General features: G+C 60.8%; 50 protein-coding genes, 1 tRNA gene and 3 pseudogenes. 33 read left to right on the top strand and 21 right to left on the bottom strand.

Going from position 1 to position 57,098, the window contains the following annotated elements:
* Window positions 1-46 precede the first annotated feature (46 nt).
* Both gcvPA and gcvPB read left to right on the top strand, forming a co-directional pair.
* Window positions 47-1,390: an aminomethyl-transferring glycine dehydrogenase subunit GcvPA gene (gene gcvPA, locus BLU74_RS16245; RefSeq protein ID WP_089769260.1), complete on the top strand. Its 1,344-nt coding sequence runs from the start codon at window positions 47-49 to the stop codon at window positions 1,388-1,390.
* Between the two features lies 1 nt (window position 1,391).
* Window positions 1,392-2,822 (top strand): aminomethyl-transferring glycine dehydrogenase subunit GcvPB, encoded by a 1,431-nt coding sequence (gcvPB, locus tag BLU74_RS16240; protein WP_089769258.1) that lies wholly within the window; start codon window positions 1,392-1,394, stop codon window positions 2,820-2,822.
* 6 nt (window positions 2,823-2,828) lie between these two features.
* Here gcvPB and BLU74_RS19090 read toward each other — a convergent pair whose 3' ends face one another.
* Both BLU74_RS19090 and BLU74_RS16235 read right to left on the bottom strand, forming a co-directional pair.
* A complete protein-coding gene (locus tag BLU74_RS19090; RefSeq protein WP_175454687.1) occupies window positions 2,829-2,990 on the bottom strand; it encodes a DUF7838 family putative zinc beta-ribbon protein in 162 nt (53 codons plus the stop codon).
* 144 nt (window positions 2,991-3,134) lie between these two features.
* A complete protein-coding gene (locus tag BLU74_RS16235; RefSeq protein ID WP_089769256.1) occupies window positions 3,135-3,596 on the bottom strand; it encodes an acyl-CoA thioesterase in 462 nt (153 codons plus the stop codon).
* Between the two features lie 111 nt (window positions 3,597-3,707).
* Between BLU74_RS16235 and BLU74_RS16230 the strand changes: the two genes are divergently transcribed.
* The 3 genes from BLU74_RS16230 (at window position 3,708) to BLU74_RS16220 (ending at window position 7,438) form a co-directional block, all read left to right on the top strand.
* Window positions 3,708-4,241, top strand: coding sequence for a J domain-containing protein (locus BLU74_RS16230; RefSeq protein ID WP_089769253.1), 534 nt, complete (start codon window positions 3,708-3,710; stop codon window positions 4,239-4,241).
* Between the two features lie 112 nt (window positions 4,242-4,353).
* A complete protein-coding gene (locus BLU74_RS16225; RefSeq protein ID WP_089769251.1) occupies window positions 4,354-5,994 on the top strand; it encodes a GTPBP1 family GTP-binding protein in 1,641 nt (546 codons plus the stop codon).
* 121 nt (window positions 5,995-6,115) lie between these two features.
* Window positions 6,116-7,438: a M48 family metallopeptidase gene (locus BLU74_RS16220; protein ID WP_089769280.1), complete on the top strand. Its 1,323-nt coding sequence runs from the start codon at window positions 6,116-6,118 to the stop codon at window positions 7,436-7,438.
* A 9-nt stretch (window positions 7,439-7,447) separates the two neighbouring features.
* Here BLU74_RS16220 and BLU74_RS16215 read toward each other — a convergent pair whose 3' ends face one another.
* Window positions 7,448-7,957, bottom strand: coding sequence for a double winged helix-containing putative transcriptional regulator (locus BLU74_RS16215; protein ID WP_089769249.1), 510 nt, complete (start codon window positions 7,955-7,957; stop codon window positions 7,448-7,450).
* A 5-nt stretch (window positions 7,958-7,962) separates the two neighbouring features.
* Window positions 7,963-8,901 carry a methenyltetrahydromethanopterin cyclohydrolase gene (mch, locus tag BLU74_RS16210; RefSeq protein ID WP_089769247.1) on the bottom strand — a complete coding sequence of 313 codons (939 nt, stop codon included), beginning with the start codon at window positions 8,899-8,901 and terminating at the stop codon, window positions 7,963-7,965.
* A 300-nt stretch (window positions 8,902-9,201) separates the two neighbouring features.
* Here mch and BLU74_RS16205 point away from each other — a divergent pair, with 300 nt between their 5' ends.
* Both BLU74_RS16205 and BLU74_RS16200 read left to right on the top strand, forming a co-directional pair.
* A complete protein-coding gene (locus BLU74_RS16205) occupies window positions 9,202-11,586 on the top strand; it encodes a DUF7827 domain-containing protein (RefSeq protein ID WP_175454688.1) in 2,385 nt (794 codons plus the stop codon).
* A gap of 302 nt (window positions 11,587-11,888) precedes the next feature.
* A complete protein-coding gene (locus tag BLU74_RS16200; RefSeq protein WP_089769243.1) occupies window positions 11,889-14,771 on the top strand; it encodes a BGTF surface domain-containing protein in 2,883 nt (960 codons plus the stop codon).
* Window positions 14,772-14,978: 207 nt separating this feature from the next.
* On the opposite strand, the gene BLU74_RS16195 is transcribed toward BLU74_RS16200, so the two are convergent.
* On the bottom strand, window positions 14,979-15,635 hold the full coding sequence (locus tag BLU74_RS16195; protein WP_089769241.1) for a lactate utilization protein: 657 nt from the start codon (window positions 15,633-15,635) through the stop codon (window positions 14,979-14,981).
* A 470-nt stretch (window positions 15,636-16,105) separates the two neighbouring features.
* Between BLU74_RS16195 and BLU74_RS16190 the strand changes: the two genes are divergently transcribed.
* The 3 genes from BLU74_RS16190 (at window position 16,106) to BLU74_RS19085 (ending at window position 17,548) form a co-directional block, all read left to right on the top strand.
* Window positions 16,106-16,516 (top strand): dCTP deaminase/dUTPase family protein, encoded by a 411-nt coding sequence (locus BLU74_RS16190; protein WP_089769239.1) that lies wholly within the window; start codon window positions 16,106-16,108, stop codon window positions 16,514-16,516.
* A gap of 262 nt (window positions 16,517-16,778) precedes the next feature.
* Complete coding sequence (locus BLU74_RS16185) at window positions 16,779-17,138, top strand: DUF8062 family protein (protein WP_089769237.1); 360 nt, start codon at window positions 16,779-16,781, stop codon at window positions 17,136-17,138.
* Between the two features lie 272 nt (window positions 17,139-17,410).
* A complete protein-coding gene (locus BLU74_RS19085) occupies window positions 17,411-17,548 on the top strand; it encodes a hypothetical protein (protein WP_175454686.1) in 138 nt (45 codons plus the stop codon).
* 76 nt (window positions 17,549-17,624) lie between these two features.
* Here BLU74_RS19085 and BLU74_RS19080 read toward each other — a convergent pair whose 3' ends face one another.
* The 3 genes from BLU74_RS19080 to BLU74_RS16175 form a co-directional block, all read right to left on the bottom strand.
* A complete protein-coding gene (locus BLU74_RS19080; RefSeq protein WP_175454685.1) occupies window positions 17,625-17,801 on the bottom strand; it encodes a DUF7534 family protein in 177 nt (58 codons plus the stop codon).
* 139 nt (window positions 17,802-17,940) lie between these two features.
* A tRNA-Met gene (locus tag BLU74_RS16180) sits at window positions 17,941-18,096 on the bottom strand.
* Window positions 18,097-18,182: 86 nt separating this feature from the next.
* Window positions 18,183-18,854, bottom strand: a complete 672-nt coding sequence (locus BLU74_RS16175; RefSeq protein ID WP_089769235.1) for a VTT domain-containing protein — start codon at window positions 18,852-18,854, stop codon at window positions 18,183-18,185.
* A 478-nt stretch (window positions 18,855-19,332) separates the two neighbouring features.
* Here BLU74_RS16175 and BLU74_RS16170 point away from each other — a divergent pair, with 478 nt between their 5' ends.
* Window positions 19,333-19,677, top strand: a complete 345-nt coding sequence (locus BLU74_RS16170; protein ID WP_089769279.1) for a DUF5830 family protein — start codon at window positions 19,333-19,335, stop codon at window positions 19,675-19,677.
* A gap of 3 nt (window positions 19,678-19,680) precedes the next feature.
* Here BLU74_RS16170 and BLU74_RS16165 read toward each other — a convergent pair whose 3' ends face one another.
* Window positions 19,681-20,988: a DUF7115 domain-containing protein gene (locus tag BLU74_RS16165; protein WP_089769276.1), complete on the bottom strand. Its 1,308-nt coding sequence runs from the start codon at window positions 20,986-20,988 to the stop codon at window positions 19,681-19,683.
* Between the two features lie 120 nt (window positions 20,989-21,108).
* Window positions 21,109-22,176 (bottom strand): glutamine-hydrolyzing carbamoyl-phosphate synthase small subunit, encoded by a 1,068-nt coding sequence (gene carA, locus BLU74_RS16160; protein ID WP_089769232.1) that lies wholly within the window; start codon window positions 22,174-22,176, stop codon window positions 21,109-21,111.
* Between the two features lie 97 nt (window positions 22,177-22,273).
* Between carA and BLU74_RS16155 the strand changes: the two genes are divergently transcribed.
* Both BLU74_RS16155 and BLU74_RS16150 read left to right on the top strand, forming a co-directional pair.
* Window positions 22,274-22,696, top strand: coding sequence for an Lrp/AsnC family transcriptional regulator (locus BLU74_RS16155; protein ID WP_089769230.1), 423 nt, complete (start codon window positions 22,274-22,276; stop codon window positions 22,694-22,696).
* 104 nt (window positions 22,697-22,800) lie between these two features.
* A complete protein-coding gene (locus BLU74_RS16150; protein WP_089769228.1) occupies window positions 22,801-23,010 on the top strand; it encodes a 30S ribosomal protein S17e in 210 nt (69 codons plus the stop codon).
* 56 nt (window positions 23,011-23,066) lie between these two features.
* Here the strand turns inward: BLU74_RS16150 and BLU74_RS16145 are convergent, their stop codons facing one another.
* Together BLU74_RS16145 and BLU74_RS16140 are read right to left on the bottom strand one after the other, a co-directional pair.
* Window positions 23,067-23,345: a DUF8022 family protein gene (locus tag BLU74_RS16145; protein WP_089769226.1), complete on the bottom strand. Its 279-nt coding sequence runs from the start codon at window positions 23,343-23,345 to the stop codon at window positions 23,067-23,069.
* 6 nt (window positions 23,346-23,351) lie between these two features.
* Window positions 23,352-24,896, bottom strand: a complete 1,545-nt coding sequence (locus BLU74_RS16140) for an acyl-CoA carboxylase subunit beta (RefSeq protein ID WP_089769224.1) — start codon at window positions 24,894-24,896, stop codon at window positions 23,352-23,354.
* 168 nt (window positions 24,897-25,064) lie between these two features.
* Here BLU74_RS16140 and BLU74_RS16135 point away from each other — a divergent pair, with 168 nt between their 5' ends.
* The gene (locus BLU74_RS16135; RefSeq protein ID WP_089769222.1) at window positions 25,065-25,268 is read left to right on the top strand and encodes an HVO_0649 family zinc finger protein; all 204 of its coding nucleotides are present in this window, start codon (window positions 25,065-25,067) and stop codon (window positions 25,266-25,268) included.
* A gap of 105 nt (window positions 25,269-25,373) precedes the next feature.
* Here BLU74_RS16135 and BLU74_RS16130 read toward each other — a convergent pair whose 3' ends face one another.
* Complete coding sequence (locus tag BLU74_RS16130; protein ID WP_089769220.1) at window positions 25,374-26,807, bottom strand: sodium-dependent transporter; 1,434 nt, start codon at window positions 26,805-26,807, stop codon at window positions 25,374-25,376.
* 169 nt (window positions 26,808-26,976) lie between these two features.
* Between BLU74_RS16130 and BLU74_RS16125 the strand changes: the two genes are divergently transcribed.
* Window positions 26,977-27,630 carry a potassium channel family protein gene (locus tag BLU74_RS16125; RefSeq protein WP_089769218.1) on the top strand — a complete coding sequence of 218 codons (654 nt, stop codon included), beginning with the start codon at window positions 26,977-26,979 and terminating at the stop codon, window positions 27,628-27,630.
* A gap of 32 nt (window positions 27,631-27,662) precedes the next feature.
* On the opposite strand, the gene BLU74_RS16120 is transcribed toward BLU74_RS16125, so the two are convergent.
* Window positions 27,663-29,030: a sodium-dependent transporter gene (locus tag BLU74_RS16120; protein WP_089769216.1), complete on the bottom strand. Its 1,368-nt coding sequence runs from the start codon at window positions 29,028-29,030 to the stop codon at window positions 27,663-27,665.
* A 217-nt stretch (window positions 29,031-29,247) separates the two neighbouring features.
* Here BLU74_RS16120 and BLU74_RS19400 point away from each other — a divergent pair, with 217 nt between their 5' ends.
* Window positions 29,248-30,654, top strand: coding sequence for a DUF6498-containing protein (locus tag BLU74_RS19400; RefSeq protein WP_245705822.1), 1,407 nt, complete (start codon window positions 29,248-29,250; stop codon window positions 30,652-30,654).
* A 14-nt stretch (window positions 30,655-30,668) separates the two neighbouring features.
* Here BLU74_RS19400 and BLU74_RS16110 read toward each other — a convergent pair whose 3' ends face one another.
* A complete protein-coding gene (locus tag BLU74_RS16110; protein ID WP_089769214.1) occupies window positions 30,669-31,625 on the bottom strand; it encodes an NADPH:quinone reductase in 957 nt (318 codons plus the stop codon).
* Between the two features lie 185 nt (window positions 31,626-31,810).
* On the opposite strand from BLU74_RS16110, the gene BLU74_RS16105 reads away from it, so the two are divergent.
* From BLU74_RS16105 to BLU74_RS16065, 9 genes are all read left to right on the top strand, one after another.
* Complete coding sequence (locus tag BLU74_RS16105) at window positions 31,811-32,824, top strand: thiamine pyrophosphate-dependent enzyme (RefSeq protein WP_089769273.1); 1,014 nt, start codon at window positions 31,811-31,813, stop codon at window positions 32,822-32,824.
* Complete coding sequence (locus tag BLU74_RS16100; RefSeq protein WP_089769211.1) at window positions 32,824-33,834, top strand: alpha-ketoacid dehydrogenase subunit beta; 1,011 nt, start codon at window positions 32,824-32,826, stop codon at window positions 33,832-33,834. The genes BLU74_RS16105 and BLU74_RS16100 overlap by 1 nt, the downstream gene beginning before the upstream one ends.
* A gap of 1 nt (window position 33,835) precedes the next feature.
* On the top strand, window positions 33,836-34,102 hold the full coding sequence (locus tag BLU74_RS16095) for a lipoyl domain-containing protein (RefSeq protein WP_089769210.1): 267 nt from the start codon (window positions 33,836-33,838) through the stop codon (window positions 34,100-34,102).
* Window positions 34,092-34,814 (top strand): 2-oxo acid dehydrogenase subunit E2, encoded by a 723-nt coding sequence (locus BLU74_RS16090; RefSeq protein ID WP_089769208.1) that lies wholly within the window; start codon window positions 34,092-34,094, stop codon window positions 34,812-34,814. The genes BLU74_RS16095 and BLU74_RS16090 overlap by 11 nt, the downstream gene beginning before the upstream one ends.
* On the top strand, window positions 34,811-35,494 hold the full coding sequence (locus BLU74_RS16085; protein ID WP_089769206.1) for a lipoyl protein ligase domain-containing protein: 684 nt from the start codon (window positions 34,811-34,813) through the stop codon (window positions 35,492-35,494). The genes BLU74_RS16090 and BLU74_RS16085 overlap by 4 nt, the downstream gene beginning before the upstream one ends.
* Window positions 35,495-35,582: 88 nt before the next feature.
* The gene (gene sucC / locus BLU74_RS16080) at window positions 35,583-36,728 is read left to right on the top strand and encodes an ADP-forming succinate--CoA ligase subunit beta (protein WP_089769203.1); all 1,146 of its coding nucleotides are present in this window, start codon (window positions 35,583-35,585) and stop codon (window positions 36,726-36,728) included.
* Window positions 36,725-37,594 carry a succinate--CoA ligase subunit alpha gene (sucD, locus tag BLU74_RS16075; protein ID WP_089769201.1) on the top strand — a complete coding sequence of 290 codons (870 nt, stop codon included), beginning with the start codon at window positions 36,725-36,727 and terminating at the stop codon, window positions 37,592-37,594. Before sucC ends, sucD begins: the two co-directional genes overlap by 4 nt.
* Before the next feature lie 148 nt (window positions 37,595-37,742).
* Window positions 37,743-38,180 (top strand): CBS domain-containing protein, encoded by a 438-nt coding sequence (locus tag BLU74_RS16070; RefSeq protein ID WP_089769199.1) that lies wholly within the window; start codon window positions 37,743-37,745, stop codon window positions 38,178-38,180.
* Between the two features lie 77 nt (window positions 38,181-38,257).
* On the top strand, window positions 38,258-39,334 hold the full coding sequence (locus tag BLU74_RS16065) for a DUF7350 domain-containing protein (RefSeq protein WP_089769197.1): 1,077 nt from the start codon (window positions 38,258-38,260) through the stop codon (window positions 39,332-39,334).
* 51 nt (window positions 39,335-39,385) lie between these two features.
* Here BLU74_RS16065 and BLU74_RS16060 read toward each other — a convergent pair whose 3' ends face one another.
* A complete protein-coding gene (locus BLU74_RS16060; RefSeq protein WP_089769195.1) occupies window positions 39,386-42,577 on the bottom strand; it encodes an oligosaccharyl transferase, archaeosortase A system-associated in 3,192 nt (1,063 codons plus the stop codon).
* 636 nt (window positions 42,578-43,213) lie between these two features.
* Here BLU74_RS16060 and BLU74_RS16055 point away from each other — a divergent pair.
* From BLU74_RS16055 to BLU74_RS16040, 4 genes and pseudogenes are all read left to right on the top strand, one after another.
* Window positions 43,214-43,679 (top strand): annotated as a pseudogene (locus BLU74_RS16055) (transposase); the annotation flags it as partial.
* A 95-nt stretch (window positions 43,680-43,774) separates the two neighbouring features.
* Window positions 43,775-45,577 (top strand): ABC transporter ATP-binding protein, encoded by a 1,803-nt coding sequence (locus BLU74_RS16050; RefSeq protein WP_089769193.1) that lies wholly within the window; start codon window positions 43,775-43,777, stop codon window positions 45,575-45,577.
* 53 nt (window positions 45,578-45,630) lie between these two features.
* Window positions 45,631-46,440: an SDR family NAD(P)-dependent oxidoreductase gene (locus BLU74_RS16045; RefSeq protein WP_089769191.1), complete on the top strand. Its 810-nt coding sequence runs from the start codon at window positions 45,631-45,633 to the stop codon at window positions 46,438-46,440.
* Between the two features lie 71 nt (window positions 46,441-46,511).
* Window positions 46,512-48,323, top strand: a complete 1,812-nt coding sequence (locus BLU74_RS16040) for a glycosyltransferase (RefSeq protein ID WP_089769189.1) — start codon at window positions 46,512-46,514, stop codon at window positions 48,321-48,323.
* Between the two features lie 19 nt (window positions 48,324-48,342).
* Here the strand turns inward: BLU74_RS16040 and dgoD are convergent, their stop codons facing one another.
* Entirely contained in the window at window positions 48,343-49,503 is a 1,161-nt protein-coding gene (gene dgoD / locus BLU74_RS16035; protein ID WP_089769187.1) for a galactonate dehydratase, read from the bottom strand.
* A gap of 119 nt (window positions 49,504-49,622) precedes the next feature.
* Between dgoD and BLU74_RS16030 the strand changes: the two genes are divergently transcribed.
* From BLU74_RS16030 to BLU74_RS16020, 3 genes and pseudogenes are all read left to right on the top strand, one after another.
* A complete protein-coding gene (locus tag BLU74_RS16030; RefSeq protein ID WP_089769185.1) occupies window positions 49,623-50,369 on the top strand; it encodes a 3-deoxy-manno-octulosonate cytidylyltransferase in 747 nt (248 codons plus the stop codon).
* A gap of 235 nt (window positions 50,370-50,604) precedes the next feature.
* Window positions 50,605-51,357 carry a class I SAM-dependent methyltransferase gene (locus BLU74_RS18645; protein ID WP_139175878.1) on the top strand — a complete coding sequence of 251 codons (753 nt, stop codon included), beginning with the start codon at window positions 50,605-50,607 and terminating at the stop codon, window positions 51,355-51,357.
* A 288-nt stretch (window positions 51,358-51,645) separates the two neighbouring features.
* Window positions 51,646-52,281 (top strand): annotated as a pseudogene (locus BLU74_RS16020) (IS6 family transposase).
* A 139-nt stretch (window positions 52,282-52,420) separates the two neighbouring features.
* On the opposite strand, the gene BLU74_RS16015 reads toward BLU74_RS16020, so the two are convergent.
* The 4 genes from BLU74_RS16015 to BLU74_RS15995 all read right to left on the bottom strand — a co-directional run bounded on the left by BLU74_RS16015 (window position 52,421) and on the right by BLU74_RS15995 (window position 56,792).
* On the bottom strand, window positions 52,421-53,056 hold the full coding sequence (locus BLU74_RS16015) for an IS6 family transposase (RefSeq protein WP_089769180.1): 636 nt from the start codon (window positions 53,054-53,056) through the stop codon (window positions 52,421-52,423).
* 56 nt (window positions 53,057-53,112) lie between these two features.
* Window positions 53,113-54,834, bottom strand: coding sequence for a capsular polysaccharide export protein, LipB/KpsS family (locus tag BLU74_RS16010; RefSeq protein WP_139175877.1), 1,722 nt, complete (start codon window positions 54,832-54,834; stop codon window positions 53,113-53,115).
* Window positions 54,835-54,874: 40 nt separating this feature from the next.
* Window positions 54,875-56,191 carry a sulfatase-like hydrolase/transferase gene (locus BLU74_RS16000; protein WP_175454684.1) on the bottom strand — a complete coding sequence of 439 codons (1,317 nt, stop codon included), beginning with the start codon at window positions 56,189-56,191 and terminating at the stop codon, window positions 54,875-54,877.
* A gap of 397 nt (window positions 56,192-56,588) precedes the next feature.
* On the bottom strand, window positions 56,589-56,792 hold the full coding sequence (locus tag BLU74_RS15995) for a PHP-associated domain-containing protein (protein ID WP_089769173.1): 204 nt from the start codon (window positions 56,790-56,792) through the stop codon (window positions 56,589-56,591).
* Between the two features lie 53 nt (window positions 56,793-56,845).
* On the opposite strand from BLU74_RS15995, the pseudogene BLU74_RS15990 reads away from it, so the two are divergent.
* A pseudogene (locus tag BLU74_RS15990) lies at window positions 56,846-57,098 on the top strand (IS6 family transposase); the annotation flags it as partial.

The raw sequence follows: 57,098 nt of genomic DNA, 5'->3' as shown, positions 1-57,098 counted from the left end.
ACTACGGACCGCAACCCCCATGAACGCGGAGTGCTGAGTACGACCGATGAGCCGACGACGACACGAGGACGCCGACGGCAGTCCGTACGCGCCGCACTCCCCCGACGAGACGGCGGCGATGCTGGACGAGGTCGGCGTCGAGAGCGAGGCAGAACTGTTCGATGTCCCGGACGACGTCCGCTTCGAGGGCGAACTGGGCATCGAGCCGCGGAACGAGCGCGAGCTTCGTTCGGAGATCGCAGCGACGCTCGCGAAAAACGACGATCTGACGGAGTTTCTGGGTCGTGACCACCACACTCACTACGTCCCGTCGGTCGTCGACGGACTCTCCGAACGCGCGGAGTTCCTGACGTCGTACACCCAGTATCAGCCCGAGGTCACCCAGGGATTCCTGCAGGCGCTCTTCGAGTACCAGTCGCTGCTCGTCGAGCTGACGGGGCTCCCGGTGGCCAACTGTTCGATGTACGACGCCGCGACTGCGCTCGGTGAGGCGGCGCGCCTCGCCGGACGCGTCCGAGCGGCGTCGGGAACGACGGTACTCGTCCCCGAGATCCTCCACGAGAACAAGCGCGCGGTCCTCGAGAACTACGTCGACGGGAGCGACCTCTCGATCGACACCTATCCGATGGACGACGGCAACGTGGACGTCGACGCGCTCGCCGAGCGAGCGGACGAGGAGACGGTGATGATCCACGTGGAGAACCCGACTGTCCGCGGGACGATCGAGGAGCACTTGTCGGCGGTCGGACGCGTCGCCGACGACGTCGAGGCGCTGTTCTGTCTCGGGACGGACGTCGTCGCACTCGGCCTCCTCGAAGAACCGGCCGGCGTCGGCGCGGACGTCGTCGTCGGCGAAGCCGACGCCCTCGGCCTCCCAACGGCGTACGGAATGGGCCTCGGTCTGTTCGCCACCCGCGAGTCGTTCCTCCGACAGGTGCCCGGGCGACTCGTCGGCGCGAGCGAGGACGAAACCGGTCGAAGAGCGTACACGCTGACGCTGCAGACCCGAGAACAGCACATCCGGAAGGAGCGCGCCACGTCGAACATCTGTACCAATCAGGCGTGGGTAGCGCTGCGGACCGCGATGCACCTGTCGCTGCTCGGCCCGGATGGGCTCGTGGATCTCGCGAGCGAGTGCGTCCGCGAGGCCGAGGCGCTCTCCGACCGGCTGAGCGCACTCGAAGGGCTCAGTGCGCCAGTTCACGACCGCCATCACTTCCGGGAGTTCCTCGTCCGAACCGACCGGCCTGCGCCGGCGATCGCTGGCGAGTTGGAGACCGAAGGGTTCGCGGTACACGCGGTCGACGAACACCGGTTGCAAGTGTGCGTAACAGAGGTGAACGCCGGGAAGACCGACGAACTGGTCGCGGCGTTCGAGGAGGTGCTCTGAGATGAATCACGATCAAGCCCGCTACGGCGACGACGAACGGTACGAATCGCTGCTCTCCGAGAAGGATTCGACGGAGATCGACATCGAGACCGACGCCGACTCGCCGTTGCCTGACGACCTGACGCGGGACAGCGTGGAGTTGCCGAGCCTCTCCGAACCCGAGGTGACGCGCCACTACACGCGGCTCTCGCAGATGAACTGGAGCGTCGAGACCGGTCCGTATCCCCTCGGATCGTGTACGATGAAGTACAACCCCACCTTCGCCGAGGACGTCGCGGCCGATCCGAACGGGGCCGTACACCCCGACCGCTCCGAGGAGAGCCTCCAGGGGACGCTGGAGGTCCTCTATCACCTCCAGGACTACCTCGCCCGAATCGGCGGAATGGACGCGGTGACGCTCCAACCGCCGGCCGGCGCAGCCGGCGAGTTCACCGGGATCCTCGTGGCGAAGGCGTACCACGAATCGCGGGACGACGACCGCTCTGAGGTCATCGTCCCCGCATCGGCTCACGGGACGAACTTCGCGAGCGCGGCGATGGCCGGCTACGACGTGGTCGAACTGCCGTCCGGTGACGACGGCCGCGTCGACCTCGAAGCGCTCGAGGCCGCCGTCTCGGAAGACACCGCGGCGCTGATGCTGACGAACCCGAACACCGTCGGCCTGTTCGAGCGAGACATCGAGGAGATCGCCGAGATCGTCCACGACGCCGGCGGACTGCTCTACTACGACGGGGCGAACCTCAACGCACTGCTCGGCCGCGCCCGTCCCGGCGATATGGGCTTCGACGTGATGCACTACAACGTCCACAAGACGTTCGCGACGCCGCACGGCGGCGGCGGTCCCGGCGCTGGGCCCGTCGGCGTCACCGAGGAGCTCGCGCAGTTCCTCCCCAGTCCTCGCGTCCGCGAGCGATCGGGAGCGTACGAACTGTACGATCCCGAGCGAACCATCGGCAAGGTCCACGGCTATCAGGGCAACTGGCTCGTCCTCGTGAAGGCGTACGCCTACATCGCGCGCCTCGGCGACGCGGGACTCGAAGACGCCTCCGCGAAGGCGGTCCTGAACGCGAACTACCTGGCCGAGCGACTCGACTGTGAGATCCCCTACGAGCCGTTCCACCACGAGTTCGCCGCGACTGCGGGCGAGCGCGACGCTGCAGACGTCGCGAAGCACATGCTGGATCACGGCGTCCACCCACCGACGACGAAGTGGCCCGAGTTCGTCCCCGAAGCGATGCTGACCGAACCCACCGAAGCAGAGACGATCGATTCGCTGAACGACCTCGCAGACGCATTCAACGCCGCGTTCGCGGCCGACAGCGAGGCGCTCGAATCCGCGCCCTCGAAGACCACGGCGCGACGGATCGATCAGGCGGACGCCGCCCGGAATCCGCAGTTGTCCTGGCAGGCGCTGGAACCGAGCGAAGAATAGCGCGAGTTAGGCTTTTGCGGTGCTGAGGCCGTCGATTTCGATGAACCCGTAGCCGCACTCGTTACAACTCCACTTCGTCTTCGTGCCGAGGTGGACCTCCATCGATGCGGTCTTCCAGAAGCCGTCGTGGCCGCACTCGGGACAGTCGTATTCGCGTTCAAGGCTCATATCCGTCGGCTATGGAATCAGCGGTGTTGAAGATACTGATTCGGTCGAACCGAATATAATTGATAAATCGATAAGCGCGATATAGAATGCTCGGAAGCTCCATCCGAACACAGATGCTCCGAGAGCAGAGAAACGGTGAGGCCGCTACTGATCGCGCGACCGGTCGGTGTCGTTATCGACCGCAGCGGCGTGTAGCTCCTGTGCCCGTGCTGAGTCGACGTCGAGGTCCGGCACCGGAACCGGTTCGCCCTCCTCGTCGATTGCGACGTAGATGAAGTGCGATTCCGTGGTGAGTTGTCGCTCGCCCGAGAGCGGGTCCTCGCTGAACACCCGGAGGAGGACGGTCACGCTCGTCGTCCCCGCCTTGTAGACGTAGGACTCGATCAGCGCAGTGTCGCCGCGGGGGATCGGCCGGTGGAAGTCGACGCCCTCGATCCGCGCGGTGACGACGGTCTGCCCGGCGAACCGCATCGCCGACATCGCGCCGACCTCGTCCATCCACTTGACGACGTTGCCCCCGTGTGCGGTGTCGTTGTTGTTGGTGTCGTTCGGCTGGACGAGTACGCGGTTCTCGATGTAGGTGTCTTCGAGCGGGATCGACGTCATAGGTCCGTATACCCCGAGGCGGGTAATCGGTCTGTCGCCTTCAGATACTGACGATCACCGAGCGCCGTCTACGCCGAGACGCTTACGGGCCTCGGCCCCCATACTCACGTCGTGGACAGCGACGGACTCCTCATCGGAATCGCCGCCGTGTTCGCGGGGACGACAGTCCTGATGGTGGTCCTCGCGTTCGTCTTCCAGCCGTTCCTGCTGCTCTTCGCTGCGATCTTCGGCGCGGCGACGTACCTGCTGTGGTACCACGCCAGCGGTCGCCTCACAGAGCGGATCAGACAGACCGCCGCCGACCGGGCCGAGCGGCGTCGGGCGAACGCGGCCGCGCGAGGCCCCGGTGACTTCGAGGGATTCGGGCCGGGCCGACGAGCCGCCGGTGCGGCCGGCGATCGACGGGTCGGCGGTAACCGACGGCGGGCAGACGATCGCCGCGGCGGACGCGGACCGCGAACCGACCGGAACGAACCGACCGCCGAGGAGGCCTACCGGACGCTCGATCTCGAACCCGGAGCGGACGAGGCGGCGGTGAAAGCGGCCTACCGCGAGCGGGTGAAAGCAGTCCATCCCGACACCGAATCCGGTGACGAGGAGCAGTTCAAGCGAGTCAACCGTGCGTACGAGCGGTTGACGGAGTGAGCAGTGACTGCGAGAGTGGGTCACCGGTGCTATCGCGACTCCGGAGCGCTACTGTGACAAGACAACTCACACCACGAAAAGGGTTTTAGCGGATTACCTCTACAGGAGCAATATGAGCGCTGATCGGGCCGTACTCGAATCGGCCCTCGAGCGCGGCGAGGAGGAGGGCGGCAGCGTCGAATTCAAAGAGCGACTGTCGCGGGACGTCCACCTCGCGGACGGCCGACTGGAGAGTCTCGCGGCGCAGTTGCGGCATCGCGTGCTCTCGGGTGACGGAGCGGCGACCTACGTGGTCGGCGTCACCGACGACGGCGGCATCGCCGGAATCCCACCCGACGCGTTCTCCGAGTCGATGGACGTACTCTCGATCCTCGCCGAGGAGGCCGGCGCCCACATCGACGACGTCGAGACCTGGGGCGTCGGCGAGGACAGCGAACGGGGACTGGTCGGGGTCGCGACCGTCCACGAGGGAGCGATGCTCGACGTCGACGACGACCACATCGTCGTCGGCACCGCGGGCCACGTCGACCACGGAAAGTCGACGCTCGTCGGATCGCTCGTCACCGGCGAGGCCGACGACGGCGAGGGCGGGACCCGGGGATTCCTCGACGTCCAACCCCACGAGGTCGAACGCGGCCTCTCCGCGGATCTCTCCTACGCGGTGTACGGCTTCACCGACGACGGCGCGGTCCATATGGACAACCCCCATCGGAAATCTGATCGCGCACGCGTGGTGGAGGAAGCCGACCGCCTCGTCTCGTTCGTCGACACGGTCGGGCACGAGCCGTGGCTCCGGACGACCATCCGCGGACTGGTCGGGCAGCGACTCGACTACGGCCTCCTGGTCGTCGCCGCCGACGACGGGCCGACGAAGACGACGCGCGAGCACCTCGGGATCCTCCTCGCGATGGAGTTGCCGACCGTCGTCGCGATCACGAAGGCCGACGCCGTCGACGACGCGCGACTGGACGAGGTCGAACGCGAGGTCGAGCGGATGCTCAGAGACGTCGGCCGCACCCCGCTCGGTGTCGATCGCCACGGCGTCGACGCCGCGGTCGAGGAACTGAGCGACTCGGTCGTCCCGATCGTCCGGACGAGTGCAGTGACGATGGCCGGCCTCGACGACCTGGACGCGATGTTCGAGCGCCTGCCGAAGACCGCAAGGGACTCGCGGGAGGACTTCCGGATGTACGTCGATCGGACCTACTCGGTGACGGGCGTCGGCGCGGTCGCCTCCGGGACAGTGAACTCCGGCAGCGTCGAGACCGGCGACGAACTCCTGCTGGGGCCGATGGCCGACGGCTCCTACCGCGAAGTCGAGGTGCGGTCGATCGAGATGCACCATCACCGCGTCGACCGCGCGAAGGCCGGCCGGATCGTCGGTATCGCACTCAAAGGCGTCGACGAGTCCGAGATCGAGCGGGGGATGGCGCTCCTGCCGGCCGACGCCGACCCGCCCTCGGTGCAGTCCTTCGAGGCCGAAGTGATGGTGTTGAACCATCCGACGCGGATCCGCGACGGCTACGAACCGGTGGTCCACCTCGAAACGGCGAGCGAAGCGGTGATCTTCCATCCGGAGGGCGGGCAGTTGCTTCCTGGCGACACGGGGGCGGCGACCGTCGAGTTCAAATTCCGGCCGTATCTGGTCGAGGAGGGCCAGCGCTTCGTCTTCCGCGAGGGGCAATCGAAGGGCGTCGGCACGGTCGTCGACGTCGAGGGAGACGACGCGGACGACGTCGCGGGCGACGACTGACCGGATTGCGAACGACGGCTGACTGGGTTGTGACCGACGGCTGACTGGGTTGTGACCGACGGCTGACTGGGCTGCGGCAGCGCCCGCGACGTTGAAGTTCGACGATCCCTTCTCCGCTGATATGGTTTCACTGCCTGCGCTCGCGCTCGTCGGCTTTCTCGGCGGCGTCCAGGTTCTCGAGACGGCGCTCGATGCGCTGAACCTCCGGTACGGCGCCAGGGCCGTCCGTGACGCCGCCGAGTGGGTCCGGACGGCGCTCGACGTCGACGACCCCGAGACGATGCTCTCGTATCAGCGCTCGAAGACGGTCCTCTCGCGACTGCAGTCGTGGCTCGCTATCGTCGCGCTGCTCGGAGTCGTGGTCTCCGGGGTCTACGGCGATATCGCGTTCGCGCTCTCGGAGACGGGACTCCCGAGCGTCGCACAGGGCGTGCTGCTGCTCGCGGGGGCGATCCTCGCCGGACGCGTCCTGTCGATCCCGTTCGACGCCTACGAGACGTTCGTGGTCGAGGAGCGCTTCGGGTTCAACAACCAGACGCTGGCGCTGTGGCTCCGCGACCTCCTCGTCGGTACGGTCGTCGCGCTCGCGTTCGGGGGGATCGTCGCCGCCGCGGTGCTCGCGGCCGTCGCGGCACTCCCGACGCTGTGGCCCGTGGCGGGGTGGGCGCTCGTCGTCGCCTTCTCGCTGAGCGTGATGATCGTGTATCCGCGGGTGATCGCGCCGCTGTTCAACGACTTCGAGCCGATCGCGGACGGGGACCTCCGGGAAGCGGTCGAAGACGTGTTCGAACGCGCGGGCTTCGCGTGCGAGCAGATCTACGAGATGGACGCGAGCCGTCGCTCCTCGCACTCGAACGCCTACTTCGTCGGGTTCGGTCGAGCCAAGCGCGTGGTGCTGTTCGACACGCTGATCGAGCAGATGGACCGGGAGGCGATCCAGGCGGTGCTCGCGCACGAACTCGCCCACTGGAAGAAGGCGCACATCTGGAAGCAGGTGGCCGCCTCGGCGGTGCAGATGGCCGTGGTGTTCGCGTTCCTCTGGTGGGTGACGACGTCCCAGTGGGTGTACACGGCGTTCGGCCTGCCAGCGGAGACGTACGCCGCGCTCGGAATCGGCCTGCTCTACGCCGGGCCGGTGCTGACGCTCTCGGCTCCGCTGACGAACAAGCTGTCACTCGCGCACGAGCGCGAGGCCGACGACTTCGCCGCCGAGACGATGGGCGGCGCGGACGCGATGACGCGCGCGCTCCGCACACTCGCCGGCGAGAACCTCAGTAATCCGTTCCCGCACCCGGCGTACGCCGCGTTCCACCTGACGCATCCGCCCATCCCCGAGCGGATCCGTCGACTGCGAGAGGAGTACGGCGCTCACGGGAGTGACGACGGAGAAGGTGGAGACGTCCCCGCCGGCGACGACGCTCCCGGCGTGCCGCCGGCGACGTAGCCCGGGTCGTTACGCCTGCTCGCGATCCGGGTGAACCCGGACGTATCCGTCGTCGCGTTCCGCGGCCAGATCGAGGCGGACGGCCCAGGCCAGGATGCGTTCGACGCGCTCGCGCCAGACGTCCCGCCAGTCTTCGGCGGCGCGGTGCGTCTCCCAGACGGGGACGCGCTCTTCGAAGTCGGCGAACACCGTGTCAACGTCGACGGGGTCGTCCGTGTCGAGCGCGGCCAGGACTTCCCGCGCGCCGTAGACGCGCTCGTGGAACGCCTCCCGAAGGTGGGCTTCTGTAGGATCGGTCGATTCGCGGACGAACGACCCCGACGCCGTCTCGCGGGCGAGTTCGAGCGCGCGCAGAAACGTGAGCCACGTCCGGGCGACGTCCCTGGACGGGAAATCGAGGCGTCGCATCAGGCGGGCGCAGCAGTCATCCTCGGACCCGGGGACGAGCGGGACGGCGCGCTGGGCGTCCGCGACGAGATCGAGCGACGCGGGGGGTTCGGGAAGGAGTTTGAATCGCACCGTTATCAGAGGTCGAACGCCTCGGCTAGGAGTGCCTCGTCGGTCTCACCGAGGACGTGCGTCGGCCCGTCGATCACGTCGATGGTGACCTGTGCGGGCGCGAACACGCTCTCGGGCACCTCGTAGAAGTCCCAGTCGGCGTCGTCGAAGATCTTCGCGAACGGGACGCCGTACTCCGCGCCGGCGCTGGAGGGGACGCGGTCGAACTCCGCGAAGTCCTCCGCGACAGTGAGGTGGACCTCGCCCCCGTACGCGACGGCGTCGTTCGTGCGCGCCATCGCGACGCTCTCGTCGTAGGAGACGGGGGCGACCGGCGCGGAACCGAACGCCGAGCGAACGTTGCGGACGTCGTAACCGAGTTCGAACAGCCGGAACACCGCGAGTTCGGCCGCGCGTGCGGCCGCGGTGACACTGCCCACTGTCGAGCCGGTGGCGTACGAGGGGAGGAAGACGCCGCTGGGTTCGACTTCAGCGCGGTCGGCGACGTGTTCGGCGATCCGGTCGTCAGGGAGGTCGATGCTCTCCACCGAGAGGACGGTGAGATCGAACTCGTCGACGTACTCCAGCGTGTGGAACTCGTCCTCCTCGGCGACGAGGGCTCGCGCCGGGCCGGAGCCGAGGCCGTCGAACGGCGGGTCCTCGAAGCCGAGTTCCCAGCCGCCTTTCTGCGAGCAGAGCAAGGAGATCGCCGGGTGGTCGGTCTGGAGTTCCACGTGCGGGACCGCCGCGCCGGCGATGTCGTCCATCCGTGACTGGACCGTCGAGAGGCCGGCGGTCTGGATTTCGGCGAGGAGCATCCCGGCTTCGATGCCGCCCGCGGCGTCGACGCCGAAGTCGAGGACGGTCGCCCCCGAATCCAGTTCGTAGGGGTCGACACGGAGCTCGTCGGCGAAGTCGATGGCCTCGTCGACGAGTTCGATGGCCATCCGATTGATCGAGTCCATACAGGGCCGATGGGCCGCGCGGGGTAAATGAGTTGGTAGTCGGGCGTGACGCAGGGTTTCTTTTATGCGCAGGTGTGTGAACGTCTATCACATAATTCCGTGGTTTCGAGGCTTCTCGCAGCCGTTTGGCGTCAGACAGTACACAAAGTATTTACCACACCTGGTACTTGTTTGGTCCGTACCCCTACCTATGGAGACAGCAGCGAGTAACGCGGACCGAGTCCGAACGATCGGACGGACGCGTTCCTGCGTCGGTACGCGCAAAGCTGGTGTCGACGATCGATGCGACCAACACAAACTATGACAGGAAATACAAACAAGACGCGCGCAGTGATCCTCGCGGCGCTGATGGTTCTCAGTGTCTTCGCTGGGACCATAGCGTTCACGGGGAGTGCTGCTGCGCAAGACTATGCTGGTGGCGCTGTGCAGTTCGATAATGACACCAGCAGCAACACGAACTGGATCATTGAGGTACCGACCGACGGATTCGTTGATAACAGTACCGCGGATAAGAGCAACGTTACGTTGCTTGACGACGGTGACGAAATCAACGATGAAGTAGATAGAATTATTACTGTTAATGGTCAGAATAGCAGTGGCGCTGTCGTCCTGGAACTGAACGGGAAATACGCGTCAAACGATCTTGAGGTCGAATTCAACGATCAGTTCAGCGGTGGAATCGCAGGTAGTACATTCGACGTTGAATTCGCGGCTTCGACAATCGACGGAGACGGCTTCGCCAGCGGAAACAGTAATCAGACACTGTTCGCGGGTGAGACCGTTGCCGTCGTGAACGAGACCGATGCTTCAGGCGGTTCGTCGGTATCGATTGAGGGAGACGGCAACAACTACTTCCAGACATTCGCTAACGGCACTAACAGCAGTGTCTTCTACGTGAACACGGACGATCTGTCGGGTGACTACGAATACGACGAGAGTGGTAACTTCCTTGTCGTCCGTGACCTCGGCCTGGGCGTCAGTATCGATGATCTGAACGTTACGACCGACGATAGTATCGAAGGCACAGTCAACGCTGTTGACTCTGGCCGCGATGTCACCGTTGAACTGCTAGATAGTAGTGGTGACGTGGAGAAGACTGACACTGGAGAACTCAGTGGTCAGGGCGAGTACGACTTCGACTTCTCCGCCAGCGACATTGACACGGGCGACTACAGTGTCGAGGTAACTGACAATAACACCCAGATTCAGGTCGAATCCTCGACAGTCACCGTCAGTGAGGCGTCTGACGCAGACGTCAACTTCGCCTCCAACTCGATCGTTAATCAGCGTGGTGACTTCATCGAATTCACCGTCGAGATGACCTCGACCTCCGAAGCGACGATCAGCTTTGGTTCGGCAAGCGACGGCGTCAAAGCGAACGCCACCGTTGAGGACGACGACGGCGACGATCAGGTGACCGTCTACCTCAACACGTACAACCTTGGGAACGGTAATGACGTCTTCAGTCTGGATGACGACAGCGACGACGTCATTAACAATCAGAACAATCAAGTTCAGACGAACGACCTAGTTGACGCCGGTAGCTACGATCTTGAGGTCGAGGCCGATGATCAAACTGTCGCAACTGGCGTGACGAACGCCGACGACGTTGCGACAGTTACACTGGACGAGCGCAGCACAGATACCCTCCGAATGTGGACGGGTAGTTCGGATGAGCTCGGAACCGTTTCTAACCTCGAAGACGTCAACGAGGGGATCGCAAACGGCGAGATCACCCAGTCCTCAGAGATTGCTGTCGGCGACTACGCAGTCCATCAGGTCGTGGCCTCCGGCCTCGAGGGTGCACTCGACGCACGCGACAATGAGGATGTCACGCAAAACTTCAACGACACCGTCCGGAGCGGACCACTAAACCTGACAATTGAGGAGTCTAGTCCGGGCGCAAACCAAGATGCATCCGAACTCAACCTCAGTTACGGTGACAACGTGACCGTCATCGCTGACGGTGCCAACGACACCTACTTCATCATCGTCGACACCGGTGATGTGGGCCTTGCTGCACCGCGAAATGAGTCGCTCCCGCAGGACGATGACACGTCACTGGAGACGAACTTCACCATCCTACAGGATGACGCTGGGTTCGACTTCACGCCTGACAGCGACTTCGACGACGACGAGAACTCCGAGACATTCGTTGAGTTCAACGCAAATGAGCCTGACGTGAACGTCGATGAGCCGTTCGACGTGGCAAACGCTGAAGGGCAGACCATCAGCGGCGACACGAACATCGCCCCGGGCACCGAGCTGACGATCCGTGTGCGCAGTCAGGACGGCACGAGCCCGAGCTTCCTGAAAACGGCATCACCCGTTGTCCAGCCTGATGGCTCGTTCAACGCGACGTTCGACTTTAGTGGACAGAACGTTGGCGACCAATACGACATCGTTGTCGTGAACCCGTTCGTCGGCGATACCGAGGAAGAGGGTGAAGTCGTCGAATCGATGAGTATGACGACTGAGGCGCCCGACACGACGACTGAGGCGCCCGACACGACGACTGAGGCGCCCGACACGACGACTGAGGCGCCCGACACGACGACCGAAGCGCCCGACACGACCACTGAAGAACCGGCCACGGAGACGCCGACCTCCACGCCCGGCTTCGGTGTCGTCGTCGCCCTGACGGCGCTCATCGCCGCAGCCCTGCTCGCCATCCGCCGCGACTAAGGCTCTCACGAGCCTTCGTCTGCGCCGGAAACGACAGGACTGATCGGTTGAATTACCGGATCCACTCCGGTCTTCGGTTTCCATTTCTTTCGACGTTATCCAGAGAGCGACAGCAAGAGAGTGCAGGGTGCCTCTTTCCGGCAGTACTGACCGAGAGTTTATTTTTTGATAACCGGGAGCGGAAGTATTTAAATTTCAAATGGAATCCTCAAAACACCCCTACCCACAATACTGCAGTGGTCTCCAGTCGCTGGTGGGGGAAATTCAGCGAAAAGGAGGACCGCTGCACACGAAATGTTACAATGAGATTACGTACAAACGAGTGCCGCGCGGTGTTCCTCACAGTGCTACTGGTCCTGAGTGTCTTCGCTGGGACCGTCGCGTTCTCGGGGAGCGTTGCAGCCGCAGGGGCCTCTACTGACACCGGGAATAGTAGTATCACACCAGCAACAGTAGATGAAGAAAGCACCAACACGTACACGTTCACGCTCAACGCGAGCAACATCAACACGAGTGGAGACGGGGATCAGATATTCTCCGTCGATTTACCCGATAATTTCACCACGGACAGTTCGGCAGTTCAAGCGACCTCTGTGAATGAAGGAAGTGTAACGTTCGGTTCGGACAGTATTGATACAACTACCAACACGATCAACGTTACCCTTTCCGACAATAGCGGAGTTAACGACGACACAGTCAATGTCTCCTTCGAGGTTACAGATGTCGGCGTCCCTGATGTCTCGGGAGATACGACAGTAAACGCGCAGTTCGGCGTCGACTACGACGGTGATGGGGCCATCCCCAGTGGAGGGAACGACGCAGCCTACAGTAACTTCCAGCAGATCACGATCCAAGACTCTGGCGTCGGCCCGCAATCCGGTAGTCCGACACTCGAAAGTGCAATCCACTACGACAACGATCCGTCTTCGAGCGTCGACTCCGAAATCGAACTCGCGTTCAGCGAGCAGATGGATTCGAGCACGCTCAGCAATATCCAGCCGTACGTCGACGACGCTGCCGTTCCGGGAGGCGATTACAGTATCGACCAAGCCGACAAGGGCCGTGTCGTCATCCAGTTCACCAACAACGAACTCCGAACGGGTGACGTGGTCGTCGACGTCCCGGATTCGGTAACCGACACGACCGGCAACGGTGTCAGCAACAGCGGAAACGAAACGGTGACGTTCGCTCCGTCGACGGTCAAAGGCGGAAACGACCTCTCGGCGTATCGAGGCAGTAACGTCTCGGTGATCGCGAACAGTGTCGGTTCCGACGTGACCATCGAGGGGGCTGGAGATGAAACGGATTCGTACTTCGCACAGGGCTCTACCGGCCCGACGAGCAAGGTCTACGTGCTCTACACTGAGGAGAGAAACCTCGGCACGTTCGATATCGACGTCGAGGGAACGTCGGGGACCGCGAACCTGACGCTCCGTGATCTCGGGCTCACAATCGCTGCCGACGACAGCAGCGTGACCACCGAAGAGGACATCACGGGGACCGTCGAGGCCCGCGGTTCGGGGCGATCGTTGACTCTCGAACTGCTCGATAACAGCGGGGATACGGTCGACGGATCGACCACCACGGCCTCGCTCAACGGGCAGGGCGAATACGACTTCAGCTTCGATCCCTCCAGTTCCGGACTGGATCTCGATCCCGGCAACTACACCGTCCTCGTGACGGACGATTACTCCGGCGTCGAAGCCGAGTCGTCAGACGTTACAGTCAGCGAGGCGGGAGACGAAGCAGCCGACTTCGCATCGACGACAGTCAATGATCAGCGCGGTGATACTGTTGCGTTCACTGTCGAAGTGGACAACACTGACACCGCGACAGTGACCTTTGGCACAGAAAGTCAGGGCGTCGTCTCCAACGTCAGCGTCGAGGACAACAACGGTGACGACGAGGTTACACTCTATCTGAACACCTACTCGCTCTGGACTGTCGGTGAAACGTCCGGCGAACTCAGTCAGAGTAGTAGCACTTCTCTCTGGAACGTCGACGACGAAAGCGATGACGAGGTCCTGAGTTGGGACCTCTCGTCCAACACGTCGGATCTGATCGATGCCGGTGACTACGATCTCGAAGCACGTCCGAACGAGGGCGTCTCCGGGACGGATTCGACTGGCATCGCGACGGTGGTCCTCGAAGAACGTGACACGCAAGAGTTCCGCACGTGGACGGCCCCTGAGGGGACGACGATCGCTGATCTCGAAGACGTGACTGAAGCCGTCGATAACGGGGAACTGACGCAGACCAGCGATATCGCGAACGGCGACATCGTCGTTCACGAACTCCAGAGTACCGGTCTCGAGGGCGCACTCGGTGCCCAGCAGACCGAAGACGTCTCCGAGCAGTTCTTCGATAATAGCTTCTACGGTAGCGTCTACGACCTCACGGTCGAGCAATCTGAAGCCGGTGCGAACCAGGACGCCTTCGAGGTGCTGCTCAACGAGAGCAACACGACAGTGCTGGCCGACGGGGGCAACGACACCTACTACGTCTACTACGACACGGACGTGATCAACACCACACGAAGCGATCAGAGCATCCCGGACGACGAGGGACTGACTGCGAACTTCACCGTCTTCAACGACAACGGATTCGACTTCGTCTCCGACGACCTGGCCGACGACGAAGATGAGGAGACGCTCGTCGACTACGAGGTCACAGAGCCCGACGTGACGGTCGATGAGCCGTACAACGTCTCACAGGCCGGTGACCAGACCATCAGCGGTGACACGACGCTCGCACCGGGCACAGAACTGACGCTCCGCGTCCGGAGTACGGGCGATACGAGCCCGAGTTTCCTGAAGACCGCGTCGCCGGTGGTCCAGTCCGACCGGACCTGGAGTGCGACGTTCGACTTCAGTAGCCAGAGTATCGGTGACGAGTACGACATCGTCGTCAACGGCGGCAACGCGGACGAAGTGTCCGAGTCCGGTGAAGTCGTCGAGGCTGTCGACACGACGACCGAGCCTGTGGACACCACTACGGAGCCCGCAGACACGACCACTGAACCCGCCGACGCGACGACCGAGCCTGCGGACACGACGACCGAGCCCGCAGACACGACCACTGAAGAACCGGCCACGGAGACGCCGACCTCCACGCCCGGCTTCGGTGTCGTCGTCGCACTGACGGCGCTCATCGCCGCAGCCCTGCTCGCCATCCGCCGCGACTAAGCGAGAACTCCCATCTTCGATGGGCACGGTCCCAAGCAGAACAACCGGAGCGACTCCGGTCCCGCAGTGCGGTTCATCTCTCCATTCTTCCACATCCGACAGCCGCTGTGCTCTCCATCGAGCACCGGAAATGAGTCCTAGCAGTCACAAGAGATGAGTAACGACGATAGACGGCTGAAAAAGCGAAGACTGAGCGTACCGGGCCGATCAGTACCCGAACTGCTCGCGGATGAGGACGACCGTGGTCCGGCCCTCCTCGGCCTCACGGCGGAAGATGAGCTGTTTCGCAATCGCAGATTCGACGCCGTAGGCCTCCTGTGCGCGTTCGTTCTCCAGCGGGTACGCGACGGATTCGAGGCGATCCAGTGCGTCGTCCAGCGTCGGAACGACCTTGTTCGCGCCGCTGACGATGACGACGTTGCCCGCGGCGAAGGGGTACGCGCCGATTCGACTGCCTGAGAGGTCCGCGGCGACGAGTTCGCCGGTCTGTGCGATGGCGTTGATGCCGCCGAGGAAGTAATCCGCAGTCTGAGATTTCCGGCGTGCGGCCTGCCGCTCCGCGTCGTCGTCGATGCTCCAGATCTCGTCCGGGAGGCTCTCCCACTCGTGATCGCCCTCGGAGAGATAGTCCATAAAGCCGATCTCTTCGAGCGTCGTCGAGTGGCCGTTCATCACGGACGCGCCCGCGGGGATGTGCGACTGGATGGTCTCGAGTGCCTCGTCGGCGGAGTCGACGACGACGACCTCGAATCCGCGGGCTTCGAGGTTCGAGACGGTCTCCTCGATCGTCTCGTCGTCGGGAAGTTCGTCGAGCGTGCTGTCGATATCGGTTTCGTCGATGTAGTCTGTTTTCTGCTGTGACATATGGAATGCGTCGGATTCGACAGTTCTGTGTAGAACCGCGAACCGCTTAAACACTCGCAGACACCCGTATCAGGTGGTAACACCGGTGTTACTCGGACGCGCTGACAGGAAGACCGGTCGCCGCTCCGGGATCCGCCTGGTCGAAAGTCAGACACGTTCACGAGCGTGACTGATCTGGGCCCCACGGGGTCTCTGCACGCAGCGGGCTCAGTCGTCAGTCGCGTCTGGGGGACTCGTCTTCCCGCTCGTGTACGCCGCGCCGTTCCCGGCGGATCTCCACCAGGGCTACACGGTCATGCTGTCTCGATGGGTCCGATGGTCCCGATGGTCCTCCTGGTGGCGTGGGTTTTGCAGCCCTTACGTCGGCGCATACGCCACCGATTTCTTCCCTCGACCCGTACAGGAGACTGATTCGGGAGGCGTCGGTCCGGGCGCTGACGTTTTTGTCGCTGGCGGCCACACCAGAGACTATGTCTGCTCTCACCGACGTAGTCGACGGCATCGTCCACGAGCCCACGCAGGTCCGTGAGGACGCCGTCGACCTCACCGTGAACGAAATCTACGAAATCCACGGCCCCGGTCGGGTCGACTTCGGCGGCGGCGAACTCACCGACGCCGACCTCGTTCCGCACAGTCGAACCTGGCGCGATCAGGGCGACGACTACCAGTGGTGGCACCTCGAAGCGGGGACGTACCTCCTCGAGTACAACGAATCGTTGACCGGGCCGGCGGTGCTCCAAGCGCGGGGCGAAATCCTCGAACGCGGTGGATCGCACCCGACGCTCCACGTGACGGAACTCCCGCGCGTCCCGCTGACCGTCGGCGGTGCAGGCCTCCGGCTCAAAGAGAACGCACGGGTGTCGACGCTGCTGTCGCGGTGAGCGATTCGCGCCACCGTTCGCGAAGTCGCCCGTTCGTGACCACTTCGGTGATAGACCCCCCGAGAACGGCTTTTCAGCGGGAGCGCAGAGCTTGCTCACACGATCGGCGACGACGCTGCAGCGGCCCTGGCGGCTTTGGTAGCCAGTGAGCCGCACCCTCGTCATCGGAGAGATAGACGGAGTACATTTCGACTGAGACGGAACGGTCGACGCCGCCAGGAGGGAGGACAGAACAGAAGGGCTCGGCGTGAAATGCTAGCGTATGACCGACGAATCAGGCATCGACGCGCCCGAAAGCGACGTACCCGAGAGCGATGCCCCCACAGTCTCGTGTTCACGGTGTAACCGCGAGTGGGACCTCTACTTCGAGTTCGAGGAACTGTACGCTGGGAACCGAGCCGTCGAACAGTTCGCCCTCGATCACGAGCGTCACACTGGACACTTTCCCGACGATGTGACGCCCTGGGTCGTAGAGTGTCGGCACTGCCCGGATGGTGATCGCTATCTGGAGGAACGGCCTGCCCGTCGCTGGGCGAAAACCCACGCACGGCACACCGACCACACGGTCGAATTCCGACCCCCGACGAAGCAGGGGTCGACCGAGCTGATCCACGGTGAGTGAGCGGACGAGAGTGCGTACCGGGCCCGTGATCGCCGTTTGCCGTATCCGGGCGGATCAGAGCGGCGTTCCTCCTTCCGAGACGGGACGTCAACAGGACGGTAAGATGGCACCGGATGCGATGTCGCTCCGTGCTCGGAACATCGGATCTCGGTCCATCATCAATAATTCGTGTTCTTTTTTGGAATAAAAATGAACATTTGATAGTACAGTAGAATCATAATCGTTCATTCAGCCAAAGTGTTTTAGGTATCGTCAGCGAAACAATAGATGCAATGAACGACAGCAGTGAGGAGTCCGAGGCAGCACCGATTGCGACGACAAGCCGCGTTCCCCCCGAGGAAACCGAATCGAACACGAAATCTGACAGCGCCCCGATCACGACCGCGACTCGGGCCCCCGAACTCGACTGAAGTCACGACGACAGCAATCTCGACCTGAAGATTGCAGGACGCGTACATTCCGACTACTGCCGTGGCCCGAATCCGGTCAGGTACGTCTGTAGGCGAACCAGTACGAGAGCGGGAGCGTCAACACGAGGATGAGCAGCGTCCCTCTAATCTGGCTGGCGGCGTCCGGAGGCGAAACCTGCGCCGCGACGGTGAATCCGCCGATAATCAGGGCTGACTCGAGTACGACGAAGGTGGATCGGTTCGACAGGCGCATCGCTTAACGGTTGACGGCTTCGGAAATATTCCCGTCGATGGCGCCGCCGAAAGTACTCTCGTTGCACTCGCGCTCTGCGCTGTCGGGCAATGCTCGCAGCGATGTGGCTACCGAGGAGAGGTCGGATCGATTCGAGAAGTGCCCGGGGTGGGCTCCGAACCCACGATCTCCGCATATCCCAGGTCCGAGGCTCGGCGGGCCCCGTGGGGAGCGGGCGGAGGCTTCCAAGGCGTACCGCACCGAATCTCAGGAAACCCTATGAGTGCGGCGCTATGTCCAGCTAAGCCACCCGGGCTCACTTCTCCGTAGTTCGATGACGTTCTTAAACCTTCGCAAGTCAGATGACAGCGACGGCGTCGGGAGCCGTCCAGTAGACCGCGGTCACTCACCCTCCAGCCCGGAAGCACCGCTCGTGCGGGACCGCTCGGCGTACCAGCCGTAGGCGGTCGGTGCGAGCAGTGCGAGGGCCGCAAACCCAACGATGGCGACGACTCGAAGGTCGATGGCCCCGGCGACAGCGGCGGCCGTGACGCGCTCGGCCGAGGCACCCGCCAGAATCCCGAGGATTACCCACGGAATCTCGCCGATCGCAGTGCCGAGCAGAAACGCCGGGAGCGAGACGCCGGCAACGCCGGCGGCGACGGAGACGACGTCGGAGGGCGCGGGGACGAACCGGCTGGCGACGACGCTCCGGACGTCGCCGGTCCGTTCGACGAACGCTTCGCCGGCGGCGGCGGCGGCCCCGACCCGGCCGTATCGGCGGGCGAGGAGGAACGGCGGCACGCTCGTCAGCGTGACGAGCGCCAGGGCGAGCGGGAATCCCCAGAGGCCGAGTCCGAACCCCAAGAGGACGGCCAAAAGCGTCGTCGGCCACGCGACGAGCGGGCGGACCGCCGCGAGAACGATCGCGGCGGCGACGAGTCGAACGGGATCGGCCGCCAACCACGACGCCCGGGCGAAGACGGCATCCGGCGAGACGACGAGTGCGCCGACGGCGACGATGGCGAGCGCCGCACCCGCCACACCTCGCGCGCGCAGTCGGGACCAGTCCATCGGTTTCGGATCGCCACTCGGGCGGCTTAACAGTTCGTGACTGTCGGAGGCGAACGTTCATATACGAGACCGCGGCCAGATGCCTCGTGCGCTGAGAGAGGCCCCGTGTCGGCTCGCGGTTGTTCGACAACCGACACGGGGGCGGAAGATCGAGTGTCGACTGTTCGCCACGAATAGCGGGGGAGTCCGCTGCCCGGGCGTGCCGTCCGGTGAGGCGCGACCCTGCAAGTATTTTGCGCGCGCCGATCGATCTGGTGGCGTGGCCGACGACGAGGACGAGCAGGTCGATCTGGACGCGTTCGAGCCAGACACCGAGAGTGACGAGCGAGAGGCCGGCGAGGGTGCCGAGCGACAGGTCGGAGCGGGTCCCGATCGAGGGGTCGATACCGGCGATTCCAGCGACGGCGGTGACGACGAGACGGGAGGCGACGACGCCGTCGAGACGACACCCGTCGCGGACCTCGACAGCGACGAGCGGATCGAACTCGGCGTCGACCTCCTCGCACACGTCGAGCGCGATTCGCTCTCGCTGGCGGAGGCTGTCGACCGCATCGAAACGGTGACGACGAATCCCGCGCTCACCAGAGAGATCCTCGACACCGCGGAACTCAGAGGCGTCATCGAACGCGAAGGGGGGCGCCTCCAAACCCGTCGCCGCGGAACCGCCGTGCAGTTCGAAGCGGAGGTGATCGAACGCGAGGGCGACTACGAGTGCCGTCGCTGCGGAGCGAGCCTCTCGACCGGACACTTCGTGCGCTTTGGAACGGGAGAACTCGGCCCGTTCGGCCCGTCGTGCGTGCGGGCGGTGCTCGGTCGAGACTGAGCGCTAGCGACCGCGCCGCAGTTCCTCGATGAGCTGCTCGACGAGTTCGCGCTGTGCGCGCAGTTCCTCGTTCTGCTGTTCGACGATCGTTCTGAGTTCTGCTAACTCCTCGCGGAGTTGCTCGTCGACCGCCGGGGTCGCGGACTCGAACCCGGAGCCCTCGAAGCCGCCTTCGCCCGCTTGCGACTCCGGACCTTCGGGCTGTTGAGACGAGCCAGCTCCCTGGTCGGTCGGTGGAGACTGCGCTTCGGTGAGATCCGGTGCCGACTGCGGTTCGGGGGACCGCTGGATCGAATCCGCCCACGACTCAGCCCCGGTTCCCGACTGGGGGTCAGACGCTGACTCGGCCGCACTCGGGTCGGGTGCCGGTGTCGACGTCTCCCCCAGCGACGGGTCCGGTTCCGCGGACGCTCCGGGTCCCTCCGACTGCGACGACGAGGGCTCGACCTGCTGGGTGGCCGGGTCGGTGGCTGCTCCGCCTGCGGACGCGTCCGCTTCGGCCTGCGTCTCGGCGGTCGGGTCCTGTTCGGCCCCCGCGTCTTCGCGCTGGCGGGTCGCGTTCTCGGGCAGTTCCTCCGGTTCGGTCGGATCAGCCATCAGTGGGTCGGGGCCGTCCCCGAACGAGACGTTGTCACCCGCTTCCGGTTCGGACGCAGCCGCCTCGTCGTCCTCCGATTCGGCCGCGGCCCGGAGTTCGGCCACCGAATCGACGTCCCAGTACGACAGGAGCGTCGTTTCTAGGGCCGCGCGGACCGCGCGGGCGTCCTCGTTGGGGGCCTTGAAGCGTTCCTGTCGGCCATTGACAGTCAGGACGACCGACGTCGCGACGCTTCCGTCCTCGAACGCCAAGTCGCTCACGTCCTCGTAGCGGTACGACTCGAAGTCCTCGTCCCAGAGGTTCGCCCCGATGTGGCGGACGATCCGCCGGCCGGCGATAGCGATCGTGAGTTCGCTGAACCGGAACAGCCGCTCTAGCTGTTCGTCCTCGTCGAGGATGTCGTTCGCGTGGAGGACCCCCTCGACGATCGGCGGGAGGGCGCGGTCGAGTCGCTTGGCGGGCAGCGAGAGCGTCGCGTCGCCGTCGAGGCCGTAATCCAGCGTCACCTTCGCCTTGCGTCGGCCCTCGGAGACCGTGATTCGCTCGGCACCGTGTGGGTACTCCTCGACGGATTCGTCGGAGAGCAGCCCCTCAGCGCGGTAGAGCAGCGTCCGCGTGGGCGTCACGTACAGTTCGTCCTCGCCGCCGAGGTCAACCCGGGCGACGACCTCCTCGTCGGCAAGGTCGTTCTGGACGATCTCCGGTTGGCTCATAGATTCGTTCTCCGTGCGTTTCGTCATAAATCCGTGGGTCTTCGCGGTCGGTCCGCTCGGACTGCGCCTGGGCGAGGGGTCCCCAACCCGAACAAAAACAGCGAACCGGGGGACGAGTGATCAGTCGTCGGCGACGACGTGGTGGCTCGCGTCCGTCATCGCGAGCACCTCGTCGAAGAAGCCGAGTGAGTCGTGCGGGCCGGGGTGGGCCTCGGGGTGATACTGCCGGGTGATGACGTCGAGTTCCTCGTTAGCGAGACCCTCGGCGGTGCCGTCGTTGACGTTCACCTGCTTCACGTGCAGTTCGTCGCCCGGTTCGCCGACGGTGTAGCCGTGGTTCTGGGTGGTCATAACCACCTGTCCGGACTCGAGGTCGCGGACGGGTTGGTTGACGCCGCGGTGGCCGAAGTTCATCTTCTCGGTGGTGCCGCCGAGCGCGCGGGCGACGACCTGCTGACCGAGACAGATCCCGGCGATCGGGACCTCGCCGACGTACTCCTCGACGAGCGTCTCGGCAGCCTCGAAATTCGCCGGGTCGCCCGGCCCGTTAGAGATGAAGAGCAGGTCGGGGTCGACATCGGCGAGTTCCGCAGGCGTCGTGTCGTACGAGAGAACGTGAACGGCGGCGTCGCGTTCGACGAGCGACTCGACGATCGACATCTTCGCGCCGCAGTCGATGAGCGCGACGTCGACGTCGCCGCCCTCGCCGTAGGTGGTGTGCTCGACGGTGGTGACGCGCTTGCCGATGTCGACGTGTTCGCTCATCCCCTTGCACTGTTCGAGTTCGGCCTTCGCATCTTCGGGGGTGACGTCGTCCCCGACCGCGATGCCGCATTTCATTGCCCCTTCCTCCCGGATCGAAGTGACGAGGTCGCGGCTGTCGATGTGATCGATCGCGGGGACGTTCTCCGATTCGAGCCACTCGACGACGTCCTCGGTGAACTCGTGAGCGATCGCCGCACGCGGGTGGACGCGATCGGACTCGAATCGCTCCTCGCGGACGCCGTAGTTACCGATGAGCGGGTACGAGAACGTCAGGACCTGCTCCTCGTAAGAGGGGTCGGTCAGGCTCTCCTCGTAGCCCGTGTACGCAGTCGTGAACACTAACTCGCCGCGGGTCCGTCCCGGAGCGCGACCGCGGGCCTCGATCACGCGGCCGTCCTCCAGGGCCAGATAGGCGTCCGACATTACGAGAAACGGACGTCATCTGCGGGTATAAGTGTTACTTTCGTAGCTGAGTTACGAAATTCGTAATCGGTAAGCCACCCCGACCCGTTGGCATCGTATGGACGACCTCGACCGACAGATTCTCAATATCCTCCGCCGGGACTCGCGTACCCCCTACACGGAGATCGCCTCGCGGGTCGGCACGTCCGAAGGGACCGTGCGCAACCGCGTCGAGCGTCTGATGGACGACGGGATCATCGAGCGCTTCACCATCTCCACGCGCACGGGAAACATCAAGGCGATGATCGAGGTGTCGGTGAAAGTCGACGTCGATACCACCGAGATCACCGACCAGATGGTCGAGTGGGACCAGGTCGACTTCGTCTGGCAAGTCTCCGGCGAGGAGGACGTCGTGCTCGTCGTCGACGCCGCCGACACGCAGTCGCTCAACAACCTCATCACTCGCGCGCGAGAGCTCGACGAGGTGAAAAACACCAAGACGCGACTCATCCTCGACGAGCAACTGGGCCGGTCGCCGTAGGGTGCGGCGCGAAGAGGAGTCACCGGCGAGGGCGACGCTCGCGTCCGGGAGCGTCTGCGACCCGGAACGAATCGTTTTAGTGCGACGCTGGCGGAATGAGGGGTATGGCGATCAAACCGAAATACGTCAAGCAGCTCGGGAAGCTCCTCTTGGAGAAGTATCCCGAGGCGTTCAACACGGACTTCGAGACGAACAAAGAGAGCGTTGCGACGCTCACAAACGTCGAATCGAAGGGTGTCCGCAACCGGATTGCGGGGTACATCACGCGGAAGAAGGGCGCCTCGAACCCCTCGTCGTCTTCGGCCTCGGCGTAATTCCATCTGCAGGTTTGTTCTCGGCCGTCCCGCCCCGATAGCGGCTGCACTCGACGCTAGAACCGATCGGTTCGTCCTGCAGCCCGCCAGCCATCGCGGGGCGCGCCGTCGGGGACGCGACGGACGCGGCGGCCGCTCGTCGCGTCGACGCGCCCGGCGAACGTCCACTTTTCGCCCTCCCACGTCGGCGCCGAGGCGGCCGCCGCCGCTGCCGCCGCAGCGGCGACGCGTTCACCGTCGGACACGTGCGCCGCGATCGCTGTGGCGATGGCGGCCGCTTCTTCGTCGGTGGCGTCGTCGGGGATCGACAGCGATTCGAGGAGTGTCTGATCCATCGGCGCTCAGATCGGGAGGTTTCCGTGTTTCTTCTCGGGGAGGGAGTCGCGCTTCGAGCGAAGCAACTCGAGATCCGAGACGAGTCGCGAGCGCGTCTCCGGCGGTTCGATCACGGCGTCGATGAAGCCGCGGTCGGCGGCGGTGTAGGGGTTCGCGAACTCCTCGCGGTACTCCGCGATGAGTTCCTCGCGCCGGGCGTCGGGGTCGTCGGCCGCCTCGAGTTCGTCGTCGTAGAGGATGTTGACCGCGCCCTGCGGACCCATCACTGCGATCTCGGCGGTCGGCCACGCGTAGTTGACGTCGGCACCGAGGTGCTTCGAGGCCATCACGTCGTACGCGCCGCCGTAGGCCTTCCGCGTGATTACGGTGAGAAGCGGCACCGTTGCCTCGGAGTAGGCGTACAGGAGCTTCGCGCCGTGGCGGATGATGCCGTTGTGCTCCTGGTCAGTGCCGGGGAGGAAGCCCGGAACGTCGACGAAGGTGACGAGTGGAACGTTGAAGGCGTCGCAGGTACGCACGAATCGCGAGGCTTTCTCGGAAGCTTCGATGTCGAGCGTCCCGGCGTTGACGCGGGGTTGGTTCGCGACGACGCCGACCGCGTGCCCGTCGAGGCGGGCGAACCCGACGACGACGTTCTTCGCGAAGCCCTCGTGAACCTCGAAGAACGAGCCCTCGTCGAGGACGCCGCCGATCACGTCGTGCATATCGTAGGGCTTGCGTGGCTCGTCGGGAACCACGCTGTTCAGTGAGTCGTCGGCGCGCTCGGGGTCGTCCCACGGCTCGGCGCGCGGCGGGTCTTCGACGTTGTTCGGCGGGAGATACGAGAGCAGCTGTCGGATGTCGTCGAGCGCTTCCTCTTCAGAGTCACAGGCGAAGTGGGCGACGCCGGAGGTTGAGGCGTGTGTGACCGCGCCGCCGAGTTCCTCGAAGCTCACTTCCTCACCGGTGACGGTCTTGATCACGTCCGGCCCGGTGATGAACATGTGGCTGGTGTCTTTCACCATAAACGTGAAGTCGGTGAGCGCGGGCGAGTAGACCGCACCGCCGGCACAGGGGCCCATAATCGCCGAAATCTGAGGGACGACGCCGGAGGCCTCGGTGTTGCGGCGGAAGATTTCACCGAAGCCCGCGAGCGACTGCACCCCCTCTTGAATCCGCGCGCCTGCGGAGTCGTTGAGGCCGACGACCGGCGAGCCGACCTCGACGGCTTTGTCCATCACTTTCGTGATCTTCTCCGCGAGGACCTCGCCGAGGGATCCGCCGAAGACGGTGAAGTCGTGGGCGAAGACGAACGTCTTCCGTCCGTTGACCTCCCCGTAGCCCGTCACGACGCCGTCGCCGGGGAGCTGTTTCTCCTCCATCCCGAAGTTGTGGTTCCGGTGCGTCCGGAGCTGGTCGATCTCGTTGAAGGTCCCGTCGTCGAGGAAGTACTCGATGCGCTCGCGGGCGGTCATCTTTCCCTTCTCGTGCTGGGACTCGATCCGCTCCTCGCCGCCGCCCTTCAGCGCGCGCTCGCGCTTCTCGCGTAGCTCCTCGATCCGGTCCTCCATCGTCACGTCGGACCACCTCCGGTCATCGTCACGTACGTACCGACGGGAGGCAAAAGGGTTTCCGCAATCCGATAAACGAGGGTTCGTCGAACGTCGATACTCGCCGCAGTAACGTGAATGAACGATCGTGATAATTTATGTATGCCGATGGTGTGCTAGAATTTGACAATGGCGGGCGCAGACAGATCACCCTTCGAGCGACTCCGGACGCAGTACAGCGACGCCGACCTCGTCTGTCCGAAGTGCGGCTACGACGACGCCGACGGCGAGTGGCAGGCGGTGACCACGGGCGACGTCGTCGAGTACCGGCACGTCTGTCCGGGCTGTGGGTCGATCCGCCGGCGGACCGTCTCACTCGACGACGTCGAGTAGCGGGGGCGTCCCCCGGCACGGACCACCCGCCAACTGCGGCGAGGCTCCCGGCAGCGACCGGTGCCGCTGGCCGGACCAGCCGCCGTACCCAATCACTACTCCGGGTCAGACCAGCGCCCGCTCGGTTCTGAGCCCCGCGACGGCCGCGGCGCCCACGAGGATCGCGACGAGCACTGTCGGCCAGAATCCCAGACTGCCGCTGAGGCCGAACGTCGTGAGCAGCGTGAACACCAGAAACACCGGAAGCACGACGCCGACGGCGAGGAGCCACGGTGTCGCGATCGCCGCGCTCAGGTCGCCACCACCGGCGCGGAGTTCACTGATGGCGTCGTGGCCCATCACCCAGCCGACGAAGAGCAGCACCGCCGCCAGGCCGGCGGTGAGAAGCGTATCCACGAGCGGCCCCGCGACGAAGCCGAACACCGCCGTGCCACCGACGGTTGGATTGATCGCACAGACGCCGCCGGTGACGACGACCGCGAGGGTGACGAGCGCCACGGCCCGCCGGCGGCCGAGGCCGTACTCGTCGACGAGGAAGGAGACGGGAATTTCGAGCATACTGATCGACGAGGAGAGGGCTGCGAGCACGACGACCCCAAAGAACGCCGTCGCGACGAGCGCGCCGGCGGGCAACTGGGCGAAGGCCCCGGCGAGGCCGACGAACAGCGCGCCGGGACCGGGAGCCGTCTGCGCCGGATCGACGCCGAGTGAGAACAGCAGCGGGAACACGACGAGGCCCGCGAGGACGCCGACCAGCGTGTTGAGAATCGCGATCACCGTCGCATCGAACGGGAGCGAGCGGTCCTCGTCGATGTAAGAGGCGTAGGTGATCATCGTCCCCGCCCCGAGCGAGAGCGTGAAGAGCGCCTGTCCGGCGGCCGGGCCGAGCACGTCGAAGAAGTTCGCTCGGACCGTGGCGACGTCGAATCTGAGATAGAACGCGTACGCCTCGGCCGCGCCGGACCGCGCGCCCGCCCAGACCGCGAGTCCGATCAGGAGCACGAGAACCGCCGGCATCATCACCTTCGTCCCCAGTTCGATCCCGCGGCGGACGCCGCCGAAGACGACGAGCGCCGTGAGCGCCAGAAACAGCAGGTGGAAGGCGAGGGCGTCGAGACCGGCCGCGACCCCCCCGAAGTACTGCCCCGGCGCAGCGAAGTACGCCGGCTGTGCGCCCACGAGTCCGAGTGCGCTCTCGCCGAAGTACCGGAGGATCCACCCGCCGACGACGCTGTAGAACGAGATCAGCGCGATCGCCGTGATCACGTAGAAGACTCCCCACAGTCCCCACGTCCGCGATCCCGAGAGGTCCCGGAGCGCCCCGACGGGGCTCTGTTTGCCGCGGCGTCCGATCACGAACTCGGCGAGGAGCCCGGGAACGCCGACCACGAGTACGATACCGAGATACACTGCGAGAAACGCGCTGCCGCCGTTCTCCGCCGTCACCCACGGAAATCGCCAGATGTTCCCGAGGCCGACCGCCGAGCCCGCGGCTGCGAGAATGAAGCCCACGCGCGTCGCCCAGGTCTCACGTGCCATTGCGTCTCAGTCGCTTGTAACCGAGTAAGTGGCTTTCGGACCGGTCATCTCCCGGCTGAGAGACAGAACGGACGTTCGTGATAGAACGGGCCGATCGGCGGGCACGGGTTTTTGAAAGCCACCAGTGAGCCTCACCGAGGCTTATATGTCGATACCATAATGAACGAATATGACTGAATCGGGTCACATCGTGATTGCGGGGAGTGGACGCGTCGGCCACCGCGTGGCACAGCACTTCGCCGACCGGGGCCGAGACGTGACTGTCATCGATCCCGAGCCAGACGAGGCGGTGGAAGGTGACGACATCGAGGTGCTGGAGGGCGACGCGACGAAGCCGTCGGTGCTCGAAGCCGCGATCACCGACCACACGGACGTCGTGGGTGCGCTGACCGACAAGGAGGACACGAACCTCGTCGTCTGTATGGCCGCAAAGCGCCACGACGCGGACATCCGGACCGTCGCGCGGATCGAAGACCGGGCCGGCGACGAGTACGAGGCGTACGTCGACCAGGTCTACTTCCCGGAGCGCGCCAGCGTCCGCGCCGGCGTCAACGCGCTCGCCGGGAGCGACGTCCGGACGATCGAGGAAGTCACCGGCGAACTGGAAGTGCTCGACGTCCGGGTCGATTACGGCGCGCCGGCCGCCGGAGAGGTGGTGGCGGACGCGCTCCCCGAGGGCACCGTCGTCATCGCCGAGTCGGGCGGACACGTCGCCGTACAGCACTCGACACGGCTGATCGAGGGACGGCGGTACCTCGTCGCGGCCGATCGGGACGTCGTCGGCGAAGTCCTCGAACAGTTCCGCGGCGAGGGTGACGGGTAGTCGCCCGCACGGCGACGAGCCACGCGCAGTTCCTACAGCGGTGGGACGATAGCACCGTCGACGAACAGCGTCTGAATGCCGAGCCACAGCGTGAGCAGGACAGCGAGGATCACGACCGTCCGCGCGAGCCAGAGCCAGGTGACGCCGACGCCCTGCCCGAAGGAGGACCCCGAGAGGAGTTCCGCGACTGCGGGGCGCCCGTAGACCCACCCCGCGAAGAGCAGCACGCCGAGCACCGACAGGGGGAGGAGCAACTGGTACGCCAGCGTGTCGAACCACGTGAGCCACGCGGTGTCCCACGCGGAGGGGGTCCCGAGCAGGAAGATCAGTCCCCCGAGCACGGCCGCGACCCGCGGCCGCCGCGCCCCGTAGGTGTCGACGACGTAGGAGGTGACGACTTCCAGCAGGCTGATCGCCGACGACAGCGCGGCGATGAGGACGACAGCGAAGAAGACGGCCCCGACGAGACGCCCGGCGGGCAGTTCCGCGAACGCCGTCGCGAGGCTGATGAACAGCGCTCCTGCACCGCCGCTCCCGGGTTCGACGCCCTGCACGAACAGCAGCGGGATGACGACTAATCCGGCGAGGACGCCGACCGCGCTGTTGAGCACGACGACGGTGATGCTGTCGCCGAAGAGGCTCTGGTCCTCACCGACGTAGGAGGCGTAGGTGATCATCGCCCCCATCCCGAGCGACAGCGAGAAGAACGCCTGGCTGACCGCGAAGGGGATGACGTTCGTGAGCGGGCCGCTGAAGGAGGGGAACGGGTCGAAGGAGACCGAGAGGCTGAGTTGTGAGAGGTCCGGCGAGAGGAAGTACACATAGCCCGGACTGGCACCTGAGAGCGTGAACACCCACACCGCGAGCGCGCCGAGGATGACGACGATGCTCGGGACCATCAGCTTCGTGGCGCGCTCGATGCCGTCTTCGACGCCGCCGGCGACGATGGCGACGACGAGGAGCATGAAGACCGCGTGCAGGACCAGCGCGTCGAGGCCGGCGGAGACCGACCCGAAGTAGCTCGCCGGATCGGCGAAGTACGCGCCGGTGAGGCTCCCCCCGATGTACCGGAGGACCCAGCCCCCGACCACGCTGTAGTACGAGAGGATCCAGAAGCCGATGCCGACGCCGAGGACCCCCACCCACTTCCAGTTCCGGTGCCCCAGTCGTTCGAACGCGCTGATCGCGTTCAGGTTGCTCTTCCGGCCGATGACGAACTCCGCGAGCATCGCCGGAAGGCCGATCCCCAGCGCAGCGACGAGATAGACGACGAGGAACGTCGCCCCGCCGTACTCTGAGGTCTTAAAGGGAAACTGCCAGATGTTGCCCAGTCCGACCGCTGAACCGACCGCGGCGAGGATGAATCCCGCACGCGTCGCCCACGTCTCTCGTTGACTCATATTCGAGTTCGGCTACTCGGTATTCGGTTGATAAGGCACGCGATCCCCGGTCGGTCACCCCGTGAGAAGTCTACACAAGAGTCCTATCACGGCCAGTTTCGTCCACGCCCGGGGAAGCGCGCCCGGCGGCGGCGTGGTCCGACCGCAGCGCCGGAGCCGACATCGAGCGCCGGAACCGGTGTACAAATGCCATCGTATCTCGTAGGAGCCGACGAGAATGCGCTCTCCGCGCGGTCGTCTCGATTCGACTCCGGCCCTCCTCGTTGGTGTCGTCGCCGTCCTCGGCGCGAACCTCCTCCCCCTCGTCGGGGTCCTCGCCTGGGACTGGAAGCTCTCGACGCTGCTCGTCGCCTACTGGGTGGAGGCGTGCAGCACGGTCCTCCTGGCCGCGGCGAAAGCCCTGTTCGCCGAGCGCGGTTCGCCTGGCGTCTCCACCCGGATCGAGCCGCTTCACGAACTCCGTGAGAAGCGCGGCGGCTGGCAGTTCCGAACGGACTGGCCGCCGATCTACCCCCGGAACGTCCCGTTCGCGCTCTCGATCCTCGGCATCTGGGTCGTGACGGTCGCCCCGCTGAGCGTCCTGTACTGGCTCTCTGCGGACCTCCGGTTCGTCTTCTCGCTCAGCCTCGCACTCGGTATCGGCGCGCTGGTCGTCGCACAGGCGTCGGACTTCGTCTTCGAGTACATCGGCGAAGCAGCGTACGCCGAGGTGTCCGCACAGGAGATCATCCGCACGCCGGCGCAGTTGTCGCTCGTCGTGGTCGCGATCGGCTTTCTCGGGAGCGCCGGCGCGCGGGCGAGTGGCCTGTTGGTCCTCACGCTCGTCGTCGTCGCGAAGACGGCCGCCTCCGTGTACCGGTACTACGTCGAACACGTCGGGACGCCGATCCTTCGGCTCGGCGAGCGCCTCCTCGACGACAGAGCGACGAGCGAACCCCCGCCAGAACTCGCGCTTCCCGACGCGGAGGTGAGCGCGCGAGTCACAGTCGACGCCAGGTCAGTACTGCTCGGGAGCACCGGAGCGATTCTCTTCGGATTCGCGAACCGCGTCGGCCTCCTCGCGCTCGCGTTTCTCGGCTTCGCTGTCGTCGGCGGCGAGCCGGGATGGCTCGCGGCCGCGCTGCTTGCGGTCCTCGCGATCGTGGCCGCGCGCGTGCTCAGTTACTACCTCCGCTACGGGACGGTCGAGTACCAGCGCCGCGGGGACGAACTCGTCGCCTACGACACCGCACTCGAGGCCCCGCAGTGGATCGCATCGATCGGCCCGAGAACGGATTTCTCGGTGCGAAACGCGATCGCCGATCGCCTGCTCGGCACGGGAACGCTCACCATCTCCGACGTCGACTCGGTCGATCGGAACGTGCGGCTCGGGCCCGTCCGCGACATCGACCGCGCTGTCGAGCGGCTGGACCTACCGGTGAGAGACACAGATCGTCCGGACCGGGATCCGGCCGTCATCGCCGCCGCCAGCGTCCTCGCGCTCAGTTTTCTGGCCGTCCCGGCGCTGCTGTTTCGCTCCCCGGAGGTGAGCGACAGCCTCGCGTGGGGCGTCTCGCTGGTATTCTCGCCGTTCTTTATGCTGCCGGTCGGGTTGCTCGTCTGGGCGGCCCTCTCGCGGCTGTGACGCCGTTCGAGTCGCTACGGCACCAGGACCAGTTTCCCGACGAAGCTGTCTTCGAGGACCGCGCGCTGGGCCTCGCCCGCGTCGTCGAGGTCGTACGTCTCGTGAACGACAGGCAGCATCTCGCCGCTCGCGGCGAGTGTGCCCACCCGATCGAGTACCGCGCTGAGGTCGTCGGCGTTGAACATCGACATAAACTGGTACTGGACCTCTTTCCCCTTCGTGACGCCGATGTCGTCGAAACCGCCCTCGGCGGTGTCGTTGCCGATGCCGATGACGCGCCCGCCCGTATTTACGACGTTCGCGTTGAGCTGCAGGTACTGGTCCATATGCAGGTCGACGACGACGTCGGCGCCGCCGGCGTCGACGACGGCGGCTTCTAGGTCGGTGCGGTCGTAGTCGAAGACCTGGTCCGCGCCGAGATCGGTCAGTGTCCCCGCGTACTCGGGCGACGCCGTCGCGTGGACGCGAGCCCCCATCGTCTCGGCGAGTTGGATCGCGGCGTGTCCGACGCCGCCACTGCCGCCGTGGACGAGTACGATTTCGGTCGGTTTCGTCGCTGCGTGGTGAACAAGCGCCTGCCACGCAGTCGCTCCGACGGTGCCGAGGGCCGCCCCGTCGACGAACGAGACGTCGTCCGGAAGGTGCGAGACGAAGTCCACCGGCGCGGCCGCCCGTTCGGCGTACGACCCGGGCATCCCGTTGCCGAGTCCCGTGCCGAAGACGCGGTCACCGACCGCGAAGCGCTCGACGCCCGCTCCCACCTCGGCGACGGTGCCCGCGAAGTCGCCGCCGCCGATGAACGGCAGGTGCGGCACGGGGTAGGCGCCCTCGCGGAAGTAGGTGTCCACCGGGTTGACGCCGGCGGCTTCGATGTCGACGAGGACCTGCCCGTAGTCGGGGTCGGGATCGTCGACCTCGTCGACCGTCAGTACGTCCGGTCCGCCGTGTTCGTGAAATCTGACTGCGCGCATCGAACGGCGGTTCGGCACGGAACGGCTTAAAGGACGGCGAACGCGGCACGGAATCGCGCTCCCTGTCGGCCCGCGACGCCGATCGGGCAGTCGATCTTGGAGAATCAGGGCAATACTCACAATTAAATATCAGTATTTGCAATGTTGACACGTACCATATGGTAGCACTGACTGAACTCACAGAGATGTACGCCGATATGGTGACGGCGCGTCACTACGAGGAACGGCTTCAAGAGGAGTACCTGGAGGGGAAGCAGCCGGCCTTCGACATCTCCGCGGGGCCGATCCCCGGAGAACTCCACCTCGCAGCGGGCCACGAGGCCGCGGGGGCCGGGGTCTGTCAGCACCTCCGCGACGACGACACGGTCACCGCCCCGCACCGTCCACACCACGTCGCCATCGCGAAGGGCGTGGACCTGAAGCGAATGACCGCCGAGATCTTCGGCCGAGAGACCGGACTCGGAAAGGGGAAAGGCGGACACATGCACCTCTTCGATCCGGACGTCAGCTTCGCGTGCAGCGGCATCATCGCCGAGGGGTGTCCCCCGGCCGCGGGCGCTGGACTCGCCGCGAAGAAGCGTAACACCGACAGCGTCGCCGTCGCGTATCTCGGCGAGGGGGCGATCGATCAGGGCGCGTTCTTGGAGTCGCTCAACTTCGCCGCCGTCCACGACCTCCCGGTCGTGTTCGTGATCGAGGACAACGACTGGGCGATCAGTATGCCCAAAGAGCGGGTGACGGACCTCGAAGACGGATCGAAGCGGGCCGATGGGTTCGATATGCCCGGCCGCCGGGTCGACGTTGACGACGCCGTGGCCGTCTACGACGCCGCCCGGGAGGCCGTCGGCCGTGCCCGCGACCAGAACGGCCCGACGCTCCTCGAGATCCAGGTACACCGCCGGATGGGTCACTTTATGGGCGATCCGGAGAGCTACCGCCCCGAGGCGGATCAGGCGGCGGCGGCCCAGCGCGACTCGATCGAACGGCTCGCAGACGACCTCCGCGCCGCCGGCACCGACGACGCGGAACTGGAAGATCTCCGCGCGGAGGCTGAAGCCCGCGTCGAGGAGGCCATCGAGTGGGCCAAAGACCAGCCCAAGCCCGACCCGGCAGCCGCCCACGAGGATATGTGGGTCAATCCGCCGAGCGGCGTGACCGACAGCGAGCCCGACTTCGACCTCGCGGGGGGTGAGGACTGATGGCCGAAGAGATCACCCGCGAACTGACGATGAGCCGCGCGATGGTCGAGGCCATCGCCGGCGAGATGCGCGCGGACGACGAGGTGTTCTATATGGGCGAAGACGTCGCCGACTACGGCGGCATCTTCGACTCCACGGAGGGGCTCCGCGAGGAGTTCGGCTACGACCGCGTGATGGACGTGCCGATCAGCGAGACGGCGTACCTCGGCGCGGCCGTCGGGGCCGCCCAGGAGGGGATGCGTCCCATCGCCGAGTTGATGTTCGTCGACTTCTTCGGCGTGGCGATGGATCAGATCTACAACCAGATGGCCAAGAACACCTATATGAGCGGCGGGAACGTCTCCGTGCCGATGGTGCTCACCGCCGCCGTCGGGGGCACGTACAACGACGCCGCCCAGCACTCACAGACCCTCTATGGGACGTTCGCTCATATGCCGGGAATGAAGGTCGTCGTGCCCTCGACCGCCTACGAGGCCAAGGGCCTGATGCACAACGCGATCCGCGACGACGACCCCGTGGTCTATCTGTTCCACAAGCGCCTGATGGGGATCGGCTGGCTCCCGGCACCGGACGGGCCGAAGACGCCCGTGCCGGAGACCGACTACACGATCCCCTTCGGGAGCGCCGACGTCAAGCACGCGGGCGAGGACGTGACCATCGTCACGCTCGGCCTGCACGTTCACCGGGCGCTGGAGGCCGCCGAGTCCCTCGCCGAAGACGGGATCGGTGCGGAGGTGATCGACCTCCGCTCGCTCGTCCCGCTCGATACCGACACGATCGTCGAGTCGGTCGAGAAGACCGGGACCCTCGTCGTCGTCGACGAGGACTACCGCTCGTACGGCGTGACCGGCGAGATCGTCGCGAGCGTCGCCGACGAGGCGGTCGGCGCGCTCGACAGCGTCGAGCGGGTTGCACTCCCCGACGTCCCGATCCCGTACGCGCGCTCCCTGGAGAACGAGGTCGTGGCCGACGCGGGGGACATCGAAGCGGCCGTGCGACGGACGCAGTAAGATGTCGGACGACGGAGACCGCGTCGCGGTGACGCTCGCGGAGTGGCCCGACGACGCCGACAGCGACGAGGGCGTCGTCGTGAACTGGTTCATCCGCCAGGGCGCCGCAGTCGACCCCGAGACCAGCCTCTGTGAGGTACAGATCGAGAAGGTCAGCGTCGACGTGCTCGCACCCGTCGCGGGGACGCTCGAGGAGATCGTCGTCAGCGAGGACGGCGAGTTCGCTCGCGGAGACACCCTCGCGTGGATGGATCCCGATGACGAGTGACGAGGCGGCCGAGCGGACGGTGGCGGACGAGCGCTCGCTGAGTCCGATGCGGCGGACGATCGCGTCCAGACTGCAGGAGAGTTACCAGGAGGCCGTTCACGTCACCGTGAGCCGGGCGGTGTCGGCCGAGTCGATGCTGGCGGCGGCAGCTACGGAACTCGAAGCGGATGGCGAACCGATCGAGCCCTCCGTCGTCGACGTGCTCGTCTGTGCGCTCTCGGAGACGCTGTCCGAGCACCCCGCGTTCAACGCGACCTTCGAGGACGGGACCCACCGCGTCTACGAGGAGCACAACGTCGGTGTCGCGGTCGACATCGACGATGGCCTCGTGACGCCCGTCCTCGAGGACGTGGGGTCGAAGTCGCTCGCGACGATCACTGCGGAGCGCCGCCGGTTGACAGCGCGCGTGCAGGCGGGCGAGTACTCGATGAGCACGTTCCAGGGCGGGACGTTCACCGTCTCGAACCTCGGCCCGCTCGGCGTCGATTCGTTCACCCCCGTGATCAACCCGCCCGAGGTGGCGATCCTCGGCGTGAACCGGATCCGTGAGGCGGTCGTCCCCAACGAGAACAGCGAGCACGGCGTCGGGACCGAAAAGCGCCTCACGCTCGATCTGAGCTTCGATCACCGCGTCGTCGACGGCGCCGACGCGGCCCGGTTCCTGGGGACGCTCACAGAGCGCCTGACCGACGCGGAGCGGTACGTCGAATGAGCGATACGGACGAGAAAGGCGTGCACGAACGACTGCTCGACCGCGCGTCAGCGGGGGTGCCCGCGGTGGCCGTCTGGCGCCCGGGGCGGTACCTGCGGTTCGGTTACCGGGACACCCGGCAGTCGGGGTACGAGGATGCGAAGGCCCGGGCCCGCGAGTTGGGATTCGAGCCGGTCGAGCGACGCGTCGGGGGGCGTGCCGTCGCCACGACGGCGACGACGGTGCTCTTCGCACTCGCAGAACCGGGTGAGGCGGCCGATGCCCGGACGGGGATCGGCGAGCGGTACGACCGGGCGGTGACCGCGGTACGCCGGGCGCTCAGAGGCCTCGGCGTGGCTGCCACGCGTGGCGAACCGCCGGAGACGTACTGCCCCGGCGATCACAGCCTCCAGTGCGACGGCAAACTCGTCGGGCTCGCACAGCGGGTGACGACCTCGGGGGCACTCGTCTCCGGCGTGCTGTACGTCGACGACCGAGACGAACTGGCGGACGTGCTCACTGCGGTGTACGCGCAGCTGGGATACGACTTCGATCCGACGAGCGTCGGGACGGTCGCGGACGCGGGCGGCGAGTGTCGGTTCGAGCGGGTGAAAGCCGAGTTCACAGCGCAACTCACCCGGGCCCTTGACGCGCCCGACGGGGCCGTCGAGACGATCAACCCTGGGCCTCAGAGCGGGTGACGCCGGCCGATTCGGCCACGGGAGAGTGCGGCCGACGGGGAAGCGATATCGGCGGGATTTATGCGGGCGCGTACCCGTTCCTCGGACGATGCGCTTACACGAGTATCAGGCGAAGGAGGTCTTCGCCGACGCCGGGGTTCCGGTGCCCGAGTCACGTCTGGCGACGACTGTGGAGGAGGTCGTCGAGGCGGTCGCAGACATCGGTTTCCCGGCGGCGATCAAAGCACAGGTACACGTCGGTGGACGGGGGAAAGCCGGCGGCATCAAGATCGCGACTGACGAGGACGAGGCCCGGCAGTACGCCGACGAAATCCTCGGAATGGACCTGAAGGGCTACACCGTCGAGAAGGTCCTCGTCGAGGCCGGCGTCGACTTCGAGAACGAACTCTACGTCGGGATCACGATGGACCGCGGTGAGGGCGAGCCCGTCGCGATGGTCTCGACCGAGGGCGGCGTCGACATCGAATCCGTGGCCGAGGAGACCCCCGAGGCGATCGCCCGCGAGCACATCGATCCCGCGTTCGGCTTCCATCCCTATCAGGCCCGCAAGGTCGTCTACGACGCCGGCATCCCCGGCGATATCGCCGGCGACATCGCGTCGATCCTCTCGACGCTGTATGATCTCTACGAGTCGAAAGACGCCTCCGAGATCGAGATCAACCCCGTGATGATCACCGCGGACCGGGAAGTCGTCGCGGCCGACGCCGTGATGAACATCGACGAGGACGCGCTCTTCCGGCAGCCCGAGTTGGCCGAAATGGAAGACGAGGCGGCAGAAGACGACTTGGAAGCCAAAGCCAACGAGTACGGCTTCGACTACGTCCGCCTGTCGGGCAACGTCGGCATCATCGGCAACGGCGCGGGGCTCGTGATGACGACGCTCGACCTCGTCGACCACTTCGGCGGCGAACCGGCGAACTTCCTCGACATCGGCGGCGGCGCGAAGGCCGAGCGTGTCGCGAACGCGCTGGATATGGTCTTCGCAGACGAGAACGTCGACGCCGTCGTCTTCAACATCTTCGGCGGCATCACCCGCGGCGACGAGGTCGCCAAGGGGATCAACGAGGCGCTGGAGCAGTTCGACGAGATCCCGAAGCAGGTCGTCGTCCGCCTGGCTGGCACCAACGCCGAGGAGGGGATGGAGATCCTCAACACCGATCTGGTCGAAGTCGAAGCGACACTCGAAGACGCGGTGCAACAGGCAGTCGAGAACGCACAGGAGGCATCCCAATGAGCATCTTCGTCGACGACGACACGCGCGTCGTGGTACAGGGCATCACCGGTGGAGAGGGGAAGTTCCACACCGAGCAGATGATCGAATACGGCACGAACGTCGTCGCGGGCGCGGTTCCCGGGAAGGGCGGCCAGGAGGTCGCCGGCGTCCCCGTCTACGACACGGTCGACGGGGCCGTCGAGGCCGAGGACGCCGACGCGTCAGTGATCTTCGTCCCGCCGGCGTTCGCCGGCGACGCCGTCTTCGAGGCGCTCGACACCGACCTCGACCTCGTGGTCGCGATCACGGAAGGCATCCCGACCCAGGATATGGCGAAGGTCAACAAGCGGCTCTCCGAGACGGACACGCGCCTCATCGGCCCGAACTGTCCGGGCATCATCACCCCCGGTGAGGCCAAACTGGGCATCCTCCCCGGCAACATCTTCGAGTCCGGCGACGTCGGCCTCGTCTCCCGATCGGGAACGCTCACGTATCAGGTCGTCTCGAATCTGACCGAGCGAGGCATCGGTCAGACGACCGCGATCGGCATCGGCGGCGACCCGATCATCGGGACGTCGTTCGTCGACGCGCTGGAAGCCTTCGAGGCCGACGGAGACACGAAGGCAGTCGTGATGTGCGGCGAAATCGGCGGTGAGGACGAAGAACAGGCCGCGAAGTTCATCGCAGAGTACATGGACACCCCCGTCGCTGGCTTCATCGCCGGGCGCACCGCGCCGCCAGGCAAGCGGATGGGTCACGCCGGCGCGATCGTTTCGGGGTCCGGGACCGGAACGGCGGACTCGAAGATAAGCGCACTCAACGACGCTGGCGTCCCCGTCGGCGACACGCCGAACGAGGTCGCCGAGTACGTCGAAGACTTCCTGTAGGATCGCACGGCTGCCCCCGCCACCGATCTCTGACCTCTCCCGGCGTATCGTCGGCGTCCGTCGCTCGGTACTCTCTGCACCGAGACCCCGGGTGACGCGACCCCATCGGACCGGAGAGTTATCACGGTTGCCACCCTCTATCTGGCCGATGCGCGTCAGTGAGGTCGCCTCGGCGGACGTTATCACCATCGGCGTCGACGCCACGGTCCGGGACGCCGTCGAGCGGATGCTCGATTCGGACGTCGGGAGTGCGGTCGTCACCGACGAGGGCGTGCCGGGCGGCATCCTCACGAAGAGCGACGTGCTCAGGGCGGCGTACCGGACGGACGACCCGCTGTCGTCGATCGGCGTGAGCGCGGCCGCGAGCGCACCGCTCATCACGATCGGCCCCGACGCATCCGCGCGACGGGCAGCCGAGAAACTCCACGAGCACGACGTGCACCGGCTCGTCGTCGTCGACGGGATGGACGTCGTCGGCGTCGTCTCGACGACCGACCTGATCAGAAACTACGGCGGGATTCGCAGCGCGGCGCGCCGGCGCGCCGACGCGGAGTACGACTGGGTCACCGGCGACGACGTTCGGTGAACGGGCGAAGACCCCGTCGTCTGCCCCGACGTCGCCCTCCGCAACCGTCATCACCGTCCGACCGATAGTTCGCGTTGATGAGGCGATTCCGCACGACCCGTCGGGCGGTTCTGGGGGCCGTTGGGAGCGGCGCGCTCCTCGGAACGGCCGGGTGCCTGCAGACCCTCGGGTTCGATCGCCAGTCTGCCTGGCGCGACCCGCCGCTCGCCGACGATCGGCCCGATGCGGTCTACGTCCCCGCGGTCACCGAGGGGATGGGGATGTACGGCCGGGCGGCGGTCGGCCGCTACCGCGTCGCGCTCACGTACTCGTACCCCCACCGCTTCTGGACGCTTTCGGGAACTGAGCGCTCGAAGAGCGTCGTTGAGGCCGACCACGACCTCCACCTGATGGTGTCGCTGTGGGACGCCGAAACCGGGCAGTCGCTCCCGCTCGATTCGGGCGTGACGATCGAGATCCGGCGCGAGGGCGAACTGGTCACGCAGGAACTCGCCTACCCGATGCTCTCCCAGCAGATGGGCTTTCACTACGGCTCGAACTACGCTCTCGACGGAGACGGATCCTACGAGGCCCGGGTCGACGTCGGCGGCGTCTCGTTGCGGCGGACCGGCGGCTTCGCCGGCGCGTTCGAGTCGGCCCGGACGGCGACGGTCCCGTTCGAGTTCGACAGCGACGCGCTCTCTGAGATCACGATCGACCGTCCCGAGAACGCCGGCGAGCGCGGCGCGATCGCGCCGATGCAGATGGGGGACGTGCCAGTCGGTCGCGCGCCGGCGGCCGACGCGCTCCCGGGGCAGCATCTCGGCACGACGCGGACCGGCGACGCCGTCTTCGAGGTCTGTGCGGTGAAGAGCGGATCCGAGACCAACGGCTCAGCCTACCTTTACGTCTCCGCCCGAACGCCGCACAATCGGATCGTCCTCCCGATGATGGGACTGGAGGCGACGCTGCGGCGCGGCGACGACGTCGTCTTCGACGGTCGTCTGGAGCGAACGCTCGATCCCGATGCCGGCTATCACTACGGGGCGTCGGTGCCAACCGTGGCGGCGGGCGACGAACTCACCGTCTCGCCGAACGTTCCGCCACAGGTCGCCCGCCACGACGGCTACGAGACGGCGTTCTTACAGATGAATGCCGTCTCGGTGACGGTCTGAGACTGAGAAAACTGGACGGCGGAGAGGAATCCGGATCGGACCGTTTTCCTATCAGTTCGCCCGCGTGACGTCGGCCGCGGTTCCGGACGCGCGGAGCGACTGCGTGCTCGTGTCCGAGGTCGAGCCGTCAGAACTCGATCCGTCACTCGTCGACCCGTCATCTGACGAGCCGTCTGAACCGCCACCGCCGACCGAGAACTCCTGGGAGGTGCGCTCCAGTTCGACGCTCACCTCGCCGTCGAGGTCGCCGTTGACGTCACCCTCGGAGACCGTGAGGTTCGACTGGGAGGAGACGATCGAACCGTTCTGGATCGTCGGCGGCGCGGAGATCGTGTACGGACCGGTCGCGCGGACGCTGACGTTCGTGTACCCGTTCTCGGGGCCGTACTCGTCGTAGCCGGCCGTCGAGTACGGCAGCGTCATCGTGAACTCGCCCTCGGCGTTCGTCTCGGCTCGTTGCGTGTACGTGAACGTCGAGTTCGTGTTCGGGATCCGCAGTTCGGTTCGTGCGGTCACGGTCGCGTTCGGGGGCGCGCCGCTGCCCTCCACGGTCGCCCCGGGAACGCGCTCGAAGGTCTTGACCCACGCGGGGTTGCTCGGGACAGCCGCCTGGGGATTGAATCCGGCGGTCCGGGAGTTGCGGAGGGTCGTCCGGAGAATCGAATTGCGAGCGGAGGTGTTGCTGACGTGCGCGAGGCGGTAGTGATCGAGTGCCTCGACGCGCTGACTCGGGAACGAGCCGATGCCACCGATCTGTGCCGTCTGGTCGTCAGCGACGTACTCCCGCGCGGCGCTCATATTGTCGAAGGTCCGCACGAACGACTGCTCGCCCTGCGGGTTGGACGGGACGGTAACTGACTCACCGCCACCGGTTTGCACCTGCCGGGGCTCCCAGTCGAACACGATCGGCGAGGGCTGGCGGGCGCTCCCGTGGTAGTAGTACAGCCGCGTCATCGTGCTGTTGTAGAAGCGTTGCGTGCGGACTTGGGTGGTCCCGGCGAACTGCCCCTCCTCGCTGAAACTGTACATCGTCCGGAGGAAATCGCCCCGGGAGACGTTCTCCTGGGCGTCGTAGAAGACGGTCGGCGCGCCGAACTTCGAGCCCGGCGTCGCCATCTTCCAGTCGACCATCACGTAGCGGGTGTTGTCTCCCTCCGTACTCTGTGAGGCGAGGACCTCCTGCGACTGGGTCTCGTTCGGCGCGAGCAGGAAGTTCGCCGCCGGAGTCGCGCCTTGCTGGAACGGGTTTGCGTTCGGGATCCGTTCGCCTTGAACGGTGATCCAGTGGCCGTAGTCCCACCACGATTGGACGCCGTAGGCGCCATCGGGGTACTCGAAGTCGTCGGTACGTTCGTACGTGCCGTAGTACTCCATCTGGTCGGCGTTGCCGGCGCCGCCGAGATTGCCCTCCTCGGGCGTGTTGCCCTGCATCCACTCCAGGGAGTCATCCCAGACCGTGACGGCACCGGGGCCGTTGTTCTGCGCAGACTGCCAGGCTGGCGTCGCCTGCGTGTTGCCGACGGCGATGGGCACGGTGAGCGCGGGACCGAGGATTAAGAGGACGGTGGCGACGATCGCGAGCACCTGGTAACCGTCGATGTCGTTCGCAATCTCGGTCACCGACTGTCGGAGGTCGAGCCACTCCAGAATCTCGCCGAAGAGGTACGCGTTGAACACCGCGACGACGATCGCGAGGTAGTAATTGAACCGGACCTGTGTGAACGCCATCGAGGTGACGAACGCCGCCCAGACGATCACGAAGAGGGTGTCGGCGTCGTAATCGGTAAGGAACGTCGCACCGACGATGAGCGCCGAGATAATAAGCAGGCCGGCGACCTGCTCGTCGATACCGAGGGCAGTTTCGATCCCACCGAGAACGGCGGGAACGAGGAAGAGGACCGCGACGACGGCGAGCGAGCCAGTGATGTAGCCGTACGCTCGCGTTGTTCCCTTGTTCACCAGCGGTCTCGCGTGGAGCCAGACTGCCGCGGCGAGACCGGTGAAGAACGTCAATCCGTACTCGATAGTGATCCGGCCGGCGGCGTCGACGCCGAACCGCTGGAGCGACGACTGGGAGATGAACGGCTGAGCCTCGCCGATGGTTCGGGTCGCAGCGTTCGCGGAGAAGCCCACGATACGGAGGAGGTTCCCGACGATGAGATCAAGTAGTCCGATCGGGAGCACGAAGAGTACGCCGAGACCTACGACGATGATGCCACCAACTGCTGCTGGATAGAGAGACGCATCGAGATCAGTCCCCTCCCAGATGCGGGCGAGCCACGAGAGGAAAACGGCAGCGGCGGCGACACTCAACGCGGTGAGTGGCTGGAGGAGCGAAGGGATTGTCGTACTGAACCCGGTCTGCTCAATAACGAGGATCGACATCACGGCGGCGACGAGCATACTCGTCACGATGGCGAACGCGGTCGGTTCGGGCGTTCGATCGTTGACGACGTCGCTCGGGATTTTGACGAGGGCGAACACGCCGACGATTCCGACAAAGAAGACGGCCGGCGGCCACACCCAGAGGTAGAGCCCGATCAGAAAGCCGGCGAAGAGACCCCATTTCAGCGGCGCTTCGAGGGTATCGAGAGTGCGGTTTTCGAGGAGTTCCTCCCGGATGACTTCCCAAACAGGCATCGAAGATTCGGCTTTTCGGAGGGCAGCGACGAAGCCGAACACGGCGAGCGCCATCATCAGCGGCTCGACCGCGTTGTGGTCGGCGACACCGACGAGCGTCCGGCTGAGGAACGATCCGGGAAGCAGGAGAAGAACAGTTGCACCGAAAAGTCCAGAGAGCCGGCCATAGAGTGACTTGCCGATGTAGTAGACCGGGATTGCCGTAAGCGCGCCCGCTACCGCGGGCGCGACGAGGAGAGTCTTTCCGATGAGTTCCTGACTCGGGGATCCGAGTCCGATGATCAGCGCGACGGTTGCCACGATCTGGTCGTAGAGGGTCCCGAACTGCCCTTGAAACGTACCGTATGGGAAGTACGTCCACGTGTCGAACGGGATTGTAGAGGGCCAGTTCTGGACGGTGTACATCACCTCGCGGAAGTGATACCACGCGTCATTGCCGGAGAAGTAGACTTCGCCATCGCGGATGAAACTGGAGTATGTCTCAATCCGCCACGCGAACATTACGATCACGATGAGGAGGAGAGCGGGGATATGATACCAGTCTTCAACGAGGTCAAGGATTGACTGGCCCCCTCCGTCGTCAGCTTCACTACGCGAACCCATTATGTACGAAGTGATTCGGAAAGGGTGAATAAGCCTTGTGAATGAAGTTCCGAACATACCGTCAAATGGGGTTATTTAAGTCCGTTCTTAACTTGGAATAGACGGCTCTGCGCGCGAATATTCAGTTCTCTTTGGCAAGAGGGAGTACAATGGTTTACCTTGACCAGTAGAATTCGGTGACACCCACAAACACAACGCAGGAATATCAATTACTGCTGCCAGCCCAACATACGAAATCAGGTACTTCGAGATCATATAAGAAACCGCATTTGCAACCTCATCCTGGAATAATATCCGTCCGAACTCTTTGAGTTGTCTGATTGGCGAGTCACTGCTGGACGATGTTGTGACGGAAGATAGATCCAATTGAACAGCTGATTCCCCTCCATCACCCTCTTGGCAGGTTTCGATTCACTCAGTGTCGTGCGGCAGCGGTACGTTTGCCTTTCAGATAATTCCGGTTTCCTCGTTGATATCGACAACACGCCGGTTGTGGCTATCTGTGATAAGTGTGTGACCGTTCGGAGGATGGTCGGCATCACTTGACCGTCTGAGGCCAACTCCTTACCCCAACGTTTGTATTTATCCAGATTCGATCCGATGGAATTTGACAATTCGATCCTGTTCGCTCTTTTGGACCGCCGCTCAACCTCGTCATACTATCGCTAGCGATCAGAAAACAATGTTCCCACGGTGAAAGTGACGACGCTAAACGAGAGAGTCTCTTATCGTCCTTGGCCTACACATCTCGGACCGGTGGAGATACGATACGAAGACTGGCCCACAGGTCGTCCGCCGGAATGCGGACAACCTGCTGTCCGTAGCTGCCGACTAAGCATTCCACAACTGGGTCACGACAGTTCTACGTGCTGGGCGTCGAGCCACTCATCTTACAGCGTGGGTCAAGACTGTTGACGCTAGTGCACAATGCACTTATCCGGATAAAAGACTACTCTCAGCGCTGGATGGCCGAGACTTCGTTCTCGACAACGAAGCGCTCGCTCGGCAACGCCGTACAAGCTCTCGGCTGGTATCGACAGTTCCGTGAAATCATCCTGATTTTAGCATCCTGAAGTTAAAATCACTCTGTGAGGCCTTGTAACCGTGACTCAGAATCTATTCATCATAGAAGATTTTGAAGATATCTGGCAAGCAGCACCCTTATGAACCGAGCAGGAAAAACGCCACATATCTAAGATGACGGATGCCGGCGAGGATATCACGCTACAGATGAAGCTGACGGCGGTGCGTCAAGTCGCGCAGTTCCGTCCAAAACTCACGCTGGTGATCGTACTCCTAGGAGGGGCTACCGCTTTTCTTGAGGGTATCGGGCTAAGTTTCATTTGGCCGATCCTTGAGGTTGCCCAAGCACAAGAACCGATTACCGAAGCTAACGGTCTTCTTGGCATCTTTCTTCGGGCGTACGCGCTCGTAGGTGTACCGTTCCAATTAGAATATCTGATTCTCGGCGTAGGGTTAGCGATGACTGTTCGATTCGTATCATCATTCTTCGTGGCTTGGTTACGATCAATCGTTCAGAAGACGTACGAAGAAGCACTCCGGACCAAGGCATTTGACTCGGCGCTTGAAGCGCGCGTGAGTTACTTTGATGAAGAAGGTTCCGATGATATCCTGAATGCGATTATCACGGAGACGCGATACTCCGGCCGGGTGATTGAAGCAGGGGTCCAGTCCCTTGAGACAGCATTTCTCGCGGTCGTCTACCTCTCAGTAATGTTTTATATTGCGCCCCGGATGGCGCTGTTTGCGCTGGTCCTACTCGGTGGAATAACGTACCTCCTCCGAGAAATTATCGAACCGGCATATACCGTGGGATCCCGAGTGGCTACCGCTAACGAACGCGTACAGGAGGCCGTGCAGGCTGGAACGCAAGGAATCCGTGATGTGAAACTATTTGGACTCTCTGATGAGGTGTTCGACATATTTAGCGAATGGATAGGAAAGTACCGATCAGCTTCGATCAATCTCGAACGTAACAAGGCAGCTATTCAGAATTTCTATGACCTCGCGGCAGCACTCTCACTTTTCACGCTTATCTATATCGGGTTCGCGTATAGTGGATTGGCACTCGGTGCGCTGGGAATATTTTTCCTCGCTATGTTCCGGCTCGCCCCCTTGGTAAGTCGACTGAACAATAAGATCTACAGCCTCGAAGGGAATCTCTCGCATCTAGTCCGGACACAGAAGTTCGTCGAAGAACTCGGCAGTCGCCGTGAAACCGATGGTGATTTGACACCGGGGCGTGTCTCACGGGTAGAATTTGATGATGTTCATTTTTCCTACTCGAATGACGAGCAGATTCTTGACGGGATTTCCTTCTCTATTGCTCGGGGAGAGTTTGTTGCGTTTGTCGGACAATCGGGTGCTGGAAAATCAACGATCGTTTCGCTTTTATCACGCTTTTATATCCCGGATAGTGGAGTAATCACGGCGGATGGCACACCCATTAATGAGTTTGATTTACGCGCGTGGCGCGATCGAATCGCTGTTGTTCGTCAGCACCCGTTTATTTTTAACGACACTCTGAGAGGGAACGTGACGGTGGGTAATCAGGACGCAACACACGATGAAGTAGAACGCGTCTGTGAAATCGCGAAAGTAGACGAATTCCTTGATGATCTACCGAAGGGGTACGACTCTCAGTTGGGGGACGACGGGATACGACTCTCCGGTGGTCAGCGGCAGCGTGTGGCCATCGCACGGGCATTACTGACAGATGCAGACTTCTTGGTGTTAGACGAAGCGACAAGCGATCTCGACTCTAATTTAGAAAAAGAAGTGCAAGCCTCAATAGAAGCTATGGATCACGACTACGGAATAATTACTATCGCACATCGGTTATCAACGGTGAAAAACACGGATCGGATTTATACGATCGACAGTGGTCAGATCATCGAAACAGGAGGCCATGACGAACTGCTAACTGAAGGGGGAAAATACGCAGAACTGTATGAGATCCAGTCACAAACGGTAGAATAATCGAAATAGTAACTTTACAAAATGAGATAACAAATATCAATAATATTTAAATTATGTCAGGAAGAAATATAGTTGATTTATCAACGTTAACGGCTGTAATAACGGGGAGTACTCGAGGAATAGGTGCTGCAACTGCGCGCCGACTAGCAGATATGGGCGCAAATGTTGTTGTCAGTGGCCGTACAGCCAGTGATGGCCAAGAGGTTGTGAACGAAATCACATCTGCTGGAGGGAGTGCAGTGTTCGTCCAAACCGATGTGCGAGAACCGAGTGACTTGAGGACTCTTGTTGAAATAACCGTGGAGGAGTTTGGAGGAATTGATGCGGTAGTCAACAATGCTGGGTTTGAAACTGATACATCCCCAGAGGAAGTAACACTCGATACGTGGGAAGCGATTGTCGAAACTGATCTCCGGGCTTATTGGCTTATGGGGAAATACGCCTATCCGTATCTCAAAGAGAGTGACGATGCCGCAATCGTTAATATCGGATCGAATCACGGACAGCTCACACAGCCCAAAAAATTCCCGTACAATGTGGTAAAGACGGCCATTGATGGACTGACAAGATCGATGGCAGTTGCTTGGGGTGCTGATGGGATTCGAGTCAACACAGTCGCACCCGGATGGATAGAGGTTGAAAGAGTCAGAAGATCAATTGAAGAAAGTGATAAGATTCATCTCGAAAAAATTCACCCGTTAGGAAGAATAGGAGATCCTACAGACGTGGCAAATATCGTCGTGTTTTTATTGAGCGATTTATCCTCATTCGTTACAGGTTCGCGCGTACTTGTTGATGGTGGACGAAGCGCTGTTTTACAAGATAATATGTTACTGAGGGACCTTGATGTTTCCCGGGATTAATTCTCCTCAGAATGAGTTAGTGATCAAAGCCGATAAGCATAGATAGAACCGTATTCAATTAGACACAACTGATGGTAGAAACAAGCATAGTTATTCGGTCATTTAATGAAGCGGAACACATTGGCGACGTTCTGGAAGCCGTCAGCGGACAGGAGTATCAGGACTTCGAGATCATTCTGGTTGATTCAGGATCGACAGACGGAACCCTCGAAATCGCTAAGGAGTACGTTGACAAAATAGAGTTTGTCGCCCCACAAGACTTTACTTTCGGTTACTCTTGTAACGTAGGATGTCAAGCTGCTGAAGGGGATTACGTTTCATTTCTTTCTGCACACGCAATCCCGACTGATTCCGAGTGGTTAGGGACTATGTTAGATCATTTTAAAGATGAAGATGTTGCGATGGTCTACAGTAATCAAGTGGGGATTGACGAAACAAAGTTTGCAGAGCGGCGGCTGTTCAACCAGTTATTTCCCGATGAGAGCAAGCGTCAAACGCCTCCGGATTACTTTGCTAACAACGCTAGTTCGGTCATCAGAAGAGATCTTTGGGAGGAACATAAATATAATGAATATCTGACAGGACACGAAGACATTGAGTGGGCCAAGCACTTTATCGAAAGTGGTTACGTCGTTATATACGAGTCCGACTCTTGTATATACCATATTCACGATGAAACCTGGGATCAGGTGTTCAGTCGTTTCGAAAGGGAGGCTTCAGCTGATGTTGAAATCGGTATCAAGCAACCGTCCGATAGGTGGGCAGAATATGCAAAGCTCCCGTATGATATCTCTAGAGATATTCTGTCAGCAATTGCTACTGGTGAGGCTGATCGATCGACGGTATCGGAGATCATAAAATTCCGCTACTGTCAGCATATCGGGACAGCATCGGGACTTATGTCCGACTCCGATTTAGAAGCCAACCGATATGAATACTTCTACGCTGGTGCAAACCAGAAGGTGATCATCGACTCGAACGGCAACGCGAGCCTTGAGAGTTCTCCGCTCCCAGAGGTGAAACCTAGTGAGGTCCTGATTCGTATCGACTACGCTGGCGTACAGGCGGATGATCGATCGGTTGACGGCCATGACCCGGAACAGTATCCGATTGTCCCCGGTGAGAGCTATGTTGGCACGGTAGTCAAACGAGGAGCAAACGCCAGTTCAGTTAATGTTGGAGATGTCGTTATTGGAAAGACAGAGTTCCCGTGTGGCTTATGCTCAGCCTGTAGCGAGGGAAAGTTTGAAGATTGCCAAGACCCAGTTAAACTTGGTGTAGATACGGATGAGGGACCGTATTCTCGTTTTATGACTGCTCCCGCTGATCACGTTTACCCGTTGGACAGTCATATCGATCCAAAACTCGGTGTGTTAGCTAGTCGAATGCGGTCTCAAATATCCGGTATAGAGAAAGCACTTGCTGTATCTCCAGAAAATCCAACGTGTTATATTATTGGAAACACACACGATGCCGAGCTTTGTGTTGAACTTGTAAAGAATCGTGAAGTACAGTCACAGCAATTAACCCTGAACGAATACATCCAGGGTGTTTCGGATAGCAATATGTCCTCGCCAGATATTGTGGTTAACGCAATTGAATCTGCGGGCGCATTAGAATCAATACTGGCATCTACAGAACAGGGAACAGTGATAACTCAGATCGGCGAAGTTGATGAGTTTAGTTCTTCAGATCTTGCTGGTAAGACCCTCATCCACACAGCACATACCAAAATGAACGACCTAAACGAGGTGACGGAGGAATTAGCTAAACTCGGAACGAGTGAAGTCGAGATAACCGAATATCCGCTCAGTCAGTACGACTCAGCGTGGGCTGACTCAACTGATAACTCGAAAGTTCAAATCATTTCGATCAGTTCCTAATATGTGATTTCTTTGTCAATCACCACTCCGCAATACTTCCATCTTCATAGCGCCATACCGGATTATGCCAATCTGTATCTCCATTCAATTTACGGACTTTCTTTTCGTTGATGCTCACTCCTAGTCCCTCGTCAGTCGGGATGTTTAGGTATCCATTACTCGGTGTGAATACTGATTTGTTTTCAACATAATCTAATATGTCAACATCCGTGTTGTAATGAATCCCCAGGCTTGATTCCTGAATAATTGCTGTTTGAGATACGGCGTCTATCTGTAGTGCAGCGGCAAGGGAAATGGGACCGAGGGGACAGTGCGGTGCGAGAGCAACGTCATACGCCTCAGCCATAGAAGCGATTTTCACGACCTCAGTGATTCCACCTGCATGAGACGGATCTGGCTGGATCACGTCGACGGTTCCATCCTTGAGAACGGGCTTGAAATCCCAGCGAGAGTACATTCGCTCCCCGGTAGCGATCGGTACATCTGTTGCCTCCGCAATTGTCGGTAAGACGTCGTTGTGTTCGGGAAGAATGGGTTCCTCAAAAAACATTGGATCATACGGTTCCAACTCCGTCAACAGCTGCCGCACCGTCGGCTTGGCGACTCGGCCGTGGAGATCCACCCCTATTTTCACGTCATCACCTACGGCTGAACGAACTTCCTTGAGTCGAGTAGCTGCCTCTTTGATACCAGTTGGCGTTTCGATTCGCTCGAATTCAGAAGTGGCGTTCATTTTGAGGGCAGTAATGCCCTTCTCAACAAGATCCGCAGCGTTTTCGCTGACATCCGACGGACGATCGCCACCAACCCAACGATAGTATTTGTTTTTATTGCGTCCCTTTCCACCGAGAAGTTCGTGAACTGGTGCACCATAGTATCGTCCTCGGATATCCCACAGAGCCTGATCAATTCCAGCTATTGCACTCATCAGAATTGGACCCCCTCTATAGAATCCACCCCGATAGAGCGTCTGCCAGTGTTTTTGTACGTTTCGTGGATCCTTTCCGACGAGGTACGCGTCCATTAATTCCTCGACAGCACTAATAACTGTTTTCGATCTTCCCTCGACTACCGGTTCACCCCAACCACAGATACCATCTGATGTCTCTATTTTTAAAAACACCCATCGGGGAGGGACGTCGAACAACTCGTAGTCAGTTATTTCAATTTGGCTTGACATATATAACCTCCTTTGCAAATTTATATGTATTAACTAATATCATAGTAAATTTTATCGTGCGTGATGGTTTCTGCTTATGATTCATAATCTATAACACGCCCTATGATTATCTCACACGTATGATTGTCGATGCCATTATTCCGGCTCGGATGGGGTCGTCTAGATACCCAGGTAAGCCGCTTTGCGATATTCAGGGGATGACGATGGTGGAACACGTCTTCCGGCGAACTTCGCTCAGCAACAGCGTCGATAACACATACGTTGCAACACCCGACAAGGAAATCAAAGAGGAAGTCGAGTCATTCGGTGGAAATGCGATTATGACCGGTAGCCATACTAGACCGGTTAGTCGAGTCGCAGAGGCAGCAAAGTCGACTGATGGCGACATTATCGTAGTTGTTCAAGGAGACGAACCATTGGTTTATCCTGATATGATCGACGATGCAATCGAACCGCTACTCAACGACGACGAAATCGGTTGCGTGAATCTAGCTAAAAGCATCGATGATGAGTCGGATTTCCGTGACCAAAATAACGTTAAGGTCGTCGTTGATCGAGACTGGAACGCACTTTACTTCTCCCGAGAGCCGATCCCCAATCTCCGAGATGTAGCATTCAGTGAGTTCGACGTATACAAACAGGTATGTATTATGCCGTTCCGGCGGGAGTTTTTGTTTAATTACCTCGAGTTAGAAGAGACACAATTAGTACTTGCTGAGTCGATCGATATGCTGCGATTGCTGGAACACGGATACAATGTCAAAATTGTCGAGACTGATCGAGACGTTCACGCTGTCGATACAGAGTCTGATCACGAGCGAGTGAATGAAATGATGGAAGAAGACGCGTTATTCGGTGAGTACTGAATTACCAATCGGCTACAATTCAGTCGAATCCAGTTGACGATGTACAAACAAGTCATAATTTGTGTATGGTTCGGAGAGAGTCTGCAGGTGGATATACTGAGACGAGATATTAGTTCTTATCAAGAATGATACATCGTCTTTCGAAAAGTGCAAAAGCAATAACACGCGATAGTACCAATAAGCAAAGCGGTTTCCGAAAGGGCATTATTAAGTGCACGGATCAATCATAGGTCATATGAATCATAGGTTATATGAATTATATAACAGGGTTATCGGTATCGTTCAAGAACAAGGTGTGGTCGAGCTTTTTAAACAATCTACCCATCACTTACATAATCACTATGTCGCACCCAAATTGCCGAGGACGACTGCAAATTATAATGGAATCAAGGTACAGGCAGCACGGTATTTTGATCCCTATCTCTCGTGGAGAAATAAAGATCTACCGAATTACGAATCTGGAATAGTTTCTGGACTCGAAGAGCATGTAAGACCCGGAGATCGAATTGCCATTGTAGGGGGTGGGTGGGGTGTAACGGCAGTCAAAGCCGCACAAGAAACTGGATCCACCGGAGAAGTAATTGTCTACGAAGGCTCGATTCAGGAAGTAAAACACGTCGAGGACACTATCAAGAAAAATGACGTTCAAAACAGAGTAGAAGTCATACATAGTATTGTTGGACCCCATATTAGTCTCCGTGGAAAACCGGGAGAGGCATCTCAAATTTCCCCTGAAGAATTGCCCGAGTGTGATGTATTGGAGTTGGACTGTGAAGGTTCAGAAATAGAAATATTAGAGAACTTATTCATCCGTCCGAGAGCAATCGTAGTTGAGACCCACGGAATAAATGGAGCTCCCAGTTCAAAGGTCGAGGACCTACTGAAGAACCTATCATATTCGATAACTTCGAAACAAATCGCTGATAAGGGCAATACCGAGATGTGCATTGAAAACGACATATATGTCCTTGCCGCCGTTCAAGAGTAGCGGTTAGTTTAGAGCGTTAGATCAGTCAGTGAATGGCTGAAATTGTGGAATAACTAGGAATTCCCGAAAGACCCGCTTAATGGAATTCTGATTTCCATTCGCCCGATTTAGAAGGCTGTATTGAATCACCATAGGTCAGTGTTCCGTTTTTACAGCACGGTTAAATTGACGACATACATCAGAGGGATTTCATAGAACAAAAATTTTAGATACGTCTCCGTGGTGGCAGAAACGGGGCACTGTTCAGATAAGGTCGAAAAGTGAGGCGGTCGTAGTTCGTTGGTGCCTATGCCAAAACCCAACCGCCTCATCGGAGGTAGCGACTTTCCAAAATTAGGTTTTGTGGAGCGAGAGGCGACACCCGAGTCGGCGATGAAGTTGGGTATCCAACTGCATTTGGCGGGACTATCGCTGTCGGATACCGTCTCTGTCCTTGCAAGCCTGGGTATCGATCGGTGTCGTTCCACCCTTCACAACTGGGTTCAGAAGGCAGATCTACAGCCTGCCGAGGGACAGAATCCGAATTACGTCACAGTAGACGAGACTATAATTCGAGTGAATGACCAGCGCTACTTGCTGTTTGCAGCGGTCGATCCTCGATACGAACCGCCTGCTACACCTGCGACTATTCCCGACCAGGACCCAAGCGCTGACCGAGATTTTCCTTGCGGAACTCCACGAGAAATATCTCGTCGACGAGGCGATCTTCCTGGTCGATGGTGCACCCTGGCTGCAGGCGGCCTGCCACCGCCACTCGCTCCGATTCCAACACGTCACCCACGGGAATCGGAACGCCATCGAACGTGTCTTCAAAGAACTCAAACGCCGAACTGAAGCCTTCGCAGACCACTTCAGACACACCATCCTGAAACCGCAGAAACGTGGCTCCAAGCGTTCGCCGTCTGCTTCAATCAGCTAATCTGAACAATGCCGGTTGTGTGTGCCCAACTTTTTTAACCAGCCAATCTGGACGATGATGCGCCCGGGCAGGCACCTCTCCCGAAACGCTACGTAGTTTGATATCTCGAAGGTATGTAAACCGTATCTTGCACTCAGGTAGTGTTCAGATAAGCTGGTTCCATACGAACGCGAATGATTTGAGCCAATCGTCGGCGGTTGCTGGATCGACGTGACTGAAACAGTTTGAGAACGAATCAGTTCGACGTTTTACCTCACGAAAGACACGTTCAACGCTGTTGCGATTTCCACGAGGTTCGTATCTGAAATCGAGGCCGTGTCGGTGGCAGGCTTCTTTCAGCGGAGTGGCGTCATCGACGAGAAATACGGCGTCGTCGACGTTGTGTTTCTCGCGGAGTTCACCGAAAAACATCTCTGCGAGAGCGTTCGTTCTTGTCGTTTCAAGCTTTGTATGGAGTAATTCGTTTGAATCGGGATCGACGGCGGCATACAGCCAATACTGCTCGCCGTCGATGCGGATCACGGTTTCGTCGACCGCAACGTGATCCGGCGATCGGCCAGTCTGGGGCTGTAGATCGGCCTTGTGAACCCAGTTGTGGACGGTCGACCGAGCGCGACTGACACCAAATACCTCAAGAAACGAAACAGTATTCGAAAGCGGGAGTTCCGCGAGATGCAGCTGAATACTGAGCTTCATCAGCAGCCGCGGTGTCGCTTCGCGTTCAACAAACTCTAAGTCGATCTCGTCTAAACATCCGTCGAGGCGGTCGTTTTCGGGCATAGAGCACTCAGAAAACGAACCGCCTCACTTTTCATCCTTATCTGAACACCGCCCACTCATCTATCATCAGATTGAATAGACGCTCGAAATCGGTCTTCAATTTTTTCCGTGATTGTTTGAAGAGAGTTGTTCCGTACCATAAACTGTTCATAAAGCATACCATCCTGTGATTGATAAAGGTGTGAGAATGAGTCTTGGTCAAATGTCTTCGAGAGGCTCTCAGGGTTATCGATGTATGGTACAGTTCCGATAGTTGCATACAGTGGTGTTCGGATATCAGGGGACCATTTGTTGTAGCATATCGTCGGGGTTCCGAGGATGACAGCCTCAATTCCGACATTCGAGCTGATGGTTACCATAAGATCGCTGTCGACGATGCTCTGATAGAGACCACCATCAGTAATCGAGATACGCTCTCGGTCTGCATCTGTGAGTTCGAGATCTGCTATCGCAGATTGGTAAAATATACGCTCTTCTCCAGGATGGATCTTAATGACAAGATCGTAGTCCGTCGCCTCCAGACCCGCACGGAGAACATCAGAGATGAACTCCTGCCGGCGTCCATCATCATACGGCTGTGTGCCGATTAGTATTTGACCAGTCTCAGATTTGGGATCCATCATCTGTCCCCGATCTCGAATGGCAAGATGTTTCGGTAACCCCAGCTCTGCGGATTCAATGTTATTGGCCTCTTGGAGGGGCACTCGCGTAATTGACCCCTCAACGAACCGCGTGTGTTTGTAAGTAACCTCCGCCGTTACTGGCTGGTGGAGAATCGTATGAGGAAGAAGGAATATCTCGACACCCACTTCTCGAGCCGCTAGGCCAATCGCTTTGTTGAGACCGTCTGAGGAAGGGAGCAGCAAGGCCTCATAGTCTGACTTGCTGAAGGCACGTTGTGCCGTCTCATATCTAAGACAGGAGGCAAAATTGAATGCGGCAGCGCGGTGGTATAATGACCCAACAGTTCGATTGAGACGGATTCCAGTTTCATTTTCGACCGTATCAATCATTTTTCTCTCTGTTTTGCGATGGTAGAGATCTTGGGCAAATTTGACCGCGAACCGACACTGAGAGAGAAAACCACGGCCTGATTCGAAGCAGTGGATCGGGACAGTCGGAATCTCGTCAGCAAACATCGATCGATAATTCAACAGATATGAAAGCGTTAGCACATAGAACGACCCATCGTATTCGATGTCGAAGTAGGATTCAAGTGGTCGGAAGGTTTCGGGACGAAATACCGGGTAGACGACAAGGATGGAAGCTGTGCCGGCCCGGAACAAGACACTCAAAAATAACGAACAAAATACGTCGAGGAGTACGATAGGGACCCACAAAAACGCGTTTCGCCGAACCGACTGATCCGATTTTGATTCTTTTGGTTCATCTCGGACGGTCAATTCAATACCCTCGTTTTCGGCTAGGTCGTAGAGCATATCGAGGTATCGTCCACCAACGCCGATGGCTACGACTCGATCCCCTTCGGCAATCTCATCCACGATCCGACGATACAGTAATACTAGTAACTCCATCGAATAAGGGGAGTGTTCGTGGAGACTTCCGCCGTCGTGCCAAATGTGGTGTCCGTATATTTCACAGACGGGAATGTCGTATTGATGATCAATATCAAGTTGGACCAGTCGACGGTGAGTGTCTTTAGCATCTTTCACGTCGAACTCCCGGATCTCCCGCTCAATAACGAGCGAGTTGTTCCGGCTGTCTGGTAGATCATCATCTGTTCTACAAATAACAAGATCGGCGGTTGATATTTCCATACTAGTTTATCTTTGCTTAACCATTCAGTGTTTTATCCATTTAAATGTAGCCCAGATCTTCCAGATGCTGTCTGGTACCTTCGTCCATAACGGAGTCAGAGCGTGTCGGCGAATTCTCTAATCCCGACAATAGGGATTGCATTTCTCTGCGGAGATTCTTGTTTGTATTCGTCTGTATCCACTCTTCATCCGCTGTTTCATACCCATATCCATCGGTCGTAATCACGCCGTTTAGTGGCGTGTCAAAGCGTGCAATATCGAATGTTTCATCCACACGATTAAGCAACCGTGTCTGGAGTCCGAACGACTGGGTGAGGTATGCGTCCGGTTCGGATCGGTTGTCCCCAACGAGTGAACGGCCCTGAGATTCGTTCGGTATCTTACCGAAGAGGTCAAGAATCGTCACATAAATATCAATAAGACTCACTAGTTCGGTTGAGCGGCTTCCAGAATGGTTTCCAGTTGATATTACGACCGGAACCTGAGTCAGTTCCGGGAATAATCCGTAGTTGTGGCCGAAATATCCGTACTCACCGAGGAGTTCGCCGTGGTCAGAGACAGTTATCACATAATCGAACTGCTCAATAAGTTCATCAAATAGAACCCGATACCGGTCAGAGAGGTACGTTACGGCACAGTCGTATGCCTCTTGAAGATGCTTTTCATTAACCTCTTTGAAAGTGTGCTCGATAGTAGGATGGTCAGGAATAGTGTCAGATCCAAACTGTGGAAGATATTCATCGGGGAGTCGAAGATACGGCGAATGCGCTTCCATTAGATTGGCGAAAACGAATTCGTCGTCATTGAATGATGACGATCGTATCCATTGGATTGCCTCAGAGATTCCGCTATCGGTTGGAGACCAAAGCCCTTCTTCATTTGCTTTGATTAACAGTCCGTACTTTACAGACTCAAGCGTGTTTTCAGACTGAATACAACCACGAATTCCAGCGAGATATCGACTAAAACCCCTTTCTTGGTCGTTGATCAAAGTATACCAATCGAAGGTGTGACCGGCTCGACATCGCATTCGGTAGTCACCGGTGAACTCATCGAATCCTCTATCAAAACGGAACGATGGTGACGCATAGGCGTTAGTAGAAAATGCACGGGTTGTGACACCGTCATTAGAAAGCTGTTCCACCAAGGTAGAGCCCGGGTAATTGAATGTCAGTGATTTAGAATTCACTCCGTGTTCACCAGGATATAGGCCGGTAAATAAGGAGGCATGAGCAGGCGCAGTCCAGTGGGTTGGTGACCACGCATTCTCGAATCGATCTCCCGGAAGCCAGTCGAAATGTTCGTCAAATGAATCTTTTCTGAGTGTATCGAGTACAACGAGAGCAACTCTAGTCACTTTGTTGTTACTCCATAGAAATGCGGTCCGATATTTAGTGTTAAGATAGTCATTGTCCGATGCGTGCGACAGGACACAGTCTCAGGATAGTAAAATCTGTCGAGATGGATTCTCATCTGATCACGTACTGGTCCGTGAACCACAATTTAACATAGGAAGTGAGATGGTAGTTTATCGTTTGGAGTATAGAGGCAAGAAGCAAACACTTGGAGCCCATTTTCGGCAGTTTGAGGATCGACGTGGCTGAAACAGTGTGAGGAAAAAGCACGGTGTCTAAGTTCTCGGAAGATTCGATTGGTAGTGTTCTAGTTTCTATTTCTTTGATTTGAAATTGGAATACACGACTAATCCCATCTGAACTAATTATTAGACCTTTCTATTGCAGAAGTATCACGCATTATTTATTAAACCCAAATAATTCATACAATTTTGTAGCTATATGACCGGATATAAACCCATCTCTTCCAGCAGCAGTAGTATGATTATTTCTAATTGCCTTGGGTATCGGTTCCTCTGATATAGTCATAGCACGCCCAATTTCTTTTGGAAAGTGACCATCACTCCCACCGGTCACTGGTAGGTTGTGTTCTTTCGCGAAAATAGTCGTGTTTAGTTAAGGATGAAGAGTGAGGCGGAGTGATTTCTTGGTGATCTATGCCAGAAATCGCCCGCCTCACCGGATGTACAGACTGGATTGATTTGGATTTTGTGGAGCGTCAGCGGACACCCGAGCGTGCGATGAAGCTCGGTATTCAGTTGCAGTTAGCGGGGCTGTCGCTCCGGAATACCGTCCCGGTTCTCGAAGAGTGGGGTGTCGAGCGCTCGCCGAAAGCGATCCACGATTGGGTGCAGAAAGCCGATCTACAGCCCACAGAGGGTCGAAGCCCGAATCACGTTGCTCTTGACG

The organism is Halobellus clavatus (assembly GCF_900107195.1).
Lineage (GTDB): Archaea > Halobacteriota > Halobacteria > Halobacteriales > Haloferacaceae > Haloquadratum > Haloquadratum clavatum.
The sequence above is the reverse complement of the archived record's forward strand: the minus strand, read 5'-3'. Positions and strand labels throughout refer to the sequence as shown.

Bases quoted from the DNA above. Each gene is read 5' to 3' on its own strand.
- BLU74_RS18645 (WP_139175878.1), top strand. From the start codon at position 50,605: ATGAATCATAGGTTATATGAATTATATAACAGGGTTATCGGTATCGTT.
- BLU74_RS16050 (WP_089769193.1), top strand. From the start codon at position 43,775: ATGACGGATGCCGGCGAGGATATCACGCTACAGATGAAGCTGACGGCG.
- gcvPB (WP_089769258.1), top strand. From the start codon at position 1,392: ATGAATCACGATCAAGCCCGCTACGGCGACGACGAACGGTACGAATCG.
- BLU74_RS16225 (WP_089769251.1), top strand. From the start codon at position 4,354: ATGAGCGCTGATCGGGCCGTACTCGAATCGGCCCTCGAGCGCGGCGAG.
- BLU74_RS16095 (WP_089769210.1), top strand. From the start codon at position 33,836: ATGTCGGACGACGGAGACCGCGTCGCGGTGACGCTCGCGGAGTGGCCC.
- BLU74_RS16185 (WP_089769237.1), top strand. From the start codon at position 16,779: ATGACCGACGAATCAGGCATCGACGCGCCCGAAAGCGACGTACCCGAG.
- BLU74_RS16135 (WP_089769222.1), top strand. From the start codon at position 25,065: ATGGCGGGCGCAGACAGATCACCCTTCGAGCGACTCCGGACGCAGTAC.
- mch (WP_089769247.1), bottom strand. From the start codon at position 8,901: ATGGACTCGATCAATCGGATGGCCATCGAACTCGTCGACGAGGCCATC.
- BLU74_RS16090 (WP_089769208.1), top strand. From the start codon at position 34,092: ATGACGAGTGACGAGGCGGCCGAGCGGACGGTGGCGGACGAGCGCTCG.
- carA (WP_089769232.1), bottom strand. From the start codon at position 22,176: ATGTCGGACGCCTATCTGGCCCTGGAGGACGGCCGCGTGATCGAGGCC.
- BLU74_RS16010 (WP_139175877.1), bottom strand. From the start codon at position 54,834: ATGGAAATATCAACCGCCGATCTTGTTATTTGTAGAACAGATGATGAT.
- BLU74_RS16205 (WP_175454688.1), top strand. From the start codon at position 9,202: ATGACAGGAAATACAAACAAGACGCGCGCAGTGATCCTCGCGGCGCTG.
- BLU74_RS16065 (WP_089769197.1), top strand. From the start codon at position 38,258: ATGAGGCGATTCCGCACGACCCGTCGGGCGGTTCTGGGGGCCGTTGGG.
- BLU74_RS16220 (WP_089769280.1), top strand. From the start codon at position 6,116: ATGGTTTCACTGCCTGCGCTCGCGCTCGTCGGCTTTCTCGGCGGCGTC.
- BLU74_RS16070 (WP_089769199.1), top strand. From the start codon at position 37,743: ATGCGCGTCAGTGAGGTCGCCTCGGCGGACGTTATCACCATCGGCGTC.
- dgoD (WP_089769187.1), bottom strand. From the start codon at position 49,503: ATGTCAAGCCAAATTGAAATAACTGACTACGAGTTGTTCGACGTCCCT.
- BLU74_RS16130 (WP_089769220.1), bottom strand. From the start codon at position 26,807: ATGGCACGTGAGACCTGGGCGACGCGCGTGGGCTTCATTCTCGCAGCC.
- BLU74_RS16150 (WP_089769228.1), top strand. From the start codon at position 22,801: ATGGCGATCAAACCGAAATACGTCAAGCAGCTCGGGAAGCTCCTCTTG.
- BLU74_RS19090 (WP_175454687.1), bottom strand. From the start codon at position 2,990: ATGAGCCTTGAACGCGAATACGACTGTCCCGAGTGCGGCCACGACGGC.
- BLU74_RS16120 (WP_089769216.1), bottom strand. From the start codon at position 29,030: ATGAGTCAACGAGAGACGTGGGCGACGCGTGCGGGATTCATCCTCGCC.
- BLU74_RS16200 (WP_089769243.1), top strand. From the start codon at position 11,889: ATGAGATTACGTACAAACGAGTGCCGCGCGGTGTTCCTCACAGTGCTA.
- BLU74_RS16190 (WP_089769239.1), top strand. From the start codon at position 16,106: ATGTCTGCTCTCACCGACGTAGTCGACGGCATCGTCCACGAGCCCACG.
- BLU74_RS16175 (WP_089769235.1), bottom strand. From the start codon at position 18,854: ATGGACTGGTCCCGACTGCGCGCGCGAGGTGTGGCGGGTGCGGCGCTC.
- BLU74_RS16235 (WP_089769256.1), bottom strand. From the start codon at position 3,596: ATGACGTCGATCCCGCTCGAAGACACCTACATCGAGAACCGCGTACTC.
- BLU74_RS16030 (WP_089769185.1), top strand. From the start codon at position 49,623: ATGATTGTCGATGCCATTATTCCGGCTCGGATGGGGTCGTCTAGATAC.
- BLU74_RS16040 (WP_089769189.1), top strand. From the start codon at position 46,512: ATGGTAGAAACAAGCATAGTTATTCGGTCATTTAATGAAGCGGAACAC.
- BLU74_RS16195 (WP_089769241.1), bottom strand. From the start codon at position 15,635: ATGTCACAGCAGAAAACAGACTACATCGACGAAACCGATATCGACAGC.
- BLU74_RS16140 (WP_089769224.1), bottom strand. From the start codon at position 24,896: ATGGAGGACCGGATCGAGGAGCTACGCGAGAAGCGCGAGCGCGCGCTG.
- sucD (WP_089769201.1), top strand. From the start codon at position 36,725: ATGAGCATCTTCGTCGACGACGACACGCGCGTCGTGGTACAGGGCATC.
- BLU74_RS19400 (WP_245705822.1), top strand. From the start codon at position 29,248: ATGCGCTCTCCGCGCGGTCGTCTCGATTCGACTCCGGCCCTCCTCGTT.
- BLU74_RS19085 (WP_175454686.1), top strand. From the start codon at position 17,411: ATGAACGACAGCAGTGAGGAGTCCGAGGCAGCACCGATTGCGACGACA.
- BLU74_RS16165 (WP_089769276.1), bottom strand. From the start codon at position 20,988: ATGAGCCAACCGGAGATCGTCCAGAACGACCTTGCCGACGAGGAGGTC.
- gcvPA (WP_089769260.1), top strand. From the start codon at position 47: ATGAGCCGACGACGACACGAGGACGCCGACGGCAGTCCGTACGCGCCG.
- BLU74_RS16085 (WP_089769206.1), top strand. From the start codon at position 34,811: ATGAGCGATACGGACGAGAAAGGCGTGCACGAACGACTGCTCGACCGC.
- BLU74_RS16060 (WP_089769195.1), bottom strand. From the start codon at position 42,577: ATGGGTTCGCGTAGTGAAGCTGACGACGGAGGGGGCCAGTCAATCCTT.
- BLU74_RS16105 (WP_089769273.1), top strand. From the start codon at position 31,811: ATGTACGCCGATATGGTGACGGCGCGTCACTACGAGGAACGGCTTCAA.
- BLU74_RS16125 (WP_089769218.1), top strand. From the start codon at position 26,977: ATGACTGAATCGGGTCACATCGTGATTGCGGGGAGTGGACGCGTCGGC.
- BLU74_RS16155 (WP_089769230.1), top strand. From the start codon at position 22,274: ATGGACGACCTCGACCGACAGATTCTCAATATCCTCCGCCGGGACTCG.
- sucC (WP_089769203.1), top strand. From the start codon at position 35,583: ATGCGCTTACACGAGTATCAGGCGAAGGAGGTCTTCGCCGACGCCGGG.
- BLU74_RS16015 (WP_089769180.1), bottom strand. From the start codon at position 53,056: ATGCCCGAAAACGACCGCCTCGACGGATGTTTAGACGAGATCGACTTA.
- BLU74_RS19080 (WP_175454685.1), bottom strand. From the start codon at position 17,801: ATGCGCCTGTCGAACCGATCCACCTTCGTCGTACTCGAGTCAGCCCTG.
- BLU74_RS16110 (WP_089769214.1), bottom strand. From the start codon at position 31,625: ATGCGCGCAGTCAGATTTCACGAACACGGCGGACCGGACGTACTGACG.
- BLU74_RS16100 (WP_089769211.1), top strand. From the start codon at position 32,824: ATGGCCGAAGAGATCACCCGCGAACTGACGATGAGCCGCGCGATGGTC.
- BLU74_RS16045 (WP_089769191.1), top strand. From the start codon at position 45,631: ATGTCAGGAAGAAATATAGTTGATTTATCAACGTTAACGGCTGTAATA.
- BLU74_RS16145 (WP_089769226.1), bottom strand. From the start codon at position 23,345: ATGGATCAGACACTCCTCGAATCGCTGTCGATCCCCGACGACGCCACC.